A 55,692-nucleotide genomic window follows, 5' to 3' on the forward strand; every position below is an offset into this window, starting at 1 on the left:
AGCTCGTCGGCGGCCCGGCGCAACTGCTGCATCATCTGCACCGAGTGCTGCATGTCCAGGTTGTTCAGCGGCTCGTCCAGCAGCACGTACTCGGTGTTCTGCGCCAGCACCATCGCCACGTACGCGCGCTGCCGCTGGCCGCCCGAGAGCTGGTCGAGGTACCGGTTCTCGAACGGGCCGAGGTTGAGGAAGTCGATCGCGTCGGACACGTGCCGCTCGTCCTCCAGGGTCAGCCGGCCGCGCGTGTACGGGTAGCGCCCGAACCCCACGAGCTGTCGCACGGTCAGCCGCGTCACGAAGTGGTTCTCCTGCCGCAGGATGGACAGGGTCTGCGCGATCTTCCGGGACGGCGTCGTGGTGATGTCGTGCCCGCCCACGGCGATCGTCCCGGCGTCGGCGTCCTGCAGCCGGCCGATCATCGTCAGCAGCGTGGACTTGCCCGCCCCGTTGGGCCCCACGAGCGCGGTCACTCCCCCGGCCTGGATGTCCAGGTCCACGGGCCCGATGCACACCTCGTCGCTGTGGCGCTTCACCACGCCGCGCAGCTCGATCACAGACGTCCCTTTCTCATCACGACGACCAGGAAGGTGATGCCGCCGATCAGCTCGATGACCACCGTGACCGCACCCCCCGCGTAGAACACGTGCCGCAGCACGAAGTAGGCGCTCGTGAGCACCGCGTACCCGGCCAGCGCCGCCACCGGGAGGATGAACCGGTGGTCGTGGGTGTCGACGAGGCTGTACGCCAGCGTCGCCACGAGGAAGCCGAGGAACGTCATCGGGCCCACGAGCGCGGTGGTCATGGCCATCAGCACGGAGACCAGCAGCAGCGTCACCATGAGCTCGCGCCGGTGGTGCAGGCCCAGGTTGGTCGCGGCGTCGGCGCCGAGCGCCACCGTGTTCAGGCGGCGGGAGCGCAGCCACAGCAGCGCGCACACGACGACGGCGATGGGCGCGGCGATCGCCACGTACTCGGTCCGGGCGTTCGAGATGTTGCCGAAGAGCCGCGCGCTCAGCAGGTCGAACGAGTTCGGGTCCAGCAGTCGCTGCATGAACGTGCTCAGCGCGGCCAGCCCGCCGCCCAGCACCACGCCCACGAGCAGCATCAGATGGACGCTGCCGTAGGGCCGGGAGAGCAGCCACGAGTACAGGGCCGTCGCCAGCGCCACCATGAGCGCGGCCTGGGCGAGGAACGGCCCCACCCCGGTCAGCACCGCGACGCCCGCGGCCCCCAGCACGTACACGGCGGCGGTCGACACGGCGGTGTAGAGCGCCTCGAACCCCATGATCGAGGGCGTGATGATGCGGTTGCCCGTCACCGTGTGGAAGCTGACGGTCGCGAAGGAGTGGCACAGCGCCACGATGCCGATCACGCCCAGGGACTCCACGCGCATCCGCGCGATCATCCAGAACGCGCGCGAACCGGGTTCGGCCTCGTTGCCCCAGAGCAGGACCCCGGCGGTGGAGAGCACGGCGACGACGGCCAGCACCGCGACGACGACCGCATACCTCCGGCGGTCGGCGGCGGTGACGAACGCGCCGGACCGGCGCGGGGCGTCGGCGTCGACGGGCCCGGCCGCGGTGGCGCCGCCGGGCGGGGCGGGGATGCGACCCGGGGCGGTCGCGAGCGGCTCAACCATGCTTGGCCTGCCTCAGCAGCAGGGCGAGGAACACGATCGCGCCCACGAGGCCCAGGATCAGCGAGATGGGCACCTCGAACGGGGCGATCACGGTGCGCCCGATCAGGTCGCAGACGATCACGATCCACACGCCGACCATGACCACCCAGGGCAGGTTCGTGCGCAGGTTGTCGCCACGGACCATGGACACGAGGTTGGGGACCACGAGCCCCAGGAACGGGAGGGCCCCGATCACCACGGTGACCACCCCGGTGGCCACGGCCACCATGGCCACGCCGGTGAGGATCACGGCGTCGTAGTTGAGGCCGACGTTCGTGGCGACGTCCTTGCCGAGGCCGGCCACGGTGAAGCGGTCCGCGATGACGAAGACCGCCACGCACACGATCAGCACGAGGAAGAGCAGCTCATACCGGCCGCGGACCACGGAGGTGAACGAGCCCGCGAACCACGCGCCCACCTGCTGCAGCATGTCCGTCTGGAGGGCGAGGAACGTCGAGGCGGCGCCCACGACGGCGCCGAGCATGATGCCCACGATCGGCACGATGAGGGAGGACTGCAGGCGCACACGCCGCAGGAAGAGGAAGAACACGAGGGTGCCGACGAAGGCGAAGAGGATGGCCCCGGCCATCCGGGTCACCAGGCCCGCCCCCGGCACGAGCACCATGGTCACCAACAAGCCGAGACCGGCCCACTCGGTGGTGCCCGTGGTGCTGGGCTCCACGAAGCGGTTCTGCGTCATGAGCTGCATGATCAGCCCGCACATCGCCATCGAGGCGCCGGCCAGCACGAGGGCGACCGTGCGCGGCACGCGCGTGATGGCGAACATCTCGCGTCCGCCCTCCGCGCCGACGTCGTACACGCCCACGAACAGCGAGACCACGACGAGGACCGCGGTCACCACGATGCCGGCCAGCAGCGGCCAAGTGCGCTGCCAGCGGGTGCGCTCGGGCCGCAGGACGGCGGGCGGGACCCAGCACACGCGGTCGCCCCGCCCCGGCTCCTCGAGCCGGGGCGGGGCGTCGGCGACGTGGTGACGCACGTCGAGAATCACTGCGCGCCTTCGAAGGCCTTCGCGAGGTCTTCCATGACGGTGGTGTGGTTCTGGATGTCCTCGGCGACGTAGAAGTCGGTGGGCAGGTACACGATGTTGCCCTCCTTCACCGCGGTCACGTCCTGGAGGGCCTCGGAGCGCTCGATCAGCTCGGCAGCGGTGGCGTTCTCCTCGCCGACGGCGGCGTCACGGTCCATGACGATCAGCCAGTCCGGGTTCGACTTCGCGATGGCCTCGACGGAGATGTCGTCGCCCTGGTGGTTGTCGGTGCCCGACTGCTCGAGGGCCGGGGTCAGGTCCAGCATGTCGAAGAACGGGCCGATGGCGCGGCCGGCGCTGGGCGCGACGTACGAGAGCTCACCGCCCGAGGCGATGAGGCCCATGACGGTCTGCTCGGGGTCGTAGGCATCCTTGGCGCGCTGGGTGGCGGCGTCGAAGTCGGCGATGAGCTTCTCGGCATCGGCCTCGTGGCCGGTGGCCTCGCCCAGCAGGGTGGTCAGTTTCTTCAGGCCTTCGTCCATGGGGGTCTGCGTGACGTCGAAGTTCGTGTCCACGACGGCGGCGTCGCCGGTCAGCTCGTCGATCTCCGCCTTGCGCTCGTTGAACCGCTGGCCATTGAACACGACGTCCGGCTCAGCCGTGACGAACAGCTCCATGTCCGGCTCCCGGTGGTTGCCGATGTCGGCGACCGAGTCGTCCTGGAGGTAGGAGGGCCCGCCCTCGCCCTTGTACATGATCTGCTTCGGCGCGGCCGACAGCTCGACGCCCCAGTCGTCCAGGGTGCGGAAGGTGCGGTTGTCCGTGGCGATGACGGAGTCGACCTCCTCCGGCAGGGTGACCTCGGCGCCGGACATGTCGGTGACGGTGACCCCGGCCACGACGCCGCCTGAGGCGGCCGAGGAGCCGTCGGCGGCGCTCGCGGAGGCCGAGGACTCGCCGGAGGCGCTCGCGGAGGACGAGCCCGTGGCCGCACCGCCGGCGGAGCAGCCGACGAGGGCGAGGGCCGCCACCGAGGTCAGGGCGAGACGGGCGAGGCGGGGGGCGCGGGCGGAACGCGGCATGGTTCTCCTTCTGGGCGGCGGGGCTGCCCCGGGATGAGCTGTCGGGGTGGTGGGCGCGCTCCCGTGGAGGTGAGCCTTGCCTCAGTCGAATACCGTACACGAGGGTGCCGTAATCCCCCAACGGGGGTTCGACGGCTCCCGCCGCCCGCGGCCCGCGGCCTCGAGCCCCGTCAGTCCAACGGCGTGACCTCGAGGGCGAACCGCGACCGACCCACGCGCGCCAGCACGAGGGTGGCGTGCCGTCCGGCCCCGCCACGCCGGCCCGGCTTCGCCCCGCCGAGGACGGCGCGACGCACCTCCTCGGGCGTCTCGCGGATGCCCCGCTTCTTCACGTCCAGCCGGCCCACCCCGGTCTCCTTCGCCCAGCGCCGCAGGGAGGCCAGGTGGAAACCGTGCACCGCCTCGATCCGATGGGCGCGGGCCAGGCCGTCGTGCACGGGCTCGGGCGCGACGAGGTAGGCCAGGTGGGGGTCCAGCTGCCGCGTCGGCACGGGCCAGGACGCGGCCAGGTCCGTCACGAGTCCGGCCCGGATGACCGCGCCGTCCGGCTCGTGCAGGACCGCGCCGACGAGCCCTGCCATGCCCTCCTCCCCCACGGCCTCGACCTCGGGCGAGTCGCCGAAGTCCGCGCCGGAGACGAGCTGCGCCGTCGTCGTCTTCCCGCCATGGACGGTCATGACGCGCGCCGCCCGCCGCACCCCGGGGCGGGCCGCCGCGTTGAACCACAGGGCGGCCTCCACGACGTCGCCGTCGACGCTCACCCACTCGGCCTCGGCGCCCGCCGGCACGGCCTCGTGCGGGAGCCCCGGGCCGAGCTTGACACCGACCGGGACGCCCGTCGCGGCGATGTCCGTCACGACACTCAGGGGCGGGGAGAACGCCTCGGGGTCGAACACGCGCGCGGACCCGCCCCCGCCGACCTGACGGCGGGCGGGGTCCAGCCACACCGCGTCCGCCTCGGCGGGCACGTGGGCGCGGGCCCAGGCCACGGCGTCGCCGTGCACCACACGCGCACCGCGGTGGCCGGCGAGGTTCACCTCGGCGGCCGCGGCGACGACGGCGTCCCGCTCCACCGCCACGACGTCCAGGCCCCGGTCGGCGAAGGCGCGCGCGTCCAGGCCGAGACCGCAGCCGAGGTCGGCGACGCGCCGGGCCCCCGCGGCCGCCAGCCGGTCCGCATGCAGGCCCGCGACCAGCGGGCGGGTGGCCTGCTCCAGGCCGTCGCGCGTGAACAGCATCCGGCGCGCCTCCGGCCCGAGGCGGGCCTCCGCCCGGGACCGCAGCGCGGCCTGGGTCAGCGCGGCGGCCACGCGCTCGGGCGGGTGCCCCGCGGCGCGCAGGCGGGAGGAGACCGCGAGCGCGTCGGCCTCGCGGTACCCGGCGAGGGAGTCGAGGAGCGCGCGGCCCTCCGGCTCGAGGACGGGGGCCAGGGCGGTATCGTCCGCCTCCGAGGCGGCGGCCGTGGGGCGCGGCGAGCGGGAGGCGGGGCGGGGACGGGCCATGCCCCACACCCTAGGTCCGGAGCGTGGACACCGGGCGCAGACCCGGCAGGGGCTTCTAGGATGGGCGGCATGACTCTGCCCTTCGCCGACTCCGCGCAGTCCACTCTCGGAATCGAGTGGGAGCTCGCGCTCGTGGACGCCGTGTCCGGCGAGCTGCGCTCCGAGGCCCCGGACCTGCTGCGCGCCCTGCATGTGACCGAGGGCCTCGCCGAGGACGACGTGAACCCGCACATGACCAGCGAGCTCCTGCAGAACACGGTGGAACTCGTCACGGGCGTGCACGAGCGCGTGGACGCCGCGACGGCGGACCTCGGCCGGATCGCCGCGCGCGTGGCCGACGCCGCGGCTGCGCGGGGCATCTCCCTGTTCTGCCAGGGCACGCACCCGTTCGCGGACGCGATCGCGCAGCCCTCGACGCCCAGTGAGCGCTACGACCGCATGCTGGATCTCACCCAGTACTGGGGTCGGCAGCTGCTGATCTTCGGCGTGCACGTGCACGTGGGCCTGGACGACGTCTCCAAGGCCATGCCGGTGGTGAACGGCCTGGTCAACCGAGTGCCGCACCTGCTCGCACTCTCGGCCTCCTCCCCCTTCTGGGCGGGCACGGACACGGGCTACCAGTCCCAGCGCACCCTCCTGTTCCAGCAGCTGCCCACGGCCGGCCTGCCGTTCCAGTTCCAGGAGTGGGAGGACTTCGAGCGCTGCGTGGCCCAGATGGAGCAGGTGGGCATGATCGCGGACGTCACCGAGTGCCGCTGGGACGTGCGGGCCGTGCCCCGCCTGGGCACGGTGGAGATGCGCGCGTGCAACGGCCTGGCCACGCTCGAGGAGATCGCCGCCGTGACCGCCTACACGCAGTGCCTCGTGGATGACCTGTCCGCGAGCCTGGAGCGCGGCGAGACGGTCGAGGTCCTGCCGCCGTGGCACGTGCAGGAGAACAAGTGGCGCGCCGCCCGGTACGGCATGGACGCCACCGTGATCGTGGACGCCCGCGGCACCCAGGTCCCGCTGGCGGAGCACCTGCCGGCGGAGATCGAGCGACTGACCCCGGTCGCCGAGCGGCTGGGCTGCGCGGCGGAGCTCGCCGGCGTCCAGGCGATGATCGACGACGGCGGCGCCGCGGCCCGGCAGCGCCGCGTGGAGGCGCAGGCCCTGGCCGGCCCGCCGGCCGCGGGTGAGGACACGGATGACGCGGTGGCCCCGCTGCGCGCGGTCGTGCTGGACGCGGCGGCACGGACTCGGGAATCGTTGCGTGCATATGCGGTTGAGAAATCGAGCACGACCACGGAGGTCATCTAGTGCTGTTCGCCCTGATATCGCGCCCCCAATCCGCAAGGCCGCCCCGCGGGCGTTTTTGTGAGCGCCCGAAACTCTCGTAACACTTCATTGCAGGTCGCGATAATGATTTCCTATCCTACATGCCACCCGACGATCGACGGGAAATGATCGGGTTAATACTCTCCAACGGCCCTGATCAGCCGATAAAGGGGACTGATGCACCCATGGGTGACATATCGTCTGTGGCATCCCCGCATCGCAGAGATGGATGTGCACCATGCCAGCCCCTTACCCCGAGGAGTTCCGCGAGGACGTCGTCCCCGGAGATGTGCGAGAAGTTTGAGAAGCAGTAGGCCGACTGCATCAACACAGGACCGAACCCTCGGGGCGGCAGCGGCAGTCCCCTCGGCAGGCGCGTGGCCGGATCCGTGCCGGACTGCTACTTCGACCAGGCGGTAACATAACGGGGAACTCCTTTCCTGCGGGCGCCGGCTGGTCGCAGGTTTTCGCGCCTACCTCAGCCCTGCACCGCCTGCCTCCGCCCCCCACCTTTTGGAGAGACTCCACATGAACCCGCGGAAGATCGTGATCCGTGCCTTGAAGCGTCGTCAGCTATCCGAGCTCGATAACCGCAAGCGCCTGTATGCGGAGACCGGGGCGGACGAGCAGCAACGGATCCGGCTCGACAAGCTGAACGAGGCTTGGGAGCAGGCACGGGAGGTCTCCCCCTTCTATCGGTACTGGGCGCGGAAGTACGCCCTGCCCGACCGGCTAGAGACTTTGGAACAGATCCAGAACTTCCCGCTGCTGACGAAGGAGGTGCTGCGAGAGCACCAGGACCTTGTGTTCGGTGACGGCGGCGGCGAGGCCGCCTACGTCACGGGAGGCAGCACGGGCTCACCGATGCGGTACCCCAAGAGCGACGACGAGGTCCCGGACCGCTGGGTTAACGGCTTCCTCGGACGGTCCTGGATCGGTATCGAGCCGGGGGACCCTTACCTCCATCCTTGGGGCCACAGCCATCTCTTTGGCGGGGGCCCACAGGCAGGCGTCCGCAAGGTGGTGCGCGCCGCCAAAGATCTGGCGAGCGGAGGGCATCGAGTCAATGGTTACGACCGCTCACCCGAAGCCCTCGCCTCCGTCGCGGACGAGTTGCTCCGACTCAAGCCCAAATACATCATCGGGTACGCCTCCTACATCACCCAGCTGGCCCATCACCTGATCTCTCACTGCCTCCCCGCCCCCAGCTCACTCGAATGGGTCATCCCGACGTCGGACACCTCCACCGCAGAGGACCTTGAGGTGATGGCGCGGGCCTTCGGGGCCAGAGTCGCCGGCGAGTACGGATCCGTCGAGACCGGGCTGCTGGCCCACTACGATGCGACCGCCGGCGCCCTGCGCGTCCCCTGGGCGAGCATCTACGGCGCCCTGCCCGACCCCGAGACAGGCATCCAGGTGACGACGCTCGACCCACGCCGCTTCCCGTTATTCAACTACGCCATCGGCGACGCCGTTGAGGGAGTTGACGGAGTGGATGACATCCGGTACCTGTCGACGGTTCGGGGTCGGGTGAACCAGCAGGTGGCGGTGCGTCGTCTCGATGGCACGTTCGCGAACGTCCTTCCCAATCAGTACGAACACATGCTGCGAGCCTTCCCCACCATCACCCAGGTTCAGTTCGCCCCGACGTCGGCCGGGGAGCTCACGATCTTGGCGACCGCCCCCGCGCCCACGTGGACGGACGCGGAGATCACCGCGCGAGTACACGAGGATGTCCGGAAGACGGATCAGGGGATCGACCTCACCGCGATCACGGTGAAAATGGTGCGCGAGCCCACCCTCAGTGTCGCGGGCAAGGTCCCCAAAACCCTGCCGGTGGACGCCTGGGACGGCGACCGCTGACGCGCGTCCCCATTCGGTCGCGACTTCGCAGACACCTCCAAGCGGATACCATCGATCCCATGTCCATGTGGCTCCCCAACCTCCTTTCTGCTATCACGCCCCACACCCGCGGTTTCGCGTTGCGTCAGCGCGTGTAGACGGTCGCCGGGGCTCGCGTGGACCGCACCGCAAAGATCAACGGGACGGCGATGCTCTCGAACAAGTGGGTCGAGGTCGGGGCCCAGACCTGGATCGGCGGGGGATGCCAGCCCATCGGTGGTCCCGGTGCCATGGTACGGATCGAGGACCGCTGCGACCTCGGCCCCGGTGTCATGCTGGTCGCCGGCAGTCACCACCTCGGCGACACCACGTGGCGCGCCGGCCAGGGGTACAGCGCCGGCATCACGATGGGCGCTGGGACCTGGATGGGGGCTCGGACGACGTTCCTCGCGGGCTCGTCCGTGGGCCGCGGGTGCATGGTAGCGGCCGGTGCAGTCGTGCGCGGCGAGTTCCCAGACAACGTGATGATCGGCGGAGTCCCGGCGCGCGTACTTAAGCACTTCGACGCGTGATCCACCGACAGACGCTCGCTCCGGACCAGCCAGCAGCATGAGCCGCGTAAACCTCCTCTCCATTGCCATCCGCGCCGGCGGATTCCTCTGCTCCGCGGGCCAGACCGTCCCGCTGGCGGAGCACCTGCCGGCGGAGATCGAGCGGCTGACGCCGGTGGCCGAGCGGCTGCGCTGCGCGGCCGAGCTGAGTCATGTTCACGCCATGATGGCCGAGGGCGGCGCCGCGGCCCGGCAGCGCCGTATCGAGAAGGAGGCGGCCGCCACCCCGCCGACCGAGGGGCACGACGCCGAGGACTCCGTCGCCCCGTTGCGCGCCGTGGTGCGGGACGCGGCCGCTCGGACGCGTGAATCGTTGAGAGTAGGTGCTATTGACGAGTAGGGGCCGATGTCACGATGACAGCGGTCATTCTACCTTGAGCGACCACCGCAGACGAGAGTGACGCCACCCAACTTCACGCGGCAGCATCCCCCAGGACAGCCCACTGCGGCAGGGACCCATCTCCATGGCGTGGCGTACCTGGCGCAGACCTCTCACCCTGCAGTCGGCGGTTACAGTGAGTGCATGTTCTCGCGTGTTCTTCGCTCCACCGTAGGCCGCCGCCGATACGAGAAAGTTCTTGCCAGGGCAGCCTGGTATGAGACTGACGTAACGCGGGCTGAAGCCGAGCGTTTCCAGCTGTAGCGCTTCAACGCGATGTGGTCGGCATCTCGACGCAATGTTCCTTTTTACCGCGCAGGGGCTAAGGAACACGACCTGCCCCCGCGGATCGAAACTCTCTAAGAGCTCCGGTCATTTCCAGTTCTTACCAAGCAGATCATTCAAGAACGTGAATCGCCCCGGGTTTGTTAGAGGCTCGTAAGTGCCGTCCCGGCGGGCGCCGGCACGGGGTTCTCATGATGGTAGACGTCTGAATCGCCCCGGGTTTGTTAGAGGCTCGCAAGTGCCGCCCCGGCAGGCGCCGGCACGGGGTGTTCATGATGGTATGCGTCCTCGAACTCGACCGGAGGGACCAGCTCGATCTCGCCGTGCACACGACGATGGTTGAACCAGTCGATGTACTCCGCGACCGCGATCTCCAAGTTGAGCCGCCCCCTTCATTCGGTCCGGACGTTCTGTGAGTCGCCGGTTTCCATTTGATGGGTGCACTGCCGAGCGTACTCGGCTGGGGTTAGTGTAGCCGAGCGAGGAGTGCCGGCGGTGGTGGTTGTACTCGTCCTTCCAGTCGCCGATGATGACCTGTGCGTGCAGCAGCGAGTAGAAGCGGCTCTTCGCGGTTCGTGGTGAATGACCCTGCAGTGGCGGGTATTCACGCTACGGTTCTCGCGGCGCTGGTCAGCAGGATACGGGTCCGGTAGTTCTCGGCGTTGCGGAATCCGCGGCCGGTGCGTTTGATGTTCTTGATGCCGGTGTTCGCTGCCTCGACGCGGGCGGTGGTCGCGCCGGTGACGATCAGGACTTCGATCGCGTCCCACCAGGCCACGACGGTGTCGTAGAGCTTGGTCGCCTCGGGCATGTTTGCGATCTGGGCGAAGTAGCCCATCCGCATCCGTTCGTCCCAGGCCTGGGCGAGGGTGTCGGTGGTCAGCAGGCGCCGGAGCTGTTCCTTGATGCCCCAGGCGGCCGAGAGCTCGTCGGTGGGGTCATCGGTGCGGAAAACGTGCTCAAGCCGTTCCCAGGCGCGAGGGGTGAGGGTGTCCGCGCCGCGCAGCAGCAGCATCCTGTGGGCCCAGGCCGGATCGTCCTTGCGGCCCCGACGACCACGGTGGGTGCGGGACAGGCGCTGACGGACCGTGGTGACCATGTCGTTGCCCAGTTTCACGAGGTGGAACTTGTCGACCGAGACCGCGGCCCGGGGCAGGTAGTCCCGCAAGGCCTTGCGGAACGCGGCTGACGGATCGATCGCGACGATCTCGATCCGCTCCCGCCAAGGCTCTGAGCGCTGGCCGAGCCAGTCACCGACCGCAGCGGAGTTGCGGCCATCGACTATGCCGAGCACCTGCCCGGTGGCCAGGTTGACCAGCGTCGTCATCCACGGTTCGAACCGTCTCCAGGCTCCCTGATCGGTGCGGAACCAGCGCACCGTGCGGTAGCGGTGCTCATCGATGCCCAGGCGCGTCACCGGGACGTCGTCGACGGCAGGCAGGACGACGGCAGCAGCCGCCAGGGCGGCCTGGACCAGCCACCACGAGACGCCGTGGGCCCGGGCCACCTCCGAGGCTGCTCTGCCGGAAGTGATCACGGCCGAGACCACCTGCTCCCGCAACCGGGTCGTCGAGCGTGCGTATCGCGGGACCTGCTCGGTGGACTCCCAGAACGTGCCCCTGGTGCAGGCCGGCTCGAGGCAGAACCAGCGCCGCTTGGCCCACACCACCTCTATCGCCCCAGCAATCGGGACGTCCCGAATCTGCTGGTCCCGGCGGGAGTGGACCTTCGTCGCGAGCACCCCGCAAGCGGGGCAGCCCGGCGGAACGGTCGAGGCGATCACCACCCGCCGGTCCCCGTCGGGCAGGTCGAACGCGTCGATGACGCGATAGTTGGGCAGGTTGAAGATCGTGCTCGCAGCATCGCGCTGCGAACCAGTACTCTCGTGCACAGGCTCGTGGTCCTCTGGAATGTGGATGTCTTGACAACACCCATCACAGCAGGACCACGAGCCGTTTTACGCCAGCGACGCGACGCTCCCCATCACCACGAACCGTGAAGAGCCGTAGAAGCTGTTGATGTTGAGGCACTCGTCGCGGATCCGGCTGTTGAACGACTCGACGTACCCGTTGCGCCACGGCGAGCCCGGAGGGATGTAGGACAGGCCGGTGCGGGTGCCGGCCCAGTCGGCCACCGCCTCGCTGATGAACTCCGGCCCGTTGTCCGACCTGAGCACCGCCGGGGCGCCCCGGGCGGCGACAAGGTCCTCGAGGTGGGCGGTGAGTCGGTCGGCGGTAATCGAGCGCTCCACGAGCCCGCCGATGCACTCCCGGGTGTGTTCGTCGACGATCGAGCAGATCTTGATCGGTCGTCCGTGCTCGTCGGCGTCGAACTGGAAGTCCACCGCCCACACCACGTTCGGCGCGTCCGCCGTCGGCGCGTCGACGGTCGAGGACCCGACGCGCTTGCGTCGACGCCGCTGCGGGACCCGGAGCCCTTCGTCACGCCACAGGCGTTGGATCTTCTTGTGGTTCACCACCCACCCCTCGGCGCGGGCGTCGTGATACGCCCGCCGATACCCGTAGCGGGGATGGTCCTTCGCCCAGGCGCGCAGCCACTCCCTGAGCGCCCGATCCGGGTCCGCGACCGTGTCGCCCTTGAGCGGTCGCCGGTACGCGGAGCGGCTCAGCCCGACCAGACGGCACGCCATCCGTTCGCTCACCCGCAACTTGCGCTTGAGGTGATCGACGGCGGCGCGGCGCCTGTCCGGGCTTAGAAGTTTCCCTCAGCCAGCTCCTTGAGCGCGGCCTTCTCCAGCTCCGCTTCCGCGAGCAGACGCTTCAGGGTCGCGTTCTGCTTCTCCAGCTCCTTCAGGCGCTTTGCGTCGTCGGCCTTGAGGCCGCCGTACTGGTTCCGCCACCGGTAGTACGTCTGCTCGGACACCCCGAGCTCCCGGCACACCGCCGCGACGTCCTGACCATCGGCGAGCATCCTGTCGGCCTGCCCGAGCTTACGGACGACCTGCTCGGGGGTGTGACGCTTCCTGCTGTTCGTCATGATCTGACCAGTCTCCCTGTCCGCGACCGCGGGCAACAGGACGACTCTCATAACGACTGGACCTACGAAACGGGGTCAGCCCACCACTTTTCTTCAATCACAATGCATGGGATCCCTCTTTTGGGACCGCATCGTATACATGGCCATATTTGCCGTGAGCCAAATTATGACAATGGGAATCACAGTTCGAGACGACCATGTAAAAGCGCCACCCCATATGACCTGTGTCATGCTTCCAGCTACGACCCCGAATAACACCACCAATTGTGAAGATAGCAATGATCGATCGGAACGGCGGGAGTTCATGAAGAAGCAATCAACCCAGCGCACCATTGCCGCCACAACAAAAAGTGAGACAATTCCTCCGACAATACCGAAATTCCAAATGGCTTCACCCACCACCATGCCTGCATCTGAAAACTCTGCTGTAGAGAGATGTTCAGGCTGGGTGACTTTAACAATCTCACGCCCAAATCCAAGGGGTTTTCCTGACCACAGATCAGAGGGAACCCAGAATAATGCGGCTGCAATGAGTGTCATCCCTAAAGCGGGCTGTATTACCTGCTCCAGGTGCGCGACAGCAATGGCCCCAGCGCTCCCGACTGGGCCAACAACTGACCCAATGCCTTCCGTCTGGCCGGGAATTCTACCCTGCGCCTCCTCAAGAAATGCAAGGCGCGCCAGAGATAGCACTCCAAGCATGGGAACAACCGCAGCTAGGGTAAGCCACTTAGCTACTCTGGATGGGTTTGCCAATGACCAGATGGCTGCAACTGATAGCAACAGCGCGGCAATATTTAGGCGACCGAATCCGGAAAAAAAGAGTTCATAGTAGGCAAATATCATCACTAAAACAATAGTGGCATAAAACACCTTCCTCGACGCCTTTTTGGAGAAGCTCAGAGAAAAGCTCAGGAAAATGATGGCGGACGTTACCATGGGTGTTGGAATAACGGGGACATTTAAAAATAGCAAAGCCGTCGACACGGCCCCTAGCAGAAGCCCGGCGTGGGCGAACCTGCGGATTTGATGATCAGAGATGCGATTGAAATTGCTGCTATTGGCCACTTTTTCTGGACATATCCATAGAATGAATAATTGAAGCGCTAGGAACATGCTCAACACTACCCAAAGGCCGTGGAAGGTTGACGTTTCAGCAAGGGGGAAGTACCCAGCAGTTGTATAAATTCCTGCTCCCGCCCCAAAGACTAGAATGCAAAACGATGTTACAGATCCCGCACTGAACGTACCCTCCCCCAACTTAATAAAGGCTGTGGCCGATACAATTGCAAGAGCTACGCCTGTAATCAGAGCAGCCTCCTGGGCGGCGCCCCCGAGCATCAGCGAAGTGATGCATGTCACCACAATAGAAAAGAGCGTGCTCGCTAATCTGAAATATATAATTCTCATGTTCCTGCATCGTTCTGTCGCGGCTCATTCTTATCACAGTAAAAGTATTCTAAATACGCTTCTGGATGCATCTCACCACTGGACACGAACCCCCGCGTTCCCACTTTGGATCCATCACCCCTGCGCCGATTGTTGTCTGGTCAGACTATGACTCAGCGCCGAAAACCACCACACAAGTGTGGATAGAGCGGTTGCAGTAACGGCTCCTGCGGCAGCCCCAGACGCCCCATACACCAGGGATAGACTAAGCACCAATGACCATCGCGGGATCAGCGTCACTAGCGAGATAGTGAGCGCGCGCCGATGGTTCCAGGTGGCCCGATGATAGCTGACAGCCACTGTGGCCACGCCCGCCAGTAATCCATCAGCTGCTACGAGAAAAAGAATGGGGCGAACTGACGGCCAGACGTCCTCTCCCAATAGAACTTCGCCGGCGAGGTACCCCAAAGCTAAAAGGGGAATTACTGCAGCGGAGTATGCCCCCACGGTGAGAGCTGCATCTCTGAGCAATAGCCGCGCCCGGATATGACTGGGACGCTCGGCATAGGCGGAGACCCGCCGAATGATAATCGGCTGAACCGCAGTGATGACAAGATTCGCCGGACCCACCAGTGTCGACGCCCCGCGGAGGGCACCCACGGTGGGCAGGCCCGCAGTCAGCCCCACTGCCATGGTCAAAACGTGCACAGAGGAGGCATTGACAAGGGCCTGTAGAGAGAAAGATGCCGATGCAACGCCCTCCCCCTGTTCGGCGCGCCACCGTGGGCGAATGGCATACCGACCGGTCAGCGCCGAGATGTAGCCGACCACGGCGGACATGCAGATCCACACTAGAAATGGCGCCTGGGCAGGAAGGTCGAAGAACACGGCACCCAGGCCAGCGATGCAGACGGCTGTGAGGACGACCAGCTCCTGGAGTATCGCGGATCGGCCGTTGCCGAACGTCACCGAGACAAGCTTGATGTAGTGCAACAGAAGCATCCCATGAAGGCCGAAACCCAACCAGATCAGGTCCGGAAGCACGAGCATGGCCCCGATGAGGACCGTCACCGGTCCAAGCACCAAACCCGCGAGCGATTGCCTGCCGGCGTGTGACTTCAGCTCAGGATCGCTGAGCTTTCGCGAGAGCAAGGGCGTGATGGTGGCTTCGCGAACGACCTGCACCGCCACGAGGAATGCCGCATAGTAGATCGAGTAGCGCCCCAGCAGGGCCAAATCTCCTGCGCGCGCCACAGCCACGAACAGCACCATGGAGGTAGCGCTGGTGGCTCCCTGGGCAACTACCGCTTTGCTTCCTCGGCGCAGTGCGGAGACATTAAGGCGTTTCCGCCGTATCACTGCGATTCCGCCAGTGCGCGTTCGAGTAGATCGAAGAAATGCGGCGCAGACGGAGAGTTTCTCCATTCGCTGTAGGCACCCGCAGCCCGCTCTCTTGCGGCGCGCCATTCACTGGGGCCCAGGGACGCGTATTCGTCAACGGCAGCCGACCAGGATGCCGCAGATCTGCTCTGCAGGACTCGCCCCGCAGAGTGACGGCGCAGGAGATCGGACCAGGGCGTGGTGTCAGAAATCACGAGAGGACACCCGACGGACAGCGCCTCGGCGATGACATGCCCGAAGTTCTCTCCGGCGGTAGGGAAGGCCATGACGTCGAAGTCAGACAAGACCTCGCGCATGCGGTTAGCGGGCACAGGACCGTGGAACACCACCTGCACGTGATCAGGCAGGGATTCCGCCAGTCTTACGCACCGCCGGGCGTAATCCTGGTCCTCGTGTGGACCCACCACCGTGAGGCGCACCGGCGAACTCACGGACTGAAGCGCCTCTAACAACACGTGAAGCCCCTTCTTGGGTGAGAGCCGCGACATGAAGACCATGTTCAATCGCCCTCCCTCGACATGCGCCTTGTCCGGAGGCAACTGCGGTGTCAATGGCAGGTCGGTATCGTTCTCACGAACGAGGACACGCGCTTCTGGGCCGAATTCGCGCCGGATGTCCTGCGCCTCGTGCGGGGTGGAGGCATGCCATATCACAGAACGCAACAGTCCAGAGCGCCGCAACCCGGCAAGGAACAACGTCTTCTTGCGGCGTTTCAACTTGAGCGCGCCTGCACTCAGCTCACCCCTAGGAGCGATAACGAGGCGTACCCCAGGGTTTACCGCAACAAAAGGCAGAACCGAGAGCGAATACTTCGGACTGAAGAGGCTGTTGAGATAAACAGCAGCAGGGTCCGTCTTCAAGCCTGCACGCAGGGCGCGGAGCCACGACCCCACGCCTCGGTCCACATATCGCACCATGGACTTGCCCACGCTGTGCCACGCGCTGGCGTCCTCCACCAGCCGATCTGCTTGGCCCAAGTCGTGGTTCGCCGTCAAGACATACGCTTCGTGGTGTTGAGGCGCCGAACGAAGCATTGCGGAGACAGTGCGAATCGGCCCACCGCCGAGATACGCCGGAGGGAAACCCGCCGTTATGATCAGCAATCTCACCGTCGGATCCCCCGCCGCTGGTGGTGGGTCGTGGCCATCGACCGGATGAAGTTCACCACTCGGCGTGAAGAGTCACCGATGGCGTAATCCTCGGGGCGAGCCGCGGGTCCATCAGCAGTATGGTCCTCGATGGTCATGCGGACCGCGTCCACGACATCCTCGGGATCCAGCCCGGTGGCGATGATGGCACCGGTGTCGATCGCCTCCGGACGCTCGATGGCGTCTCGCAAAGTGACTGCTGGGAAGCCAAGCATGGATGACTCTTCGGAGATGGTACCGGAATCCGAGATCACACACCGCGCATTGAGCTGCAGCTTGTTGTAGTCGTGGAAGCCCAGGGGCTCGTGCAGCCGCAAGTTGCTGTCGGCATTCAGGTGGAAGGCCTCGATCCGCTTGCGCGTTCGTGGATGGGTGGAGACCAAGAACGGCACGCCCTGGTCCTCCGCTACCGCGGCCAGGGACGCCAGGACCTTCTCCAGCCGGTCCTGGCGGTCCACGTTCTCCTCCCTGTGCACACTGGCCAGGAGGTACTCCCCGGGGGTGAGTCCCAGGCGCTCGAGCACATCAGAGGCCTCGATCCGGTCACGGTACGAGGTCAGGACCTCCAGCATCGGGGAACCCATCACCAGCAGCGAGGCGGGGTGAAGGCCCTCGGCGAGAAGATTGCGCCGGGAGTGCTCCGTGTAGACCAGGTTGTAGTCGCTGACATGGTCCACCAGGTGTCGGTTGATCTCTTCTGGCACGTTGGGATCGAAGGAGCGGTTGCCCGCCTCCAGGTGGAACACCGGCACCTTCATGCGCTTGCCCATGATGGCGGATACGCAGCTGTTGGTGTCCCCCAGGACAACCATCGCGTCCGGCTTCTCCTCCAGGATCACCCTCTCCGTCCCCTTCAGGACGTCGCCTAGGACACTGCCCAGAGACGAGGTGTCCGCCTCGAGGAAGTGGTCCGGGGCGCGCAGACCGAGATCCTCGAAGAAGACGCCGTTGAGGTTGTAGTCGTAGTTCTGCCCGGTATGGACCAGCACGTGGTCCGTGTGCTTCTCCAGCCGCCGGATGACACAGGCCAGCCGGATGATCTCCGGGCGTGTGCCCACCACGGTCATGACTTTCAAGCGACCGCTCATGGTCACACCACCTCAGGAATCGTGTCGGGGTTCTTGGGGTCGAAGATGTCGTTGGTCCAGAACGCGGTGTACAGCGTAGAGTCGCCCACGTTGGTGATGTTGTGTGACACGAGCGTGGGCATGTCAACGGAGACCGGGGTCTCGCCGTTCACCCGGAAAGTGTGCACGTCGGACGTCCCCAGCTTGCGCAGCGAGATCTCGGCTTCTCCTGCGAGGACCGTGAATCTCTCCACCTTGCGGCGATGGTAGTGGTCGCCGCGCGTGACACCGGGGGCAGTGGTGGAGAACGACGTCTGGCCCGATCCCCCGTGCGCGCGAACGATCTCGAAGAACGAGCCGCGGGCGTCGGCGTGGCGAATGATGTCGAGCGGCAGCCCGCCGGGGTACAGGTAGGACCGGTAGGTGTTGAACAGGTCACGATCGAAGGGAGATGCCAGATCGGGGATCTCCGTACGCTCATAGACCCGTGCCATCGCGGTCAGCCGCCGGGCGAGACCGCCTACCGTCTCGTTCACCGCGAGGTCCGCCATCGCTGACACCGGCACAGTCCCGATCAGGACGTCCGCCGCGTTCTGCGCATGCAGGAGGGTCAGTTCCCGATCCTGGTGGACCTGAGGCTCCTCTCCAGCGGCGATCAGATGACAGAACGTCGCTGTGACCGCGTTGTAGAAGGGGCGGCCGAACTCGCCGAACAGGTTGGGCAGGCGGACGTCCTCGTACCCGGCACCCCGGGAGGCTGCCGCACGGGCCAGCCTCTCCCCCGCCGCCGACTTGGCATCGCCGTACACAGAGCCGTTAGTGGCTTGGACGCTGTTGGCGAAGACCACGCGAGCCGGAGCGCGGTCGACCTCAAGGAGCACATCAGACACCTGCTGCGAGAACAGCCTGTTACCGTCGGCGACTTCACTGTCCGTCCCTCTGTTCACGCCCGCCAGGTGCAGGAGCTGATCGGCGCCGTCTAGTGCCTCGCGGGCCTCGGACGCGTCGAATCCCTCCCCCACCGGAATAAGGCGAACCTCGTGGCCTTGCTCGTGCAGGGCAGCACGGGTATGGAGCCCCAGGAATCCGTGTCCGCCGGTCATCACGTAGCGCGCCATGCTCAGCCCTTCTCCACTCGAATGCCCGCCAGGGCGAGCTCCCTGCGGACGTCAGGCAAAGTCAGGAGAAGGTCCTCGACTTCCGTCACGGACAACCGCTCCACCGTGTGGGAGTCATAGTCGTTGTACTGAGTGAGCGCCTTGTCCCCCTCGTCCACGTAGACCTTGTAGTTCAGATCCCGCGCGTCAGCACGGATCCTGAAGTACTCGCCCATGTCCTCCGCGCGGGACAGCTCCTCGCGGCTGGCCAGGGCCTCCGAGAGCTTCTCTGCGTGCCGCGTGCCGATGACGTCCACCTGCGCGTCCGACTGGAACAGGTTGATGACGGCCTGGGCGAGGGTGCCAATGGTGCAGGAGGGTGCCTTGCGGATGAAGAGGTCGCCCTGTCTGGCGTTCTCCCAGGCGAACTCCACGAGAGAGACGGAGTCCGCCAGGGACATCATGAACCGCGTCATCTCCGGGTTCGTCACCGTGAGGTTCTTGCCGGCCTTGAGCTGGCGGATGAAGAGCGGGATCACGGAGCCGCGCGAATACATGACGTTGCCGTAGCGCACGCAGGAGACGGTGGTGGCTGCGGTCGGATTGTTGAGCCCGTGGGACAGCGCCACCTTCTCCATCAGAGCCTTGGACATGCCCATCGCATTCACCGGGTACACGGCCTTGTCCGTGGACAGGCACACCAGCGAGCCGACGCCGGCCTCGTCGGATGCGCGGATCACGTTGTCCGATCCGTAGATGTTCGTCCGGACGGCCTCCATCGGGAAGAACTCGCAGGAGGGCACCTGCTTGAGGGCGGCCGCGTGGAACACGTAGTCCACGCCCCTGACCGCGCGAGACACGCTGGTGTAGTCCCGGATGTCGCCCAGATAGAAGCGCAGACGGTCGTCTCCGAGGTCATGGCGCATCTGGTCCTGCTTGGCTTCATCCCGACTTAGGATGCGGATCTCCGCGATGTTCTCGCGCTCGAGGAGCCGGGTGGTGACGGTGTGGCCGAACGAGCCGGTGCCACCGGTGATCAGGATTTTGCGGTCGGTCATGGCTGCTCCTGGTGAAGGCTGGATCGAGAAGGCGTGGTTCCCTGGACGGCGGCGTGATGGAGGATGTCCTCGAGCTGACCGAGGGCTGAGACTGATGACATGCGCTCCTCGAACAGTCGGCGAGCAGCCGTCTTCATGTCCTCGTACTGGTTCTGCGGGAGCGCCGCGGCGTCGGCAAGGACATCCGCCAGGGCGAGGGGGTCCTCGGGAGGACTGGTGAACCCCGTGCCGTGCTCACTCACAATCTTCTGCACGTCGCCAAGAACAGTGGTGATGACCGGGATGCCAGCGGCCATAGAGCCCTGCAGCTTCGAGGGAACCGTTCCCCGGAAGATGGGCAAGTCCTTTAAGGGGACCAGCTGGAAATCGGTCCAATCGAGATGGGGTTGGAGCTCCGGAGGGGTCAACCGTCCGAGGAACAGCACCTTTCCGGCTTCCACAAGACCTTCACATCGCTGCCGCAGACGATTCTCGGCGCTGCCTCCTCCGGCGATGCGCCATTGAACATCGAGACCCCGACCCACGGCGATCTCGACTGCGGCCGCAATGGTCTCCAAATCCTGCAGGTCCCCGAGGTTCCCCGCGTAGAGGAGCCGCAGCACACCATTTGTCCTGCTTAGGTCCCGTCCGACGTTGACCCGCGCATCTTCAGACCAGTTGAGCAGCGTATGGACGGGCGTCCCGGGTCCAACTCGCTCCTCGAGGATGCGGGTCATCGTCGGTGCGATGGCCACGACGGCGGCGGCGCGTCGGTAGGTCAAAGATAGCCAAGGATTCATGAGGTTCGCCATGATCCGTCCCACCCTCTTCGGGACCATGGAGGATTCTGTGACCGACTCCGGCCAGAGGTCCTGGACATGAAGCACGTAGGGCGTGCCGACCCGACCCACCGACGCGAGCAAGGCGGGGACCGAAGCCGTCATCTGGGTCGCGTACACATAGACCACATCGGCACCACGCACTAGTGCCTGCTGTTTGACACCGGCCAATGCGAAGCTGCCGTAGCTTACGAAGCGCCCGAACGGGTTGCTCGAATGCGACAGGTGCGACCGGACCCGGTGCACGGGGACGCCGTCGATCCACTCGATCGACCCGTGGGTGTCGTATCCCGCGTAAAGACGCCCCTCCGGGTAGTTAGGTAGTCCGGTGAGCACTCTGACCTCATGTCCAAGACTGACAAGGCCACGGGCGACCGACGCCGGGATGGGGGCCGGTTCTGGGGGATAGTACTGCGAGAGGACAAGGATCTTCACCGTGCGGGGATGCCTTTCACGATAACGTTGTCCGGCACGTCCTTCACCGCGCAGGCGGCGGCGCCGACAATGCTGCAGCGTCCGACGGTACGTCCCTCGAGCACGATGGCGCCGACCCCGATGAGGCTTGCCTCTTTGACGGTGACCTCACCGGAGATCGCCGCTCCTGGATTGACGGAGACACTGTCCTGCAGGCGGGCATCATGACCAATGGTGCAGTTCAGGTTCAGGTGCACGTGGGATCCGATGGTCACGTTCGTGGTAATCTGAACTCCCCCACAGATGACGTTGCCCTCACCCATGCGGAAGGCGCCACCGGTCTGCACAGTGGGGTGCACCAGGTTGGGGAATATCCACCCCGCGTCAGCGATACGTTCGACGATCTTCCGGCGCACCTGTGGATTGCCGATCCCGATGACCAAACATGCACCGTCCTCCGGCGGGGAAGCAGGTAGAGGGCCGAGAAAGGGCAGACCCAAGGCCTCTAGACGTCCAATGTTCGTGTCTGACGCCCCGTCATCATAGAACCCAGCGAGCGTATAGCCCTCGCCGTCACCAAGCCGAGCATTGATGGCGTTGGCGACATCGGCGACCTCGCGCCCAAAGCCGCCCGCACCCATAATATAAAGATTACGCCTTGTCATTACATTCCTTCTTGTATTTTTTTTCGGCGATAGCGGGATGGGTGCCGGTGAAGCGGGACATGGTCATCTGCCCCTCCGCCGTGATGCCCTCGCGCACCGCCACTGAGCGGATGGTACGCCACAAGATCGACAGGTCCTGGCGGAAGCTTATATTCTGAATATACTCGATATCGAGATCGAAGCGCTCCTCCCAGCCCACGGCGTTGCGCCCAGAGACCTGAGCCAGTCCAGTGATGCCCGGCCGTACCTCGTGCCGGCGCGCCTGCCGCGGCGTGTACAGGTTCAAGTACTCCGGCAGCAGAGGGCGCGGACCCACCAGAGACATGTCGCCGCGCAGCACGTTCCATAGGGAAGGCAGTTCATCGAGGCTGGTCGAGCGCAGCCATCTGCCGAAAGATGTGAGCCGGTCCGCGTCCGTCACCGGGCCATCAAATTGGTCCTCCACCTTCATGGAGCGGAACTTGTAAAGCGTGAACACACGCCCGTCCTTTCCGGGGCGCTCCTGGGCGAAGAGCACCGGGCGGCCCAGCTTCACCGCCACCGCAGCGGCGGTGGCGGCCATGAGAGGAGCCGTCACGACCAGCCCCAGCCCTGCCAGCGTGGCATCACCGACACGTTTGACTCGGGGGTAGAGGGTCATGATGGGTCCACCCCCCACGCCGCCGCGAGTGCGGAGAGGACCCGATCGAAGGCCTCGGTGGACAGCGCGCTGCCGCTGGGCAGGGTCAGACCGGTTTCGAAGAGCCGCTGGCTGGCGCCGGTGACCAGTCTGGGGGCGTCGGCGAAGACCGGCTGCAGGTGCATGGGCTTCCACAGAGGACGGGACTCGATCGCGGCCTCGTCCAGTCGCAACCGCAGATCGCTCGCCGGCAAGGGAGCGACATCAGGGTCAATCACCACGGAGGTGAGCCAGCAGTTGTCCTCTGCGTCGTCCGCGCCTCCGAAGATCTCCACACCTGGCACCTGAGCCACGAGATCCCGGTAGCGTTCGCGCCGCTCGCGGCGCCGTGCGATCATCGCGTCGAGCCGACCCAGCTGAGCGCGGCCCAGCGCAGCCAGGAGGTTGCTCAGGCGGTAGTTGTAGCCAATGTCCGTGTGCTCGTAATGGGTGACCGGCTGACGGGCCTGCGTGGCGAGGTAGCGCACACGACCCGCCATGTCGGCGTCGTCCGTGAGGAGCATGCCGCCCCCCGATGTGGTCATGATCTTGTTCCCGTTGAAAGAGAACGCGGACGCCCGTCCGAACCTGCCGGCAGGCGTGCCCGCATGCGAAGCACCGAGGGACTCGGCAGCGTCCGCGAAGACCGGGACCTGATGGCGCTCGGCGATCTCCATCAGGCGGGTGTAGTCGCAGGCCTTGCCGAGCAAGTCCACGGGCACCACGGCACGGGCGGGGGTACCCGCCGACTCCAGGGCCGTCAGCGCCTCTTCGAGCAGGTCAGGGTCCATGTTCCCGGTCGCCTCGACACTGTCGACGAAGTAGGGGGTGGCTCCGGTATAGACGATGGCATTCGCGGTGGCCGCGAACGTCATCGTCGACGTCACCACGATGTCCCCCGGACCGATGTCCATGGTGAGCAGTCCCAGGTGCAGGGCGGCCGTCCCCGAGGACAATGCCACGGCGTGGCCGACGCCGATGCGCTCGGCCATCTCCGCTTCAAAGGCGTCCACGTCCGGGCCGAGCGGAGCGATCCATCCGGAGCGGATCGCGGCCACCACGGCGTCTTCTTCGGCTTGGCCCACATCCGGCGAAGACATGAGGATGCGCGTGTGGGTGGTCATCTCGCCGTTCTCCCTCGTAGAGCTGGTCAGGTTCATGCGTTGCGAGCCGGTGCGTCGGACGAGGCCACTCGGGGGGTGCTGGCCCGCGTCCGCCTCAGCCACTCGTCGTAGTCCAGGGCGTCTGGCGCGAGCGCGTCCACCGCGGCGTGGGAGATCTTCGGGTGGAAGGGACGGTCATCCGTCTCGCCCTGCCCGATGAGCTCCTCGTGGAGCTTCTCCCCGTGGCGGAGTCCTGTGAACGTGATAGGGACGTCCTTCCCGGACATGGCGATCATCCGCTGGGCGATGTCCAGAATCCGCACCGGCTCCCCCATATCCAGGATCATCACCTCACCTGGCCGGCCGATGGCTCCGGCCTGGATGACCAGATGGCAGGCCTCCGGGATGGTCATGAAGTATCGGGTCACCTCCGGGTGGGTGACGGTCACCGGGCCGCCCTGTTCAATCAGCCGCCGGAACGTGGGCAACATGGATCCGCGGCTGCCGATCACATTGCCGAACCTCACGGAGAGGTAGGGCCGCCCCGTCTCCCGCGCCATCCAGGCCGTGAGCTTCTCAGCCACCCGCTTGGAGTGCCCGAGGGCGGACGTGGGGTTGGCCGCCTTGTCCGTGGAGATGTTGATGAACACATCGACGCCCACCGCCCGGGCCGCCTCAAGCACGTTCAACGTGCCGAGGACGTTGGACTTCCACGCCTCCTCGGGGTACTGCTCCAGCATGGGCAGATGCTTCAGGGCTGCGGCGTGATACACCACCTCCGGGCGGCGGTCCTGGAAGATGCGGTTCAGAGCAGCCACGTCACGGATATCCGCCAAAACCACATCCTCGGTGTCCAGAAGCCCGTGGCCCACGGTCGCCAGCTGGGCGTCCTGCAGGGCGGTCTCATCCCGGTCCACCATGATCAGCTCCGCCGGGGCGTACTTCACGATCTGACGGCACAGCTCCGAGCCGATCGACCCGCCGGCGCCAGTGACGAGCACCCGCTTCCCCACAAGGTACTCGGCCGCCGTGTCCACCTGAGTGTCCACCGGCTCGCGGCCGATCAGGTCCTCGATGGACAGGTTCCGCAGGTCCTCCAGACCCACGGCGGACGTCAGCTGGCGGTCCAGCACCGGCAGCACCCGCACATGGAGGCTCAACGGGGCGGCGGCATCCGCCACCGCGCGGATGAGGCGGTTGTCGGCGGCCGCGATGGCCACGATCAGCTCGGTGGCACCCGTGCGGTCCACTGCCCTGCGCAGATCCTTGAGAGCCCCCACCACGGGGACACCCCGCACCACACGCCGCCGCAGGCCGGGGTCGTCGTCCAGGAACCCGACGGGCCGGTACTCGGACTCCGAGTCGATCTGCATCCGGCGCGCAAGAACCTCGCCCAGCATGCCTGCCCCGTAGATGAGGGTGGGGGCGGCGTCCTCGCCGGGGCCAATCCTCGCCTCCCGCCGCAGGCGATGGATGTAGCGCAGCCCCAGCATGAGGACCAGCGCAATGGGCCCCGCGATGAGCAGTAGGCTCCGCGGGACCTGCCATGCGTCCCCCACCACCAGCAACACGGCAGTGACCAGGGCCGACACGCCGATAACAAGTGCCGTCAGACCGCGGACCTCTTCAAACGTGCCGTAGCCGTACCGTCCGCGGTAGAAGCCCATGAGGTACCCAGCCACCAGTTGCACCACCGCGGTGAGCACGACGACGCTGAGCACGCCCGCCCATCGGACCGGGCCCACGGCGAAGTCAAAACGGAACAGCGTGGCAACGGCCAGCGCCACCGCCCACACCCCGACATCGCACACGAGGGTGATCGCCCAATCGGGGCGTCTCGCTGCCGTCCACGCCTTGGTTGTCATCGCCGTACTCCTTCTCTTTCCGCACCCCTCGACATCACAGAACGGTCACGTTATCCCCGGCGGAGAACAGATTGCGGGTGCCGTACACGGGTACGCGGAGTGTTGCAACGGCCGAGTGGTCCACGTCGGCACGGTCGGAGGTCACTACCACGTCATAGCCCGCCTCGACCACTCGCATGCAGACGGGCAGCCGAACATATCCCGGGCCGATGACCACCAATCTCATCGCATGACCCCGCTTCCCCGTGCGCTGCACATCGACTCTGACGACCGACAAGGGCATCTCGCGGGATCTGTGATGACCGCTCAGCCTCGCTGACGTGAGCGTACATCACACCCGAAATGCGGCCCGCAGTTGCCTCATCAAAGCGATGACCTCGAAAACCTGACCTTAATTCCACTTGAATATCGGGTGGACGCCAATGGCGGGCCGCGGCGGCGCTACGCTGACCTGCAAGACAACGGGGTCGGTGACCCTGCCGGCCCCGCCGGCAGATCCCCTCCCCGATCGGCACGGGAGACAGGGAGACGGATGGACCAGCCTCAGACGATGGACGCGACGGTGCCCGTGGAAGAGGACCCGGACGGGTTCTCGTTGCGGGACGTGTTGCAGCTCCTGCGCCGCCGCTGGAAGGCCATCACGGCGTTCACACTCCTGGGCCTGGCCGTCGCCGCGGTCCTCACCGCACTCCAGCCGCTCACTTACACGGCGTCGGCCACAGCCGTGGTCAATCCGACCGTCACGGACAATCCGGCGGCCGCACTGAGCCAGGACTCGGTGGCCAAGTCCCGGGCGGTGCAGTTCGACGAGCTGGCCGGCTCGGCCCTCGTGGCCGAGCGGGCAGCTGCCATGGTGGACTTCCCCGTCTCGACCGGTCAGGCGTTGTCCGCGGTGACCACGTCCGTGCCCACCAACACCGCCCTGATCAAGGTCCAGGCCGAGTGGTCCGACCCCGCCCAGGCCGCCCAGCTCGCCGACGCCTGGGTGCAGGCACTGCAGGACCAGGTGGGCGAGCTCGACGCGGCGGACGGGCGAGACCCGCAGGTACAGATCGACCGCCTGCTCCCGGCTACGGCGCCCGCCTCCCCTACGTCACCCAACCCGCCTCTGAACCTCGTGGTGGGGGCCGTCCTGGGCCTCGCTGCGGGAGCCGCGCTTGCCCTGGCCCTGGAGGCACTGGACCGCCGCATCCGCAGCACGGAGGATCTTCAGCGCGCCGGGGTGACGCCCATCGGTGCCATCCCCAAGGCCTCCGGCCTCGCGGACGGACAGCGCGTCCTGGCCAAGGCCGGCAGGCAGGACGCCGACCACTTCCGGGCCCGGGAGGCGTTCAACGAGCTGCGGATCAACCTGCAATACATGAACCCGGACGACCCGCCCCGCATCATCACCGTGACCTCGGCCAGCCCCAACGACGGCAAGTCCACGGTGGCCGCGAATCTCGCCGTCACACTGGCCCACGCCGGCGTGCCGGTGGTCTTGGTGGATGCGGACCTGCGCCGTCCCACGGTGGCCACTACCTTTGATCTGCCCCAGGGCGCCGGACTCAGTGACGTGGTGGTGGGACGGGCCGCGTTCGCGGACGTGCTCCATGAGTCCGCGGACCCGCAGGGCCTCGTGATCCTGCCTGCCGGTCAGCTCCCCCCGAACCCCACCGAGCTGCTCACCTCGGCCCGGTTCAAGGAGGCCATCGAGGCGCTCGCCGAGACGCACATGGTGATCGTGGACGCTCCCCCGCTGCTCGCCGTCCCGGACGCGTCCGTGGTGGCCACTCGGCTGGACGGGGCACTGCTCGTCCTGGACGCCGAGTCCACCACACGTGATGAGCTGCGCCACGCCGTGCAGGCGCTCCAACGTGTCCACGCCCCGATCTTGGGCGCCGTGCTCAACCGCGTGGACTCCAAGGACCGATCCGGCCGGTACGCCTACTACCGCTCGGACTACACCTCCCCCGCATCCACCGCCTGACCTGGGCCGACGCGAACGGCCTGGGCGGGCGAGGGGTACTCGCCCCGGTGGCGGGCCCGTAGTGTCTTCACCATGCGAGCACTCACATGGCAGGGAAAGCGCAACGTCGCCGTCGAGGACGTCCCGGATCCGCGGATCCAGGAGCCGACGGACGCGATCATCGAGGTCACGTCGACCGGCATCTGCGGGTCGGACCTGCATCTGTACGAGGTCCTGGGGCCGTTCATGGACGCGGGGGACGTGATCGGTCACGAGCCGATGGGCATCGTCCGCGAGGTCGGGTCCGAGGTCACCCACATCCGGCCCGGTGACCGGGTGGTCGTGCCCTTCACCATCTCCTGCGGTCGGTGCTGGATGTGTCAGCGCGGGCTGCAGTCCCAGTGCGAGACCACCCAGGTGCGGGAGCAGGGCTCCGGCGCCGCGCTCTTCGGCTACTCCCGGCTCTACGGCTCCGTCCCCGGCGGACAGGCCGAGCTGCTGCGCGTGCCCCACGCGGACTACGGCCCCGTGAAGGTGCCGCACACCGGCCCGGATGAGCAGTGGCTGTTCCTCTCGGACGTCGTCCCCACCGCCTGGCAGGGGGTCCAGTACGCGAACGTCCCCGACGGCGGCACGCTCGCGGTGCTCGGCCTCGGCCCCATCGGCCAGCTGGCGGCACGCATCGGCGTGCACCTGGGGTACCGGGTGATCGGCGTCGACCCGGTCCCCGAACGCCGCGCGATGGCGGCCCGGCACGGCATCGAGGTCCTGGACGCCGACGGCGGCGAGGCCGAGGTGCTCCGCGAGCGCACCGGCGGCCGCGGTCCCGACGGGGTCGTGGACGCGGTCGGCATGGAGGCGCACGCCTCCCCGGCGGGGCATGCGGCCCATACCGCCGTGGGCCTGCTGCCCGACGCGCTCGGCCGGGCGGCCATGAAGACCGCCGGCGTCGACCGCCTGAGCGCCCTCCACACCGCGATCGACGCGGTCCGGCGCGGCGGCACGGTGTCGCTCTCCGGGGTCTACGGCGGCATGAAGGACCCGATGCCGATGCTCACCCTGTTCGACAAGCAGGTCACCCTGACGATGGGCCAGTGCAACGTCCGTCGCTGGGTGGACGACCTGCTGCCCCTGCTCGACGACCCGTCCGACCCCCTCGGCGTGCTCGACCTGACCACGCACACCGCCCCGCTCGAGGACGCGCCCGCCCTCTATGAGAAGTTCCAGAAGAAGGAGGACGGCTGCATCAAGGTGGTCCTGAAGCCGTGAGGATCGTCGTCCTGGGCGCGACGGGCAACGTCGGCACCGCTGTCCTGCACCGCCTCCAGGCCGCGGCCGAGGTGAGCTCGATCGTGGGCGTGAGCCGTCGCGGCCCGGACCGGTCCGGGGCGCCCTACGATGGCGTCGAGTGGCACCGCCTGGACGTCGCGGAGCCCACGGCGGCGGGGCGGCTGCGCGAGATCGTCGTCGGCGCGGACGCCGTCGTCGACCTGGTGTGGGTGATCCGCCCCAACCGCGACCGCGACCACCTGCGCGCCGTCAACGTGGTCGGCAACGAGCGGGTGTTCCGGGCCGTGGCCGAGGCGGGCGTGCCCCATCTGGTCTACGCGTCCTCGGTGGGCGCGTACGGGCCCGGGCCGAAGGACCAGGCCGTGGCCGAGTCCCACCCCACCACCGGGATCCCCACCTCGCACTACGCCGCGCAGAAGGCCGAGGTCGAGTCGATCCTCGACCGCGTGCAGGCCGAGCACCCCGAGCTGCTCGTGACCCGGCTGCGCCCCGGGCTGATCTTCCAGTCCGCCGCCGGGCCCGAGATCAAGGACTACTTCCTGGGTGACCTCGTCCCCGCCCGGCTGGTCGCCCGCCTGCGCGCTCCGGTGCTGCCGTTCCCGCGGGGCCTGCGATTCCAGGCGCTCACGGCCCAGGACGTGGCGGACGCGTACTGGCGCGTGATCGCACACCGGGCGGGCGGGGCCTTCAATGTGGCCGCCGAACCCGTGCTGGACGCGCACACCCTGGGCACCGTCCTCGGGGCGCGCCGCATCCTGGAGCTGCCCGTGGGCCTGTTCCGAGCGGCCGCGGCGCTGACCTACCGGGCACGGCTGCAGCCCACCGACCCGGGGTGGGTGGACATGGCGGCGGCGGTGCCCATCATGGACACCACGGCCCTGCGCGCCGCGACCGGCTGGTCCGAGACCACCGACGCCCGGGAGGCGGTCCGCCTCGTGCTCGACCATCTCGACGGCGCCGAAGGCCTCGGCAACGCCGGGCACCGCTCGCACTCGCCCACGGAATGAGGACGAGGACCCTCACCCGCCGGGCCGCCCTGACGGGCCTGCTCGGGAGCGCCGCCCTCGGGTTCACCGCCTGCACCTCCTCCGGCTATCCCGCCGACCCGGACGGCACCCTGGACCGCGTCACGGGCGGGGTGCTGCGCGTCGGCGTCGTGCACCACCCGCCTCACGTGGACGTCTCGGGCGCCGAGCCCGTCGGCCCCGAGCCCGACCTGATCCGCGGCTTCGCCGCGGCGCACGACGCACGCGTCGAGTGGACCGTGGCCGGGGAGGAGGCGCTCATGACCGCACTGGAGAAGGGCGACGTGGACCTGGTGGCCGGCGGCCTGACCTCGGCGTCCCCGTGGACGTCGCACGCGAGCATCACCCGCGACTACGCCGAGGCGCAGGGTCCGGACGGCGAGCCGGTGAAGCTCGTGATGGCCGTGCCCCTGGGTGAGAATCAGATGCTCACGGCCCTCGAGGCGTACTTCGACCAGCGCGCAGCGGAGGCTGCCCGATGACGCGGCAGGACACCCGCGAGAGGGGGCCGAGCGGGCGCCGGTTCGGCGCCACGGAGCTGCCCCCGGAGATCGAGCGCGTGGTCCAGCAGGCCAAGCGGCTCGAATGGGCGACGCTGGGGGTGATCGTGGTCACGATCGTCCTCGTGGCGGTCGTGATGGGCTCCTCGCAGGCCATGCGGGCCGCGTGGATCGAGGACCTGCTCTCCCTGATCCCGCCGATCGCGTTCCTCGTCGCCCTGCGCGTGGCCCGCATGGCCCCGACGCGGGCCCGGCCCTACGGCTCTCACCGGTCCGTCGGGGTGGGGCACCTCGTGGCCGCCGTCGCCCTGTCCGTGATGGGCGTGGTCCTCGTCGGCGACTCCCTCCTGGGCCTGGTGACGGCGGAGCACCCGCCCATCGGCACGTTCCACCTGTTCGGGCACACCGTGTGGCAGGGCTGGTTCATGATGGCCGTGATGGCCCTGTCCGTGCCGGGGCCCATGATCCTCGGCCACAAGAAGCTCAGGCTGGCCGAGCAGCTCCACGACCGCGTGCTGTACGCGGACGCGGACATGAACAAGGCGGACTGGCAGACGGGCGTGGCGACCATCGTCGGCGTGGCCGGCATCGGCCTGGGCTGGTGGTGGGCGGACTCCGCTGCGGCGATCTTCGTGGGCGTGAGCATCGTGCTGGACGGCTGGAAGAACCTGAAGGAGGCCGTCACGAACCTGGCGGACCGTCGCGCCGCCACGATCGAAGGCGCCCGGCCGCACCCGCTCATCGACCGTGCCGAGCGGGTCGCCTGGGCGGAGCCGTGGGTGCGCCACGCGGGCGCCCGCGTCCGGGACGAGGGCCACGTGTTCCACGTCGAGATGTTCGTGGTGCCGCACGAGGGGGCGGACGTGACGGTGGCCCGCTGCTGCGCGCTGCGGGACGCGATCGCCGCCCTGGACTGGAAGCTGCAGGACGTCGTCGTCGCCCCGGTGGACGAGCTGCCTGCCGAGGTGCACGGTGGCCGGTCCGGGGAGCATCAGACGGGCGAGGAGTAGCCCGGGCCTCAGCCGGCCAGGAACCGTCCCTCGAGGGTGGCGGAGGTGATGCGCTGGATCTCGCGCTGCTGGTCGGCGGCCCTCTGGCGCAGGGCGTGCATCTCGGCGGCGTCGACCGCCGGCAGCTGCGGCGCGAGCTGTTCGAGGACGTGCCACATCGCGGACTTAGCCTGGAGCATGCCCTGCAGCAGGTCCAGTTCGATCTGCGTCCAGCCGGAGCCGCGCGTGCGCAGCGCGTTCACGGGGTTGAGTCGTCCGCCGACCTCGGCCGCCGCGCCGGCGGCCCGGTCCACGAGGGGGGTGCGGAGACCCAGCTCGCCGATGAGCGCCTCGAGGCGGTCCTGGTCGTCCTGGACGGCGTCGCCGAGGCGGCGCAGCGCGGCCTCCTGCGGGGTGCCGGCCCAGGTCTGCTCGGCGGCGCGGAACGCCTTCACGCCCGAGCGGGAGCCGAGCAGGTGCTGATTGAGGAAGTCCTCCAGCATCTGCTCGTCCACGGCGGCGGAGGTGGACTCGGGGCGGGGGTGCTCATGGCCGGTCATGGGCCCTGTCTACGGAACGTGTGGGCGTGGCGGCAAGGGGCCGGGCGCGCTCAGACGCTGACGACCTCGACCGGCTGTCCCGGGTCCGCGCCGAACCACGCGTCGGAGGGGGCGACGCCGTCGCGCACCAGGCGTGCGCCGAGCGCGGCGACCATCGCCCCGTTGTCGGTGCACAGGTTCACGGGCGGGACGGTCAGCTCGATGCCCGCGGAGCGGCACCGGTCGGCGAGCAGGGCGCGCAGGCGCGAGTTCGCCGCGACGCCGCCGCCGAGCATCAGGTGGGTGAGCCCGTGCTCGCGGCAGGCGCGGACGGCCTTGGCGGTGATCACGTCCGCGACGGCCTCCTGGAAGGAGGCGGCGATGTCCGCGCGCGGCACCTCGAGCCCGCGGGCCTCGAACTGCTCCACGGCGCGGGAGACGGCGGTCTTCAGCCCGGAGAAGGACCAGTCGTGCCGGTGCGGGCCGGGCTCCTCGGCGCTGCCGACGAACTTGCCCGCGGTGAGCCCGCGCGGGAAGCGGAAGGCCCTCGGATCGCCCTGGGCGGCGAGCCGGTCGATCACGGGGCCCCCGGGGTAGCCCGCCCCGATGAGCCGGGCGACCTTGTCGTACGCCTCGCCGGCCGCGTCGTCGATGGTCGAGCCCAGCAGTTCCACCTCGGAGCTGATCCGGCCCACGCGCAGGATCTCGGTGTGCCCGCCGGAGACGAGCAGCGCACCCAGGTCCGCGGGCAGGTCGTCCCACTGCGCGGGCCGCACGCCGTCCAGCATGCCGACGCCCACGTGCGCCACGAGGTGGTTGATGCCGTAGAGGGGCGTGCCGAGGGCCGTGGCGAGCGCCTTCGCCCCCGCGACCCCCACCATGAGCGCGCCCGCCAGACCCGGACCGGAGGTGACGGCGATCGCGTCGAGGTCCTCGAGGGTGACGTCGGCGGCGTCCAGGGCGCGGCGGATCGTGGGCACGAGGGCCTCGAGGTGCGCGCGGGCGGCGATCTCCGGGATCACGCCGCCGAAGCGCACGTGCTCCTCCACGGAGGAGGCGACCTCGTGGGCCAGCAGGGCGGTGCCGCGGACGACGCCGACGCCGGTCTCGTCGCAGGAGGACTCGATGCCGAGCACGAGGGGGGCTGCGGTGGCGGTGGGCATGGGCTCCAGTCTAGTGAGCGGCCCGGTCACAGGGCCTTGCGCATGATCACGGCGTCCTCGCCGCCCGGGTAGTAGCGGCGGCGCACGTGCAGCTCCTCGAATCCGTGGCGCACGTAGAGGCGCCGGGCGGCGGCGTTGGAGGCCCGGACCTCGAGCATGAGGGCGCTCGCGCCGCGCGCCGTGGCCTCCGCGGCCATCCAGCGCAGCTGGGCCGCGCCGATCCCCCTTCCCTGCGCCGCGGCGACGGTGCCCACGGTCTGCACGTCGGCGACGTCGCCGACCACCATGATCCCGCCGTAGCCGACGATCTCGCCGGGGGCGGGGCCGTCGTCGTCCGCGGAACCGGGCGCGGCCACGTCGCGGACGACCACGCGGTAGTCCCGGGTGGGCGGGCGGCCGTGCGCGTCCCGTCCGCCGGCGGGGCCGGTCTGGGCGAGCTCCTCCTCGTAGAAGTGCGCGGGCCAGGCGTCGAGCGGGAAGAGCGTGGCCTCGTGGGCGAGCACCTCGGGGACGTCCCACACGGTCATGGGGCGCAGCAGGTACCCGGGCGGCAGCCCGTGCCCGTCCTCGGCGGGGCGCCCGTCGCCGGCCGGGGCCGGCTCGGCCGGGCTCACGCGCCCGCCCGCTTGCGGGGGCCGGGGACCTTGGCGTCGGACTCGCGCAGGTAGAGCGGCTCGGCGGGCACGAGGCCGCGGCCGCGCCGCAGGGCGAGCTCGGCCACCTGCCCCACCCCGACGGCGGACGGCGTGGCCGTCTCCCAGTCCGGCACCGCGCGCAGCGCCTCGGGGTAGAGCCCGGCCCCCGCGCCGTAGACGGGCAGCGGAGTGACCTCGTCCGCGGGCGAGACGAAGGGGCCGTGCAGCAGGGTCGGCTGCCCGCCGACCTGCGCGTAGTGGGCCCAGTAGACCTCGCGGCGGCGGGCGTCCGTGGCGATCACGAACTCCTCGATCCCGTGGCGGAAGGCATCGACGCCGGCCTCGTGGGCGAGCGCGTCGAGGCTGCGGACCCCGTGCACGGGCACGTCCCACGCCAGGCCGAGGGCGGCCGCCGTCGCCAGGCCCGCGCGCAGTCCCGTGAAGGGTCCGGGGCCGACGCCGACCGCGAGCGCGTCCAGCGCGGTGCCGGTGACGCCGGCCTCGCCGAGCACGGCCTGCACCGCGGGGGCGAGCACCTCGGCGTGGGCGTGGGTGTCGTCCGTGGCCCAGCGCGCGAGCTCCTCACCGTCCTGCAGGACGGCGACGGAGGCGGCGGCGGAGGAGTCGATCGCGATGAGCAGGGCCATGGCCGCCAGTCTACGGAAGCACGACGCCGGCCCAGCGCGGACCGCGGCCGGTCACGACGGCAGTACGCAGCTCCTCGGCCTGGCCTCCGTCCTCGTCGGAGAAGTCGGTGACGATGCCGTCCTCCTCCCCCGCCGAGGCCGCGGGGCCGTCCTCACCACCGCGGGCGCGGACGATCTCGATGTCCAGCCACGAGGCGTCCGGGTCCTCGGGGAACCCGGCGAGGGACTCGGCCATGCCCCGGCCCCACTCGACGACGGTCACGGAGCGGTCCACGCTCGCGTCCAGGTCGAGGTCCGTGAGCTCCCCCGCCGAGCGCAGCCGGTACGCGTCCACGTGCACGAGGTCCGGGGTGCCCGCCGGGGCGTCGGCCGGGGCGGGGTGGACGCGGGAGAGGACGAACGTCGGCGAGACCACGCCGGAGGCCACGCCGAATCCGCTGGCCAGCCCCTGGGTGAAGGTCGTCTTGCCCGCGCCGAGGTCGCCCGTGAGGATCAGCACGTCACCGGCGCGGAGCACCCCGGCGAGGGCGCGGCCGAACGCCCGGGTGCCGTCGGCGCCCTCGAGCGGGACCGTCGCCGTCAGCACGGGCTCCGGCAGGGTCGGGCCGGGGGCGGGGATCTCGTAGTCGCTCATGGGCGGGCCTCCTGGGTCGGCGTGGGGTCCACGTGCTGCCGGTCCACGCGGCCTCCGATGCGGGTCACCAGCTCGTAGTTGATCGTCCCGGCGGCCGCGGCCCACTCCTCCACCGGAATGCCGGAGGCCGGTCCGAACAGCTCGACGGCGTCACCGGGCGCGTCCGCGGCGTCCGGGCCGAGGTCCACCACGAACTGGTCCATCGCGATGCGGCCCACCACGGGGACCGTCCGGCCGCCGACGTGGACGCGTGCGCCCTCGGCGACGCGCGGGACGCCGTCGGCGTAGCCGACGGGCACGAGCCCGAGGGTGGTGGGCTCCGCCGTGATGTGGCGGAACCCGTAGGAGACGCCCTGCCCGGCGGGGACGGCCTTGACGTTGGCCAGGGCGGTGACGAGGGACATGGCCGGGCGCAGCCCGAGCTCGGCGGCGGTGACGTCCGCGAACGGGGAGAGCCCGTACAGGCCCAGGCCGACGCGCACCATGTCCAGGTGCGTGTCCGGCCGGGCGAGGGTGGCGGGCGTGTTGGCCAGGTGCCGCAGCAGTGGGTGGCCGAGCGCGGCGGCGGCCTCGGCGGCCATCCGTTCGAACCGCAGCAGCTGCGCCGTGGTCTCGGTGGCCCGGTCCGGCTCGTCCGCCACGCCGAGGTGGGAGAACACGCCCTCCACCCGCACGAGGCCCGCGGCCTCGAGCTCGGCGGCACGCGCGACGAACGCGGGCCACCGCTCGGGCGGGCAGCCGTGGCGGCCCAGGCCGGTGTCCGCCTTCAGGTGCAGGACGGCGCGGACGTCGGGTCCGGCCCCGTCGCGGGCCCGCAGCCCGCGGACGGCGTCGGCGACGACGTCGAGGTCCCAGCCCGAGACGCCGAGGGTCACGTCCGCCTCGACCGCGGCGGCGAAGTCCGTGGCCCCGGTGTGCAGCCACGCGAGCACGGGCAGGCGCACCCCCGCCGCGCGCAGGGCCAGGGCCTCGCGCACGTGGGCCACCCCGAGCCGGTCCGCGCCGGCGGCCGCGGCAGCACGGGCGACGGCCACCGCGCCGTGGCCGTAGGCGTCGGCCTTGACGACGGCGGTCAGCAGCGGCCGGCTGCCGTCGGGGCGCCGGATCCGCTCCCGCAGCACGCCCACGTTGTGCCGGACGGCCGCCAGGTCGATGCGTGCGGCGCGCTCGGTGTCCGCCGGGTCGACGTCGGCGCGGCTCATCGGACGGCCTCCGGCTCGGCGTCGTCCGGCCACCACAGGCGCGCGACGCGCGCGCCCAGCGCGGTCGGCAGCGTGGCCGTGGTGATCCGCCCGGCGCGGGCCTGGCCGGCCCCGGCCTGGGCATGCAGCCAGGCGGCGGCGGCCGCGAGCCGGGCCGTGGGCGCCGGGCCGGGATCCTCCCCGGCCCGGCGCGCCCGCGAGCGCCGCGCCACGTCCGCGGCCAGGACGGCACCGATCGCCCCGGAGAGCACGTCGCCGGTGCCGCCCATCGCGAGTTCGGGCCCGCCGCCGGTCACGACCCACGCCTCGCCGTCCGGGGCGACCACGAGGGTGCGCGGGCCCTTGAGCAGGACGGTGGCCCCGTGCGCAGCGGTCCACGCCCGCAGCGCCGCGAGCGGGTCGGCGGCGTCGTCGCCGTCCGCGGGGACGCGCTCGCGCAGCCGGGACCACTCCCCGGCGTGCGGCGTCAGGACCACGGGCGTGCCGGCCGCGCGCAGCGACCGCAGCTCGGCGGCGGTGACCAGGTCCAGGGCCGAGGCGTCGGCGACCAGGGCCGCCTCCGGCCGTTCCTCGAGCGCGGCGAGGACGCCGGCCCAGCGCCGCCGCGCGTCGTGCTCGGTGTCCAGGCCGGGACCGGCCACCCAGGCGTCCGCGCGCGACGGCTCGGGCCCCTCCGCCGAGACCAGCGCCTCGGGGTGGGCGGCGAGCACCAGGTCCCGGGTGGTCTGCGGGCCGGCGTGGTGCACCATGCCCGCGCCCGCCTGCAGCGCGCCCGCGCTCGCGAGCACGGCGGCCCCCGGGTAGCGCTCCGATCCGGCGACGACGGCCACCACGCCGCGCGTGTACTTGTGGGCCTCGGCCGCGGGGGCCGGGTGGGCGGCCCGTGCGGCGGCCTCGTCCATCACGCCCAGCCGCGTGGCCGGCGACGTCGGCAGGTGCGGTCCCAGCCCGATGTCCACCACGTGCACGACGCCCGCGCGCGCGGCCCCCTCCCCGAGGACGAGGCCGGACTTGAGGGCGCCGAACGTCACGGTCGCGTCCGCGGACAGGGCCTCCCCCCGCACCTCGCCGGTGTCCGCGTCCACACCGGAGGGCACGTCGCACGCCAGCACGAGCGCGTCCGCCGGCAGGGCGCGCGCCGCGGCGGGCAGCTCATACTCGCCGGTGAAGCCCGTGCCGAGCACGCCGTCCACCACGAGCGCGGCCTCGGGCGGCACCGCGTCGGCACGTCGTCCCCCGGCCGCCCGCAGCGCAGCCCAGCCCTCGGCGTGCCAGCGCGGGACGCCGTCGTCGTCCCGGCGGACGGGCACGGCGACCGCGGCCACGCCCCGGCGGCGCAGGAAGGCGAGGGCGAACAGCGCGTCCCCGCCGTTGTTGCCGGGGCCGACGAGGGCGGCCACGGTCGCCCCGGCCACGGGGCCGCGCTCACGCAGCAGGGCGGCGGCGTGCTCGGCCAGGGCCCAGGCGGCGGCGCGCATCAGCTCCGGGCCGCGCCCGGCCGCGAGCAGGGGCTCCTCGGCCGTGCGCACGGCCGAGCCGGTCACGGCGATGCGGGTCAGGTCATCGGCGGTCATGCGGACTCCTCCTCGGCCGCGCGGCGTTCGGCGACCACGTAGGCGGTGGCGACGTCCCCGTCATGGCTGAGGGAGAGGTGCCAGTGGGTGATGCCCAGGGCCTCGGCCTGGGCCTGCACGGTGCCGGTCAGGTGCACGGTGGGGCGGCCGTCGCCGTGGTCCGGGCGCGGGATCCAGCAGTGGTGCCACATCATCCCGGGCGGGGCGCCCATGGCCTTGGCGATCGCCTCCTTGGCGGCGAAGCGCGCGGCCAGCGAGCGCAGCGGCAGGTCCCGCTCGTCCTCGGTGAACAGGCGTGCGCGCAGCGCCGGGGTGCGCTCGAGCTGCGCCCGGAACCGCGGGACGTCCACCACGTCCACCCCCACGCCGACGATCACGCCGCCCCCGCCCGCCGGGCGCCCACGACGACGGCGCCGGCCTCGTCCCCGACGGGCTGCCCGCGCAGTCGCTTGGCCAGGTCGAGCGGCCACTGCAGCACGCCGGGCAGCTGCTGGTCGCAGCCCGGCGTGAGCATCGCCTTCCCGTAGGCCAGCACGCCGTAGACGCCGTGCTGCAGGCGGCCGAGCCGGTCGAAGCCGGCGTCGAACGCGTACAGGGACACACGGCCCTCCTCGGGTGTGAGGCACCGCTCCGCCAGCAGCCGCGCACGCTCCACGTGCTGGTGGAAGGTGAGCACGCCCAGGTGGTGCAGGCCCAGCTCGCGCATGCGGTCGGCCGCGTGGACGACCTCGCCCTGGGTGGTCACCGGATCGGGCGCGAAGCACTCGACGGTGACGCCTTCCAGCCGCGGGTCGCGCTCCTCCGGGCCGCCGCACAGCTTCTCGTGCCCGTCCGGCCCCAGGTACGCGGAGACGAAGAGCCGGTCGGTGACACCGGACGCGGCGAGCTCGATCGCGGCGTCGTAGACGCGGGGCTGGCTGTAGAGGACGAGGAGGGCGTCCACGCGCGGTGCGTCGTCCGGGTGCGGGTCCGTCACGGCGTGCGTGGCCCATCCCGCGCCGAAGGCCAGTCCCAGCGCCGCCAGGGTCGCCACGGTGGCGCAGAGGGCCCGCGCCCACCGCGGCAGGCCACGGCGGACGCGCCCCCGGTCGACCCGCTCGTTCATGCGCCCTCGGGGACCTGCCGCAGCACGACGGTGGAGCGGGCCGGGAGCTCAAGCACGTCCCCGGCACGCACGCGGGGGTGCGAGCCGCTCGGGGCGACGTGGGACGAGGTGTCCACGACGACCTCCCACTCGGCCGGGAACGTGGGCCCGGGCAGGGTGTACGGCACGGGCTCCCACCACGCGTTCATGAGGACGTAGAAGTCCCGGTAGGGCTCCTCCCCTTCCTCGTCCCCGCGGGGGAGCGTGTGCCCGTTGAGGTAGAAGCCGATCGACCGGGCCTCGGCGCCCCAGTCGTCCTCCGTCTTGGCGGTCGCGTCCGGCTCGAGCCACACGATGTCCGGCAGGGGCGCCTCGATGTCGCGGGCCGCGGGGCGACCGTCGAAGTGGTGGCGACGGCGGAACACCGCGTGGTCACGGCGCAGCGCGATCAGGTCGCGGGTGAACGCCACGAGCGAGTCGTCCATGGCGGACCAGTCGATCCACGAGATCTCGTTGTCCTGGCAGTAGACGTTGTTGTTGCCGCCCTGGGTGCGGCCCAGCTCGTCGCCGTGGCTGATCATGGGCACGCCCTGGCTGATCAGCAGGGTGGCCAGGAAGTTGCGGCGCTGGCGGGCGCGGAGCGTCACGACCTCGGGGTCGTCGGTCTCCCCCTCCACGCCGCAGTTCCACGAGCGGTTGTGCGCCTCGCCGTCGTTATTGTCCTCGCCGTTGGCCTCGTTGTGCTTCTCGTTGTAGGAGACGAGGTCGCGCAGCGTGAAGCCGTCGTGGGCCGTGACGAAGTTCACGGACGCACCGGGGCCGCGCCCGTCCCCCTCATAGAGGTCGGCCGAGCCGGTCAGGCGGGTGGCGAACTCGCCGAGGGTGCCGGGCTCGCCGCGCCAGAAGTCGCGTACCGCGTCCCGGTACATGCCGTTCCACTCGGACCAGAGGCCGGGGAAGTTGCCCACCTGGTAGCCGCCCCAGCCCACGTCCCACGGCTCGGCGATGAGCTTGACGGTGCGCAGCACCGGGTCCTGGCGGACCACGTCGAAGAACCCGGAGAACATGTCCGGGCCCTGCTCCCCCTCCACCCGGGTGAGGGTGGTGGCCAGGTCGAACCGGAAGCCGTCCACGTGCATCTCGGTGACCCAGTAGCGCAGGGAGTCCATGACCAGCTGGAGGGCCTTGGGGCTGGAGAGGTCCACCGAGTTCCCGGTGCCCGTGTAGTCCATGTAGTGCCGCTCGTCGCCCTCGACGAGGTGGTAGTAGCCGGCGTTGTCCAGCCCGCGCAGGCTGAGCATGGGGCCCTTGTCGTTGCCCTCGGCCGTGTGGTTGTAGACCACGTCGAGGATCACCTCGAGACCAGCGGCGTGCAGGTCCTTCACCATCTGCTTGAACTCGCGGACCTGGCCGCCCACCTCCGAGGAGGAGGAGTAGGCGGCGTGCGGGGCGAAGAAGCCGAGCGTGTTGTAGCCCCAGTAGTTGCTCAGCCCCTTCTCCTGCAGGGTGGCGTCGTTGACGAACTGGTGCACGGGCATCAGCTCGACGGCGGTCACCCCGAGCTCGGTCAGGTGGCGGACCACCTCCGGGTGGGCCATGCCCGCGTAGGTGCCGCGCAGCTCCTCGGGGACGGCGGGGTGCAGCTTGGTCATGCCCTTGACGTGGGTCTCGTAGATCACCGTGTCCGTGAGCTCGACGGCGGGTGGGGCGTCATCGCCCCAGTCGAAGTCCTCGGCGACGACGACGCCGAGCATGCTCGTGCCCAGGTTGTCCGAGGTATCGATGCGGTCCGGCTCGTCGAAGTCGTACGAGTGGTGCTGCTGGCCCCACTCGTAGTCGCCGGTGAACGCCCGCGCGTACGGGTCCACGAGGATCTTGGCCGGGTTGTGCCACAGGCCGCGGGCGGGGTCCCAGGGGCCGTGCACGCGGTAGCCGTAGCGCTGCCCGTGGCCGATGCCCGCCACGTGGGCGTGCCATGTGGTGCCGTGCCGCTCCTCGAGAGGGATGCGCGTCTCCGTGCCGTCGTCGGCGACGAGGCACAGCTCGACCGCCTCCACCTCGCGGGAGACCGCGAGGGCGAAGTTGGTGCCGGTCTCGTCCACGGTGGCCCCGAGGGGGTACGGCTGGCCGATCTCCACTGTGTGCATGACTCTCCGGGGTCTCGTCGTGCGGCCCGCCGGGTGCGGCGGGCCTCCTCGGGGAGTCTACTGGGGCGGGAGGACACCGTGCCGGACGCGTCGCGGGCCCGGCCGCTGAGTGGCGGCCGGGCCCGGCAGGAGAGGTCTCGGTGGCCTCAGCGGCGGATCACTCCACCGTGACGGACTTGGCGAGGTTGCGCGGCTGGTCCACGTCGTAGCCCTTCGCCGTGGCGAGCTCGAGGGCGAAGATCTGCAGCGGGACCGTGGTCAGCAGCGGCATGAGCATCGGCTGGGTCTCGGGGACCTCGAAGACGACCTCGGCCTGGCCGCGCACGGCCGCGTCGCCGCGCTCGGCGACGGCGAAGGTGCGGGCGCCGCGGGCGCGGACCTCCTGGATGTTCGAGACCACCTTGGCGTGCAGCGAGTGACGGTCCAGGGGCGAGGGCATGACCACGAAGACCGGCTGGCCGTCGTCGATCAGGGCGATCGGGCCGTGCTTGAGCTCGCCCGCGGCGAAGCCCTCGGCGTGGATGTACGCAAGCTCCTTGAGCTTGAGCGCGCCCTCCATGGCCACCGGATAGCCGACGTTGCGGCCGAGGAACAGGACGGAGGTGGCGTCGGCCATCGAGCGGGCGAGCTCCTTGACCTGGTCCTTGGCGGCGAGGATCTCCTCGATCTTGCCGGGGATCGCTCCGAGGTCCGCCAGGATGTCCTTGATCTGGCCGCTGAACAGCTTCTTGTTCAGCTGGGCCAGGTACAGGCCCAGCAGGTAGGCCGCGGTGATCTGCGCCAGGAACGCCTTGGTGGAGGCGACGGCGATCTCGGGGCCGGCGTGCGTGTAGAGCACGGCGTCCGACTCGCGCGGGATCGTGGAGCCGTTGGTGTTGCAGATGGACACGGTGCGGGCGCCCTGCTCCTTGGCGTAGCGGACCGCCATGAGGGTGTCCATGGTCTCGCCGGACTGGGAGATGGACACCACGAGGGTGTGCGGGTCGATGATCGGGTCGCGGTAGCGGAACTCGTGGGAGAGCTCCACCTCCACGGGGATCCGGCACCAGTGCTCGATGGCGTACTTGGCCACCGTGCCCGCGTAGGCGGACGTGCCGCACGCCAGGACGATGATCTTGTCGACGGCCTTGAGCTCCTCGGGGTCGATCCGCAGCTCGTCCAGCATCAGGGCGCCGGCGGCGTCCGTGCGGCCCAGCAGGGTGTCCTGCACGGCCTGGGGCTGGTCGTGGATCTCCTTCTCCATGAAGGTCTCGAAGCCGCCCTTCTCCGCGGCCGAGGCGTCCCAGTCCACGGTGAAGCGCTTGCCGTCGGCGGGGCCGCCCCGGAAGTCCGAGATCTCGACGGCGTCGGCCGTGATCGTCACGACCTGGTCCTGCTCGAGCTCGATGGCCTCGCGGGTGAAGTCGATGAAGCCGGAGACGTCCGAGCCGAGGAAGTTCTCCCCCTCGCCCAGGCCGACGACGAGCGGCGAGTTGCGGCGCGAGGCCACCACGCGGTCCGGGTGGTCCACGTGCACGGCCAGCAGGGTGAAGGCGCCCTCGAGGCGCTGGGAGGCCAGCTGCATGGCGCGGGTCAGGTCCTGGCCGGCCGCGTTCCGGTAGACGTCGGCGAGGAGGTGGGCGGCCACCTCGGTGTCCGTCTCGGAGAGGAACTCGACGCCCTTGGCGAGCAGCTCCTCGCGCAGCTCGGCGTAGTTCTCGATGATGCCGTTGTGGATCAGCGCCAGGCGGCCCTCGTCCGCCACATGCGGGTGGGCGTTGCGGTCGGTGGGGCCGCCGTGGGTGGCCCACCGGGTGTGGCCGATGCCGACGAGGCCGGTGGGGATGGGGTGCTCGGCGAGCTCCTCGGCGAGGTTGGCGAGCTTGCCCGCCTTCTTCCGGTGGTACAGCTGACCGCCGTCCACCACGGCCACACCGGCGGAGTCGTATCCGCGGTATTCGAGACGGCGCAGGCCCTCCATCAGGACGTCGAGAGCGCCGTGCTCACGATCCGACTGGGGCTGGCCGATGTATCCGACGATTCCGCACATGCGCATGAGAATACCGGGCCGGACCCGTCTTCCGCGCACGGCGGGCCGGCTCACTCCGTCCGGGACGAGAACCCCGCGGGATTGGCCTCCTGCCAGGCCCAGAGGTCCCGCACCATCGCGGTCACATCGCGCCGGGCGTGCCAGCCCACCTCGGCGCCGATCGCGTCCACGGCGGCGCACGACTCGGCGATGTCCCCGGGCCGGCGCTCGACCACGCGGTAGGGGATGCGGCCGCCCGTGACCGCCTCGAAGGCGCGCACCATCTCGAACACGGTGACGCCCTCGCCCCGGCCGATGTTCCAGACCCGGGTCGTCGTGCCGCCCCCGGTCGCCACGCGGGCCGCGAGCCATTCGAGCCCGGCCACGTGCGCCTCCGCGAGGTCCATCACGTGGATGAAGTCGCGCACGGCGCTCCCGTCGCGCGTGTCGAAGTCCGCGCCGAACACCCGCAGCTCGGGGTACGCGCCGGAGGCCACCCGCGCCACGAAGGGCATGAGGTTCGCCGGCACCCCGCTCGGGTCCTCGCCCAGCCGCCCGGAGGGATGCGCGCCGACCGGGTTGAAGTAGCGCAGCATCGCCAGCCCGCCGCCGTCGACCGTGGCGCAGACGTCGCGCAGCACCTGCTCCGCCATGAGCTTGGAGTGCCCGTAGGGCGAGACCGGGTCTGTGGCGGCGTCCTCGGCGACCGGCACCGGCGCGCGGTCGCCGTACACGGTCGCGGAGGAGGAGAACAGGACCGTGCGGGCGCCGGCCGCGAGCGCGGCCTCGGCGACGGTGGCCGTGCCGCCCACGTTCACGTCGTAGTAGGCGGCGGGGCGGGTCATCGACTCGGTGGGCGACTTCAGCCCGGCGAAGTGCACGAGTGCGGCCGGGCCGAAGTCCGCGAGCGCCCCGCGGTAGTCCTCGGGGCGGCGGATGTCGGCCACGTGCAGGCGCAGCCGCGACCCGCCCAGACGCGTTCCGGCGAGCTCGGCGACGCGCTCCAGCGACGTCGTCGTCGCCGTGACCAGGCTGTCCAGGACGAGGACGTCGTGGCCCGCCTCGAGCAGCGTGAGCACGGTGTGGGATCCGAGGTATCCGGCACCGCCGGTCACGAGAACGCGCATGGGCCGATCCTATCCGGGCCCTGTGACGTCACGCGGGGGCCCGCTCCGGGCGGGCCGCGGCCATAATGGATCGGGTGACCTACACCCCCCCGACCTCCGAGCTGCCCCTCGTGGGCCCCGAGGAGCCCGCGGACGCCGTGCCCGACGGCCACCAGCGCTCCCCCTTCGTGGAGCTGGACCGCCAGACCTGGGCCCGTCTCGCCTCGGAGATGGCGCAGCCCTTCGACCAGGCGGACGTGGAGCGTCTGCGCGGCCTCGGCGAGCATCTGTCCCTGCGCGAGGTTGCCGAGGTCTACCTTCCGCTCTCGCGCCTGCTGAGCATCAACGTGGAGGCCTCCGCGGCCCTGCGCAGCGCGACCAACGCGTTCCTCGGCGAGCGGACGGGGCGCACCCCGTACGTGATCGGGGTGGCCGGGTCGGTCGCCGTCGGCAAGTCGACGACGGCGCGCGTGCTCCAGGAGATGCTGCGCCGCTGGCCGACCACACCGCGCGTCGAGCTGGTCACCACGGACGGCTTCCTGCACCCCAACGCGGTGCTGCACGAGCGCGGCATCATGTCCCGCAAGGGCTTCCCCGAGTCCTACGACCGCCGCGCGCTGCTGCGCTTCATGGCGGACGTCAAGTCCGGGGCGCAGGAGGTGCGCGCGCCCGTGTACTCGCACATCACCTACGACATCGTGCCGGGCGAGGAACAGGTGGTGCACCGTCCCGACGTGCTGATCGTGGAGGGACTCAACGTGCTGGCCCCGCCGCGCACCCGGGCCGACGGCACCGCCGGGCTCTCCGTCTCCGACTTCTTCGACTTCTCGGTGTACGTGGACGCGCGCGCGTCCTGGATCCGGTCCTGGTACATCGACCGGTTCATGGGTCTGCGCTCGGGGGCCTTCGCCGACCCGCGCAGCTACTTCCACCGGTACTCCTCCCTGTCGGACGCCGAGGCTCAGGCGACGGCCGAGTCCATCTGGGACTCCATCAACGGCCCGAACCTCGAGCAGAACGTGCGCCCGACCCGCGGGCGCGCCCGGCTGGTGCTCACGAAGAACGCGCAACACGAGGTGACCCGCGTGCTGCTGAGGAAGGTCTGATCCATGCGTCGCACCCTCCCTCTCGCCGCGCTGGCCGCGCTCGCGCTGCTCGTGGCCGGTTGCGGCACGCCCGCCGCGGGCCCGTCCCCGGCGACGCCGGCTTCCGGCTCCGCGAGCGCGGCCGCGTCGTCCCGCGCCGCCTCGAGCACGGCGCCGTCGTCGAGCACGCACGCCGACCCGGCCGCCCTCGACGTCGTCGTGAACAAGACCCGCCCCGTGGCTCCGCCCGACTGGGCGCCCTCGGATCTGGTGGCCGTGCCCGGCAGCGAGCTGCCCCTGCGCGCGGAGGCCGCGACGGCGGCCGGCGACCTGGTGGATGCCGCCGCGGCGGCGGGCCACCGCCTCACCACCCTGAGCGCCTACCGTTCGTACGACTACCAGGTCCGGACGTATGGCCACTGGGTCGACGAGCTGGGCCACGCCGAGGCCGACCGCGTCTCCGCGCGTCCGGGGTACTCCGAGCATCAGACCGGCCTGGCCTGGGACGTGGGCGACGCCGCGACCCCCGCGTGTGACCTGGAAGCGTGCTTCGGCGACACCGCCGCGGGCCGTTGGGTGGCGGCGCACGCCGCCGAGTACGGGTTCGTCGTCCGCTATCCCGCCGGGGCCGAGGACGTGACGGGCTTCGATCACGAGCCGTGGCACCTGCGCTACGTCGGGTCCGCGGAGGCGGCCCGGGTCGAGGCGGCCGGCGGCGTCCTCGAGACCGCGTGGGGTCTGCCGCCGGCACCCGACTACGCGGACTGAGACGCACGACTCGCTCGACCCTGTACCGCGCCGCCTTCGGCAAGATCGTGAACGCGCTCGTCGAGGCGGTCCTCATGCCGCTCATCGCCGCCGCCGTGGGCTCGCCGAACTTCGACTCGTTCGCCGTGCTGACGGTCAACGGCAACGACGTGAAGTTCGGCGTGCTGCTCACCGCCATCGTCAACTTCCTGCTCATCGCCGCGGCCGTGTACTTCGCCATCGTGATGCCGATGAACAAGATGATCGAGGCCCGCAACCGCCGCCTCGGCATCGACCCCGCCGAGGAGGAGGTGGCCGCCGACGTCGCCGTGCTCACCGAGATCCGCGACCTGCTCGCCGAGCGCCGCGGCGGCCCCACCTCCGGGACCACCGCCCTCTGATCTCCCCCTGTCCGACGCCGAAGGGCCCGGGACGACTCACGCGAGTCGCCCCGGGCCCTTCCTTCATGCCCGCGGCGGCGCGGGGGCCGTGCCCTCAGGGACGCGACGTCGTCCGGTCCGCGCTGGACCCGGCGTCCGGGGCGACCTCCGAGTCCTGCCGGTCCGGATCCAGGCACGGCAACCACTCCACGGGGGCGCTCTGCCGCGCGCACACGGGCGCGTCCACGGCGAGGAACGCGGCCGACCACAGGACCGCCAGCCCCGCGAGCAGCCCCGCGAACAGGGTCCAGCGGCGGGGCCGGGGGGCCGCGTCCGACGTCATCGGTCCGGTCAGTCGTGCAGGCGCAGCTCGCGCTGCACGACGTCGGCCAGCACCTGGGCCTCCCGGCCGGCGGTCTCCTCGTCCGGGGCCTCGACCATGACGCGCACGACCGGTTCCGTGCCCGACGGGCGCAGCAGCACGCGGCCGGTCTCGCCGAGGCGGGCCTCCGCCTCGGCCACCGCCGCCTGGACGGCCTCGTCCTCGGCGGCGCGGGACTTGTCCACGCCGCGCACGTTCACGAGGACCTGGGGCAGCCGGTCCATCACCGCGGCCAGCTCGGAGAGCGGGGTGCCGGTCTCGGCGACGCGCGAGGCGAGCTGCAGGCCGGTGAGGACACCGTCACCGGTGGTGGCGTGGTCCGAGAAGATCACGTGGCCGGACTGCTCGCCGCCGAGCGAGTAGTCGCCGAGCTTCATGCCGGCCAGGACGTAGCGGTCGCCCACCTGGGTCTCGACGAGCCGGACGCCCTCCCGGCCCATGGCCAGCTTCAGGCCCAGGTTGGACATGACGGTCACGACCAGGGTGTCGTCGCGCAGGACGCCGCGGTCCTTGAGTGCCACGGCCATGACGCCCATGATCTGGTCGCCGTCGACGACCTCGCCGCGCTCGTCCACGGCGAGGCACCGGTCGGCGTCGCCGTCGTGCGCGATGCCGAGGTCCGCGCCGTGCTCGCGCACGGCCGCCTGGAGCTTCTCGAGGTGGGTGGAGCCGTAGCCGTCGTTGATGTTGAGTCCGTCCGGGGACGCGCCGATCACCACGACCTCCGCGCCGGCGGCGCGGAACGCCTCGGGCGAGCAGCCGGCGGCCGCGCCGTGTGCGCAGTCCAGGACGACCTTGAGCCCGTCCAGCCGGTGCGGGAGGGTCTGCAGGAGGTGGAGGACGTAGCGGTCCTCGGCGTCCGCGAAGACGCGCACGCGGCCCACGTCCGCGCCCTGGGGCCGCCGCGGCGTCACGCCCTCGAGGTGACGGATGATCTCGTCCTCCTGCGCGTCGGTCAGCTTCTCGCCGCCGCGCGCGAGGAACTTGATGCCGTTGTCCGGGGCCGGGTTGTGGGAGGCGGAGATCATCACGCCGAAGTCGGCGTCCAGGTCCCCCACGAGATAGGCGGCGGCGGGAGTCGGCAGCACGCCGGCGTCCCACACGTCCACGCCCGAGGACGCCAGACCCGCCTGCACGGCGGCCGCGATGAACTCGCCGCTGATGCGCGGGTCCCGGGCCACGACGGCGACCGGGCGTCGGCCGGCGTCGAAGGCCTCCGCGCCGAGGACGGGCGAGGCGGCCTGGGCCAGCTGGACGGACAACTCCACGGTGAGGGTCTCGTTGGCCAGGCCACGGACGCCATCGGTTCCGAACAATCTCGACATGATCAGTCAGTGTAGGGGCCGCCCCTGCGGCCTGCATCACGGGAGGGTCACGAAACGGGCCCGGGGGCGGTAGCATCGGACCGGTCGAGCCCCCGCGGCCGCGCGCCCGTCCGCTCACATCCGCCCGGGAGGCCCCGCCCCGAACCCGAAGGACCTCGATCCATGCCCGACGTGACCCCGCCCCCGCCCTCCCGTTCCTGGACGCGCCGCAGCGTGCTGGGCGGCACGGGCCTGGCGATCGCCGCCGGCGTGGCCGGCTGCGGGCGTGATGAGCAGGCCGAGCAGAGCTCGGAGGGCGACGAGCAGGCCACCCGTCTGCCCGCCCCGGACATCATCACCACCGCGCAGTGGGGCGCCATGCAGCCCAACTACTACCTGCAGACCCTGAACGAGCGCCCCTCCTACCTGGTGATCCACCACACCACCACGCCGAACGTCACGGACGGCTCCCGGGAGGCGGCGGAGAGCATCGCGCAGGTGGTCCAGAACGCGCACATGAGCCCCGCGAACGACTGGGGCGACACCGGGCAGCACTTCACCGTCTCCCGCGGCGGCTTCGCGATGGAGGGCCGCCACGGCTCCCGGCACGCGCTCGAGGGCGGACAGACGTTCATGCTCGGCGTCCACGCGCTCGGGTTCAACGCGTATGCGCTCGGCATCGAGTGCGAGGGGCTGTACATGCTGAACCCGCCGCCGCAGAGCCTCTACGCCGGCCTGGTGCCGCTCGTCGCCTACATCTGCCAGCAGTACGAGCTGCCGCCGTCCCGCATCATCGGCCACCGCGACGTCACCGCCACCAGCTGCTGCGGCGACGCGTTCTACGCCAAGCTGCCGATCCTGCGCGAGGACGTCCGCCTCTCCCTGGCCTCGGGCGAGTACCACGTCTCGGAGGGCTTCGGGGCGGACAACCTCTTCGACGACGCACACGTCACCCCGGAGTACGTGGAGGAGGAGCGCGGCTGAACCCGCCCCCGCTCCCCACGACGGCGCCCCTCACCGGACGGTGAGGGGCGCCGTCGTGCGCGGCCCGGTCAGCGCACGCGCGGGAACGATCCGCCGGAGACCTCGCCGTACTCGGCCAGCTCGTTGGCCGGGCCGCAGATCTGCGGGTCGGGGCGGTGGACGATGCGCTCGTCCTTGTCCGGGTAGGGCAGCGTGTGCAGCACATGGCGGATGGCCTCGAGGCGGGCGCGCTTCTTGTCGTTCGACTTCACGACGGTCCACGGGGCGTCGGCCGTGTGCGTGTAGAAGAACATGGCCTCCTTCGCGTTCGTGTAGTCGTCCCACTTGTCCAGGGAGGCCAGGTCGGTGGGCGAGAGCTTCCAGCGACGCACGGGGTCGGTCTCCCGCGCGGCGAAGCGATTGAGCTGCTCACGCTGGGACACGGAGAACCAGAACTTGATGATGTGCACGCCGGAGTTGACGAGCATGCGCTCCAGCTCAGGGGTCTCGCGCATGAACTCGAGGTGCTGGATGTAACGCTGGAAGTACCACTGCGAGGCCTCCTCCTCCGTGGGCTTCTCCAGGGCCACGGTCCGGGCGCCGCGGGGGTTGAGGTGCTCGTTGAAGCGCTTGATGGCGCCGCCCTTGCCGGCGGCGTCGCGGCCCTCGAAGATGATCAGGACCTTCTGGCCGGTCTCCTTGACCCAGAGCTGCATCTTCAGCAGCTCGATCTGCAGCTCGCGCTTGCGTCGCTCGTAGCTCTTGCGGCTGAGCTTGGTCTTGTACGGGTAGCCCTCACGCCAGGCCTGCGGGTCCGGGGTGGGGGTCTTCTTCTCCCCGCCGAGCTTGCGGCCCAGCTCTCGGATCTCGTCCACCTCGGCGGCGTAGTCACGGGTCACGGCGAAGGGGGCCTGCGCGGCGTGCTCCGCGCCGTGCTCGCCACGGGTGCGGGGGTCGGGCGTAGGACTCGTGTTCTCGGCCACGGCGGCTCCTGAGGGTGTCTTCGATCGGACCGCGCACCGGACGGGCGAGCGGCCCGTCATGGCGTCGTCGCCATGCGCCTTCATATTACCCCTGGGTCAGGTGCCGCCGGCCCACGGAGACGGCGGACGCCCCGCCCCGCTCGTGAGGAGCGGGACGGGGCGTCGGCGGGGGCACGGTGGGGACACCGTGCGGCGCAGGATCAGCGCTTCGAGAACTGCGAGGCCTTGCGGGCCTTCTTGAGGCCGGCCTTCTTGCGCTCGATGACGCGGGCGTCGCGGGTCAGGAAGCCGGCCTTCTTGAGCGCCGGGCGGTTGTGCTCGCGGTCGATCTCGTTGAGGGCGCGGGAGATGCCCAGGCGCAGCGCACCGGCCTGGCCGGAGGGGCCGCCGCCGTGGATGCGGGCGATCACGTCGTAGGCGCCGGTCAGCTCCAACAGCGTGAAGGGGTCGGAGACCTCCTGCTGGTGCAGCTTGTTCGGGAAGTAGTTCTCCAGGGCGCGGCCGTTGATGGTCCACTGGCCGGAGCCGGGGACGAGGCGCACGCGGGCCACGGCCTCCTTGCGGCGGCCGACGGCGGAGCCGGGCACGGTCAGGGCCGGGCGCTCGGAGGCGACGGGGGCCTCGGCGGCGGCGGTGGACTCAGAGGTGTAGCTCGTCAGCTCCACGTCGTCGTTCTCGTTGATGCTCATGGTTCTCCTCAGGGAAGGTCTGCGTCAGTGGCCCGCCGGGGTCACTGGGCGACCTGGCCGATCTCGAAGGTCTGGGGCTGCTGGGCGGTGTGCGGGTGCTCGGCGCCCTTGTACACCTTCAGCTTGGAGAGCTGCTGGGCGGCCAGCGAGTTCTTCGGGAGCATGCCCTTGACGGCCTTCTCCACGGCGCGGACCGGGTTGGTCTCGAGCAGCTCGGCGTAGGACTGCGACTTCAGGCCGCCCGGGTAGCCCGAGTGGCGGTAGGCGCGCTTCTTCTCGAGCTTGGCGCCGGTGAGGGCGACCTTCTCGGCGTTCACGATGATGACGTAGTCGCCCATGTCCATGTGGGGGGCGAACGTCGGCTTGTGCTTGCCGCGCAGGAGGGTGGCGGTGTGGGAGGCCAGGCGGCCGAGGACGACGTCGGTGGCATCGATGATGTGCCACTGACGGTCGGCGTCACCAGGCTTGGGAGAGTACGTACGCACGTTGTCTGCCTTCAGGGTCGGTGGTGGTCCACAGCACCTGCCCGCCGGGTCGTGATTCCGGCGCGCTCGCGCTGTCAGTTCTCCGTGCGCGCCGGTCCCCCAGGTGAGGGCTGGAAGGCGTCCGGGCCCGATGCCCCGGGGGTGCGGCGCGAGCTGAAGGCCATGCAACTGAGCCACTCGCGGCACGACGCATCCGGGTGCGGGCATGCGCAACGTCCACCCATCCTACCGAACGCGGGCCTCGGAGCCAAAAGCCGTCGCCGCGGGCGACCCCGGCTCACAGGGTCCGCTTCGCCCGGGTGCCCTCGGCGCGCCGGCGCAGCTCCGCCGCCTCGTCGGGATAGCCGACGGCGAGCAGCGTCAGCCCCCCGGGCGGGGCGAGGCGCACCTCGGAGTCGCGGGCCGGCCTCGCCACCCGGTGCGCGAGCCAGCCGGGCTCGCGGGCCCCCTCCCCCACCTGCAGTAGCGCCCCGACGATCGCCCGGACCATGTTGTGGCAGAACGCGTCGGCCCGGATCCGGACGCGCACGACGCCGTCCACATCGCGTCGCACCTCCAGGCGCTGGACCTCGCGGATGGTCGTGGCGCCCTCGCGGGGCCGGCAGAAGGACAGGAAGTCGTGCAGTCCGAGGACGGCGTCGGCCTCCAGCGCCATGAGGCGATCGTCCAGGGCGGCGGCGTGCCAGTGGGTGAAGCCCCGCGTGCGCGGGTCACGCGCGGCGGGCGCGTCGTCGATCCGGTACTCGTACTCGCGCCACAGCGCGCTGAACCGCGCGTCGAAGCCCGCAGGGGCCCGCCGCGCCCCGTGCACGACGACGGCCCCGCCCCACCCGGAGAGCACCCCGCCGAGGCGGCGGGTCAGGGAGGTGGCCGGTTCCAGGCCGGGGCGGCCACGGGTCAGGCCCACCCACTCCGCCTCGGTCAGGTCGAGGTGGACGACCTGACCGCGCGCGTGCACCCCCGCGTCGGTGCGACCGGCGACCACCGTGCGCACGGGCCGGCGCAGGATCCGCTCGAGCCCGTCCTCCAGCGCACCCTGGACCGAGTCGAGACCGGGCTGGCGGGCCCAGCCGTGGAAGGCGCCGCCGTCGTAGGCCAGGTCCAGGCGGACGCGCACGGACGCGGGTTCCCCGGGCGCCGGCGGGGCGTCCGGGCGGTGCTGCTCGCTCATGCTGCTCCTCAAGCGGGTCGGGGCGGGACCGGGGACGGCGAAGGGCCGCCCACCGGGTGGTGGACGGCCCTCGCCGATGCGTCGTCACGGGGACGGACGCGGACTCACGCGCTGGCGTCAGGCCATCTTCTGGGCGGCCTCGCCACCGGCAGGCTCGAAGCCCGCGGCCTTGGCCTCCTCGACGGTGGAGAACCAGACCTCGGCGGTGGTCTGGTCGTACCAGCGCGAGCCGGGGACGTGGTACTTCTTCGAGCTGGCGTTGCCCTTGATGGTGGCCTCGGCCGGAGCCGAGCCGTCCTCGTTGGTGGGCACGGCGCCGTCGATCTCGGCGGCGGCCTCCTGCGACTCGGCCACGGTGACCTCCTCGGTGGCGGCCGGGTCGACGGCCTCCACCGGGGTGGACTCGGCCGGGGCGGCCGGCGCGGACGCGGCGGCCTGCTCGGCCTCACGCACGACGGCCTGCTTGCCGGAGATCGGCTCCATGATCAGCTCGATCACGGCCATGGGCGCGTTGTCGCCCTGGCGGTTGCCGATCTTGGTGATGCGGGTGTAGCCGCCGTTGCGCTCGGCCATCGCCGGGCCGATCACGGTGAACAGCTCGTGCACGACCGCCTTGTTGGTGCGGTTCTTGGCGGCGATGAGACCCTGCACCTTGCGGCGGGCCGGCAGATCGCCCTTCTTGGCGAAGGTGATCAGGCGCTCGGCGTACGGGCGCAGGCGCTTGGCGCGGGTGAGCGTCGTGGTGATCGACTTGTGCTCGAACAGCTGGGCGGACATGTTCGCCAGCATGATGCGCTCGTGGGCCGGGCTGCCGCCCAGACGCGGACCCTTGGTGGGGGTAGGCATGGTGTTTCTCCTCGGGTGGGACCCTGCAGCCGGCTGCGGCGTTGGGTCGAAGATGTCAGGTGGTGCGGAATCGGCTCAGAAGTCCGAGAACGGGTCGTCGTCCATCTGGCGCGCGTGCGCCTGCGGGTCGTAGCCGGCCGGCGAGTCCTTGAGGGACAGGCCCAGCTCCTGGAGCTTCTCCTTGACCTCGTCGATGGACTTCGCGCCGAAGTTGCGGATGTCCATCAGGTCGGCCTCGGAACGGCCCACGAGCTCGCCCACGGTGTGGATGCCCTCGCGCTTGAGGCAGTTGTACGAGCGCACGGTGAGCTCGAGCTCCTCGATCGGCTGGGCCAGGTCGGCGGAGCCCTCGACGACCTCGGGCTCGTCGCCCAGGTCGATGCCCTCGGCCTCGACGTTGAGCGAGCGGGCCAGGCCGAACAGCTCGACCAGGGTGGAGCCGGCAGAGGCCACCGCGTCACGCGGCAGCATGTTCTCCTTGGTCTCCACGTCCAGGATCAGACGGTCGAAGTCGGTGCGCTGCTCCACACGGGTGGCCTCGACCTTGAAGGTCACCTTGAGGACCGGGGAGTAGATGGAGTCGACCGGGATGCGGCCGATCTCCGCGTCCGCGGACTTGTTCTGGGCGGCGGTCACGTAGCCGCGACCGCGCTCGATGGTCAGCTCCATGTCGAACTTGCCCTTCGCGTTCAGGGTCGCGATGTGCAGGTCCGAGTTGTGGATCTCGACGCCGGCCGGCGCGGTGATGTCCGCGGCGGTGACGACGCCGGCCCCCTGCTTGCGCAGGTAGGCCACCACGGGCTCGTCGTTCTCCGAGGAGACGGAGAGCTTCTTGATGTTGAGGATGATCTCGGTGACATCCTCCTTGACTCCGTTGACGGTGCTGAACTCGTGCAGCACGCCGTCCACGCGGATGCTGGTCACGGCAGCACCGGGGATCGACGAGAGCAGAGTGCGGCGCAGGGAGTTGCCGAGGGTGTAGCCGAAGCCGGGCTCCAGGGGCTCGATGACGAACCGGGAACGACGGTCGGAGACGACCTCTTCGGTCAGCGTGGGGCGCTGTGCAATGAGCACGGACATTTCCTTTCGGCGAGCGTCCGCCATATGACGCACGCGGTGGGTGGAAACGAGGACGGGGTGGGGGCAGGTCCGCAGACCTGTCCGCGTCCGCCCCGGGCGGGGCGGACGCGGACACAGCGCTCAGGTCAGACGCGGCGGCGCTTCGCCGGGCGAGCGCCGTTGTGGGCCATGGGGGTGACGTCCTGGATGGACCCCACCTCGAGGCCGGCGGCCTGCAGGGAGCGGATGGCGGTCTCGCGGCCCGAGCCCGGACCCTTCACGAAGACGTCCACCTTCTTCATGCCGTGCTCCTGCGCACGCTTGGCGGCCTGCTCGGCGGCCATCTGCGCGGCGTACGGGGTCGACTTGCGCGACCCCTTGAAGCCGACCTCGCCGGACGAGGCCCAGGAGATGACGGCACCCGTGGTGTCCGTGATGGACACGATGGTGTTGTTGAACGTGCTCTTGATGTGGGCCTGGCCCACGGTGATGTTCTTGTTGGCCTTGCGACGCGGCTTGCGGGCAGCCGATGCGCGAGTCTTGGGGGGCATGTGATTCTCCTCCGGGAAAGCTGCTGGTGCTGATGCTGCGGGCGGGGCGTCCGGACGTGGACGCGGTCACCGCCGGTGCAGGATCACTTCTTCTTGCCGGCGACCGTCTTCTTGGGGCCCTTGCGGGTACGGGCGTTGGTCTTCGTGCGCTGGCCGCGCACCGGCAGGCCGCGGCGGTGGCGCAGGCCCTCGTAGGAGCCGATCTCCACCTTGCGACGGATGTCGGCGGCCACCTCGCGGCGGAGGTCGCCCTCCACCTTGTAGCTGCCCTCGATGTGGTCGCGCAGCTGCACCAGCTGCTCGTCGGAGAGGTCCTTCACGCGGATGTTCGGGTCGATGCCCGTGGCGGCGAGGGTCTCCTCAGCGCGGGTCTTGCCCACACCGTAGATGTACGTGAGTGCGATGATCACGCGCTTCTCGCGCGGAATGTCAACGCCTGCAAGACGAGCCATGTGGCCGTCCTCCTGTTCTTCTGCAGCAGGGGTCTGCACCAGGGACGTCCCGCACGACGCGGCACTGGGCCTCGCGGACCCGTCGTCGCGGCGCCGGGGAAGATCCGGCGTGCTCCGCGGCGGGCGTCCGCCGTCGTCGGTCTCCGGCCCCTGCGGCCGGAGGTGGGGGCCCTCCCCTCACGGGGTGGACCGCTGTCCCTGCTGTTCGGCCCGATGGCCGGTGGGTGGTGTGGTCAACGCGACGGCGTCGCTCCCCGGGCTCCCGGGGAGGCGATCAGCCCTGGCGCTGCTTGTGGCGCGGGTTCGAGCAGATCACCAGCACGCGGCCCTTACGGCGCACGACCTGGCACTTGTCACAAATCCGCTTCACGCTCGGCTGAACCTTCACGGCTCTTCCTCCTGCGCTCGCTTGGACGGGGGTTCTTACTTGTATCGGTACACGATCCGACCCCGGTTGAGGTCGTACGGGCTAAGCTCCACCACGACGCGATCCTCGGGGAGGATGCGGATGTAGTGCTGACGCATCTTTCCGGAGATCGTGGCGAGCACGACGTGCTCGTTCTGCAGACGGACCCGGAACATCGCGTTCGGCAATGCCTCCGACACCGTGCCCTCGACCTCGATGACACCTTCCTTCTTAGCCATGTCCTCCACAATCGTCATGCCCCGGGCACGGCCGCGGAGGGCCGGGTGACGGGGCGGGAACGGGTCTGCTCGCCGGCGCACACGAGTGCGCG

Annotated in this window: 55 protein-coding genes and 2 pseudogenes (1 of these 57 only partly in view); 13 read left to right on the plus strand and 44 right to left on the minus strand. The window is 70.0% G+C overall.

All coding sequences use genetic code 11. The annotated features are described in order from the left end of the window. From AC0VX0_RS08345 to AC0VX0_RS08365, 5 genes are all read right to left on the minus strand, one after another. Positions 1 to 554: the 5' portion of an iron ABC transporter ATP-binding protein gene (locus tag AC0VX0_RS08345; RefSeq protein WP_002857584.1), read on the minus strand. It extends 202 nt beyond the left edge of the window; the window shows 554 of its 756 coding nt (coding positions 1–554); its start codon is at positions 552 to 554; its stop codon lies off the left edge, out of view. Continuing rightward, complete coding sequence (locus AC0VX0_RS08350) at positions 551 to 1,639, minus strand: iron chelate uptake ABC transporter family permease subunit (protein ID WP_049146677.1); 1,089 nt, start codon at positions 1,637 to 1,639, stop codon at positions 551 to 553. The genes AC0VX0_RS08345 and AC0VX0_RS08350 overlap by 4 nt, the downstream gene beginning before the upstream one ends. Then, on the minus strand, positions 1,632 to 2,690 hold the full coding sequence (locus tag AC0VX0_RS08355) for an ABC transporter permease (RefSeq protein ID WP_080695885.1): 1,059 nt from the start codon (positions 2,688 to 2,690) through the stop codon (positions 1,632 to 1,634). Before AC0VX0_RS08355 ends, AC0VX0_RS08350 begins: the two co-directional genes overlap by 8 nt. Next, on the minus strand, positions 2,687 to 3,751 hold the full coding sequence (locus tag AC0VX0_RS08360) for a siderophore ABC transporter substrate-binding protein (protein WP_216882137.1): 1,065 nt from the start codon (positions 3,749 to 3,751) through the stop codon (positions 2,687 to 2,689). The genes AC0VX0_RS08355 and AC0VX0_RS08360 overlap by 4 nt, the downstream gene beginning before the upstream one ends. A 170-nt stretch (positions 3,752 to 3,921) precedes the next feature. Then, positions 3,922 to 5,253, minus strand: coding sequence for a class I SAM-dependent methyltransferase (locus tag AC0VX0_RS08365; protein ID WP_158183904.1), 1,332 nt, complete (start codon positions 5,251 to 5,253; stop codon positions 3,922 to 3,924). 69 nt (positions 5,254 to 5,322) lie between these two features. On the opposite strand from AC0VX0_RS08365, the gene AC0VX0_RS08370 reads away from it, so the two are divergent. The 4 genes from AC0VX0_RS08370 (at position 5,323) to AC0VX0_RS08385 (ending at position 9,363) form a co-directional block, all read left to right on the plus strand. Further along, the gene (locus AC0VX0_RS08370) at positions 5,323 to 6,552 is read left to right on the plus strand and encodes a glutamate--cysteine ligase (protein WP_475451518.1); all 1,230 of its coding nucleotides are present in this window, start codon (positions 5,323 to 5,325) and stop codon (positions 6,550 to 6,552) included. Positions 6,553 to 7,098: 546 nt separating this feature from the next. Then, the gene (locus AC0VX0_RS08375; RefSeq protein ID WP_144819314.1) at positions 7,099 to 8,433 is read left to right on the plus strand and encodes a phenylacetate--CoA ligase family protein; all 1,335 of its coding nucleotides are present in this window, start codon (positions 7,099 to 7,101) and stop codon (positions 8,431 to 8,433) included. Between the two features lie 155 nt (positions 8,434 to 8,588). Then, positions 8,589 to 8,984: an acyltransferase gene (locus tag AC0VX0_RS08380; protein WP_216882140.1), complete on the plus strand. Its 396-nt coding sequence runs from the start codon at positions 8,589 to 8,591 to the stop codon at positions 8,982 to 8,984. Positions 8,985 to 9,021: 37 nt separating this feature from the next. Next, the gene (locus tag AC0VX0_RS08385; RefSeq protein WP_254184685.1) at positions 9,022 to 9,363 is read left to right on the plus strand and encodes a hypothetical protein; all 342 of its coding nucleotides are present in this window, start codon (positions 9,022 to 9,024) and stop codon (positions 9,361 to 9,363) included. 548 nt (positions 9,364 to 9,911) lie between these two features. Here AC0VX0_RS08385 and AC0VX0_RS08390 read toward each other — a convergent pair. The 15 genes and pseudogenes from AC0VX0_RS08390 to AC0VX0_RS08460 form a co-directional block, all read right to left on the minus strand. Next, on the minus strand, positions 9,912 to 10,064 hold the full coding sequence (locus AC0VX0_RS08390) for an IS3 family transposase (RefSeq protein WP_260849760.1): 153 nt from the start codon (positions 10,062 to 10,064) through the stop codon (positions 9,912 to 9,914). A gap of 15 nt (positions 10,065 to 10,079) precedes the next feature. Continuing rightward, positions 10,080 to 10,245, minus strand: a pseudogene (locus AC0VX0_RS08395) (integrase core domain-containing protein); the annotation flags it as partial. 46 nt (positions 10,246 to 10,291) lie between these two features. Next, the gene (locus AC0VX0_RS08400; RefSeq protein WP_355505385.1) at positions 10,292 to 11,578 is read right to left on the minus strand and encodes an ISL3 family transposase; all 1,287 of its coding nucleotides are present in this window, start codon (positions 11,576 to 11,578) and stop codon (positions 10,292 to 10,294) included. 114 nt (positions 11,579 to 11,692) lie between these two features. After that, positions 11,693 to 12,684, minus strand: a pseudogene (locus tag AC0VX0_RS08405) (IS3 family transposase); the annotation flags it as partial. A gap of 93 nt (positions 12,685 to 12,777) precedes the next feature. Further along, on the minus strand, positions 12,778 to 14,025 hold the full coding sequence (locus tag AC0VX0_RS08410; RefSeq protein WP_144818472.1) for a hypothetical protein: 1,248 nt from the start codon (positions 14,023 to 14,025) through the stop codon (positions 12,778 to 12,780). A 183-nt stretch (positions 14,026 to 14,208) separates the two neighbouring features. Next, positions 14,209 to 15,345, minus strand: coding sequence for an MATE family efflux transporter (locus AC0VX0_RS08415; RefSeq protein ID WP_144818473.1), 1,137 nt, complete (start codon positions 15,343 to 15,345; stop codon positions 14,209 to 14,211). 83 nt (positions 15,346 to 15,428) lie between these two features. Further along, positions 15,429 to 16,430 carry a glycosyltransferase gene (locus tag AC0VX0_RS08420; protein WP_180949558.1) on the minus strand — a complete coding sequence of 334 codons (1,002 nt, stop codon included), beginning with the start codon at positions 16,428 to 16,430 and terminating at the stop codon, positions 15,429 to 15,431. A 149-nt stretch (positions 16,431 to 16,579) separates the two neighbouring features. After that, positions 16,580 to 17,710 (minus strand): non-hydrolyzing UDP-N-acetylglucosamine 2-epimerase, encoded by a 1,131-nt coding sequence (gene wecB, locus AC0VX0_RS08425; protein ID WP_101967439.1) that lies wholly within the window; start codon positions 17,708 to 17,710, stop codon positions 16,580 to 16,582. A gap of 2 nt (positions 17,711 to 17,712) precedes the next feature. Then, the gene (locus AC0VX0_RS08430) at positions 17,713 to 18,807 is read right to left on the minus strand and encodes a polysaccharide biosynthesis C-terminal domain-containing protein (protein WP_144818474.1); all 1,095 of its coding nucleotides are present in this window, start codon (positions 18,805 to 18,807) and stop codon (positions 17,713 to 17,715) included. 2 nt (positions 18,808 to 18,809) lie between these two features. Then, a complete protein-coding gene (locus tag AC0VX0_RS08435) occupies positions 18,810 to 19,844 on the minus strand; it encodes a polysaccharide biosynthesis protein (RefSeq protein ID WP_101967437.1) in 1,035 nt (344 codons plus the stop codon). Then, entirely contained in the window at positions 19,841 to 21,097 is a 1,257-nt protein-coding gene (locus AC0VX0_RS08440; protein WP_144818475.1) for a glycosyltransferase family 4 protein, read from the minus strand. The genes AC0VX0_RS08435 and AC0VX0_RS08440 overlap by 4 nt, the downstream gene beginning before the upstream one ends. Beyond that, a complete protein-coding gene (locus tag AC0VX0_RS08445) occupies positions 21,094 to 21,717 on the minus strand; it encodes a NeuD/PglB/VioB family sugar acetyltransferase (RefSeq protein ID WP_186299585.1) in 624 nt (207 codons plus the stop codon). Before AC0VX0_RS08445 ends, AC0VX0_RS08440 begins: the two co-directional genes overlap by 4 nt. 10 nt (positions 21,718 to 21,727) lie before the next feature. Beyond that, a complete protein-coding gene (locus AC0VX0_RS08450) occupies positions 21,728 to 22,381 on the minus strand; it encodes a sugar transferase (RefSeq protein WP_101967434.1) in 654 nt (217 codons plus the stop codon). Further along, positions 22,378 to 23,523 carry a DegT/DnrJ/EryC1/StrS family aminotransferase gene (locus AC0VX0_RS08455; RefSeq protein ID WP_216881297.1) on the minus strand — a complete coding sequence of 382 codons (1,146 nt, stop codon included), beginning with the start codon at positions 23,521 to 23,523 and terminating at the stop codon, positions 22,378 to 22,380. The genes AC0VX0_RS08450 and AC0VX0_RS08455 overlap by 4 nt, the downstream gene beginning before the upstream one ends. A gap of 32 nt (positions 23,524 to 23,555) precedes the next feature. Beyond that, positions 23,556 to 25,367 (minus strand): nucleoside-diphosphate sugar epimerase/dehydratase, encoded by a 1,812-nt coding sequence (locus tag AC0VX0_RS08460; RefSeq protein WP_206397565.1) that lies wholly within the window; start codon positions 25,365 to 25,367, stop codon positions 23,556 to 23,558. Positions 25,368 to 25,899: 532 nt separating this feature from the next. On the opposite strand from AC0VX0_RS08460, the gene AC0VX0_RS08465 reads away from it, so the two are divergent. From AC0VX0_RS08465 to AC0VX0_RS08485, 5 genes are all read left to right on the plus strand, one after another. Further along, positions 25,900 to 27,336: a tyrosine-protein kinase domain-containing protein gene (locus AC0VX0_RS08465; RefSeq protein ID WP_216881294.1), complete on the plus strand. Its 1,437-nt coding sequence runs from the start codon at positions 25,900 to 25,902 to the stop codon at positions 27,334 to 27,336. A 72-nt stretch (positions 27,337 to 27,408) separates the two neighbouring features. Continuing rightward, positions 27,409 to 28,584: a zinc-dependent alcohol dehydrogenase gene (locus AC0VX0_RS08470; RefSeq protein WP_216881291.1), complete on the plus strand. Its 1,176-nt coding sequence runs from the start codon at positions 27,409 to 27,411 to the stop codon at positions 28,582 to 28,584. Further along, positions 28,581 to 29,612, plus strand: a complete 1,032-nt coding sequence (locus tag AC0VX0_RS08475; RefSeq protein ID WP_216881289.1) for an NAD-dependent epimerase/dehydratase family protein — start codon at positions 28,581 to 28,583, stop codon at positions 29,610 to 29,612. The genes AC0VX0_RS08470 and AC0VX0_RS08475 overlap by 4 nt, the downstream gene beginning before the upstream one ends. Then, the gene (locus AC0VX0_RS08480) at positions 29,609 to 30,112 is read left to right on the plus strand and encodes a transglycosylase SLT domain-containing protein (RefSeq protein WP_036338026.1); all 504 of its coding nucleotides are present in this window, start codon (positions 29,609 to 29,611) and stop codon (positions 30,110 to 30,112) included. Before AC0VX0_RS08475 ends, AC0VX0_RS08480 begins: the two co-directional genes overlap by 4 nt. After that, positions 30,109 to 31,140 (plus strand): cation diffusion facilitator family transporter, encoded by a 1,032-nt coding sequence (locus AC0VX0_RS08485; protein WP_216881286.1) that lies wholly within the window; start codon positions 30,109 to 30,111, stop codon positions 31,138 to 31,140. The genes AC0VX0_RS08480 and AC0VX0_RS08485 overlap by 4 nt, the downstream gene beginning before the upstream one ends. A gap of 8 nt (positions 31,141 to 31,148) precedes the next feature. Here AC0VX0_RS08485 and AC0VX0_RS08490 read toward each other — a convergent pair whose 3' ends face one another. The 12 genes from AC0VX0_RS08490 to galE form a co-directional block, all read right to left on the minus strand. Beyond that, on the minus strand, positions 31,149 to 31,679 hold the full coding sequence (locus tag AC0VX0_RS08490) for a hypothetical protein (RefSeq protein WP_216881283.1): 531 nt from the start codon (positions 31,677 to 31,679) through the stop codon (positions 31,149 to 31,151). Between the two features lie 50 nt (positions 31,680 to 31,729). Continuing rightward, complete coding sequence (gene tsaD / locus AC0VX0_RS08495) at positions 31,730 to 32,821, minus strand: tRNA (adenosine(37)-N6)-threonylcarbamoyltransferase complex transferase subunit TsaD (protein WP_049146665.1); 1,092 nt, start codon at positions 32,819 to 32,821, stop codon at positions 31,730 to 31,732. A gap of 26 nt (positions 32,822 to 32,847) precedes the next feature. Then, the gene (locus AC0VX0_RS08500; RefSeq protein WP_216881278.1) at positions 32,848 to 33,435 is read right to left on the minus strand and encodes a GNAT family N-acetyltransferase; all 588 of its coding nucleotides are present in this window, start codon (positions 33,433 to 33,435) and stop codon (positions 32,848 to 32,850) included. After that, a complete protein-coding gene (gene tsaB / locus AC0VX0_RS08505) occupies positions 33,432 to 34,103 on the minus strand; it encodes a tRNA (adenosine(37)-N6)-threonylcarbamoyltransferase complex dimerization subunit type 1 TsaB (protein ID WP_216881276.1) in 672 nt (223 codons plus the stop codon). The genes AC0VX0_RS08500 and tsaB overlap by 4 nt, the downstream gene beginning before the upstream one ends. Positions 34,104 to 34,113: 10 nt before the next feature. Continuing rightward, positions 34,114 to 34,737 (minus strand): tRNA (adenosine(37)-N6)-threonylcarbamoyltransferase complex ATPase subunit type 1 TsaE, encoded by a 624-nt coding sequence (gene tsaE, locus AC0VX0_RS08510; protein ID WP_475451525.1) that lies wholly within the window; start codon positions 34,735 to 34,737, stop codon positions 34,114 to 34,116. Next, positions 34,734 to 35,939 carry an alanine racemase gene (gene alr / locus AC0VX0_RS08515; protein WP_216881272.1) on the minus strand — a complete coding sequence of 402 codons (1,206 nt, stop codon included), beginning with the start codon at positions 35,937 to 35,939 and terminating at the stop codon, positions 34,734 to 34,736. Before alr ends, tsaE begins: the two co-directional genes overlap by 4 nt. Further along, a complete protein-coding gene (locus AC0VX0_RS08520; protein ID WP_216881270.1) occupies positions 35,936 to 37,513 on the minus strand; it encodes an NAD(P)H-hydrate dehydratase in 1,578 nt (525 codons plus the stop codon). The genes alr and AC0VX0_RS08520 overlap by 4 nt, the downstream gene beginning before the upstream one ends. Next, complete coding sequence (locus AC0VX0_RS08525; protein WP_010080417.1) at positions 37,510 to 37,890, minus strand: holo-ACP synthase; 381 nt, start codon at positions 37,888 to 37,890, stop codon at positions 37,510 to 37,512. Before AC0VX0_RS08525 ends, AC0VX0_RS08520 begins: the two co-directional genes overlap by 4 nt. Beyond that, entirely contained in the window at positions 37,887 to 38,618 is a 732-nt protein-coding gene (locus AC0VX0_RS08530) for a hypothetical protein (RefSeq protein ID WP_060973419.1), read from the minus strand. The genes AC0VX0_RS08525 and AC0VX0_RS08530 overlap by 4 nt, the downstream gene beginning before the upstream one ends. Then, entirely contained in the window at positions 38,615 to 40,744 is a 2,130-nt protein-coding gene (gene glgX, locus AC0VX0_RS08535) for a glycogen debranching protein GlgX (RefSeq protein WP_216881268.1), read from the minus strand. Before glgX ends, AC0VX0_RS08530 begins: the two co-directional genes overlap by 4 nt. A gap of 157 nt (positions 40,745 to 40,901) precedes the next feature. Continuing rightward, positions 40,902 to 42,773 (minus strand): glutamine--fructose-6-phosphate transaminase (isomerizing), encoded by a 1,872-nt coding sequence (gene glmS / locus AC0VX0_RS08540; protein ID WP_166437509.1) that lies wholly within the window; start codon positions 42,771 to 42,773, stop codon positions 40,902 to 40,904. Positions 42,774 to 42,823: 50 nt separating this feature from the next. Beyond that, positions 42,824 to 43,879: a UDP-glucose 4-epimerase GalE gene (gene galE, locus AC0VX0_RS08545; RefSeq protein ID WP_257747004.1), complete on the minus strand. Its 1,056-nt coding sequence runs from the start codon at positions 43,877 to 43,879 to the stop codon at positions 42,824 to 42,826. Between the two features lie 74 nt (positions 43,880 to 43,953). Between galE and coaA the strand changes: the two genes are divergently transcribed. The 3 genes from coaA to AC0VX0_RS08560 are packed head-to-tail and all read left to right on the plus strand — an operon-like array spanning position 43,954 to position 46,091. After that, positions 43,954 to 44,964 carry a type I pantothenate kinase gene (gene coaA / locus AC0VX0_RS08550; protein WP_044659424.1) on the plus strand — a complete coding sequence of 337 codons (1,011 nt, stop codon included), beginning with the start codon at positions 43,954 to 43,956 and terminating at the stop codon, positions 44,962 to 44,964. 3 nt (positions 44,965 to 44,967) lie between these two features. Next, positions 44,968 to 45,711, plus strand: coding sequence for a M15 family metallopeptidase (locus AC0VX0_RS08555; protein WP_336638516.1), 744 nt, complete (start codon positions 44,968 to 44,970; stop codon positions 45,709 to 45,711). Next, positions 45,708 to 46,091: an MscL family protein gene (locus AC0VX0_RS08560; RefSeq protein ID WP_098094850.1), complete on the plus strand. Its 384-nt coding sequence runs from the start codon at positions 45,708 to 45,710 to the stop codon at positions 46,089 to 46,091. Before AC0VX0_RS08555 ends, AC0VX0_RS08560 begins: the two co-directional genes overlap by 4 nt. Before the next feature lie 94 nt (positions 46,092 to 46,185). Here the strand turns inward: AC0VX0_RS08560 and AC0VX0_RS08565 are convergent, their stop codons facing one another. After that, positions 46,186 to 46,413: a hypothetical protein gene (locus AC0VX0_RS08565; RefSeq protein ID WP_010080407.1), complete on the minus strand. Its 228-nt coding sequence runs from the start codon at positions 46,411 to 46,413 to the stop codon at positions 46,186 to 46,188. A gap of 8 nt (positions 46,414 to 46,421) precedes the next feature. Beyond that, positions 46,422 to 47,777 (minus strand): phosphoglucosamine mutase, encoded by a 1,356-nt coding sequence (gene glmM / locus AC0VX0_RS08570; protein ID WP_336638517.1) that lies wholly within the window; start codon positions 47,775 to 47,777, stop codon positions 46,422 to 46,424. A gap of 162 nt (positions 47,778 to 47,939) precedes the next feature. Here glmM and AC0VX0_RS08575 point away from each other — a divergent pair, with 162 nt between their 5' ends. Then, positions 47,940 to 48,740 (plus strand): peptidoglycan recognition protein family protein, encoded by an 801-nt coding sequence (locus AC0VX0_RS08575; RefSeq protein WP_041103278.1) that lies wholly within the window; start codon positions 47,940 to 47,942, stop codon positions 48,738 to 48,740. Between the two features lie 68 nt (positions 48,741 to 48,808). Here AC0VX0_RS08575 and AC0VX0_RS08580 read toward each other — a convergent pair whose 3' ends face one another. From AC0VX0_RS08580 to infA, 10 genes are all read right to left on the minus strand, one after another. Then, a complete protein-coding gene (locus AC0VX0_RS08580; RefSeq protein ID WP_036317794.1) occupies positions 48,809 to 49,702 on the minus strand; it encodes a polyphosphate kinase 2 family protein in 894 nt (297 codons plus the stop codon). A gap of 200 nt (positions 49,703 to 49,902) precedes the next feature. Next, positions 49,903 to 50,391, minus strand: coding sequence for a 30S ribosomal protein S9 (gene rpsI, locus AC0VX0_RS08585; RefSeq protein WP_036317791.1), 489 nt, complete (start codon positions 50,389 to 50,391; stop codon positions 49,903 to 49,905). Between the two features lie 41 nt (positions 50,392 to 50,432). Then, a complete protein-coding gene (rplM, locus tag AC0VX0_RS08590; protein WP_002857519.1) occupies positions 50,433 to 50,876 on the minus strand; it encodes a 50S ribosomal protein L13 in 444 nt (147 codons plus the stop codon). A gap of 277 nt (positions 50,877 to 51,153) precedes the next feature. Continuing rightward, entirely contained in the window at positions 51,154 to 52,047 is an 894-nt protein-coding gene (locus AC0VX0_RS08595) for a tRNA pseudouridine synthase A (RefSeq protein WP_049146309.1), read from the minus strand. A gap of 117 nt (positions 52,048 to 52,164) precedes the next feature. Further along, positions 52,165 to 52,893 carry a 50S ribosomal protein L17, sunset domain variant gene (gene rplQ, locus AC0VX0_RS08600; RefSeq protein ID WP_049146305.1) on the minus strand — a complete coding sequence of 243 codons (729 nt, stop codon included), beginning with the start codon at positions 52,891 to 52,893 and terminating at the stop codon, positions 52,165 to 52,167. Positions 52,894 to 52,968: 75 nt separating this feature from the next. Beyond that, positions 52,969 to 53,967 (minus strand): DNA-directed RNA polymerase subunit alpha, encoded by a 999-nt coding sequence (locus AC0VX0_RS08605; RefSeq protein WP_036317801.1) that lies wholly within the window; start codon positions 53,965 to 53,967, stop codon positions 52,969 to 52,971. Between the two features lie 131 nt (positions 53,968 to 54,098). Further along, on the minus strand, positions 54,099 to 54,503 hold the full coding sequence (gene rpsK, locus AC0VX0_RS08610; protein ID WP_002857513.1) for a 30S ribosomal protein S11: 405 nt from the start codon (positions 54,501 to 54,503) through the stop codon (positions 54,099 to 54,101). Positions 54,504 to 54,586: 83 nt separating this feature from the next. After that, the gene (gene rpsM, locus AC0VX0_RS08615) at positions 54,587 to 54,955 is read right to left on the minus strand and encodes a 30S ribosomal protein S13 (protein WP_017487821.1); all 369 of its coding nucleotides are present in this window, start codon (positions 54,953 to 54,955) and stop codon (positions 54,587 to 54,589) included. Between the two features lie 274 nt (positions 54,956 to 55,229). Continuing rightward, complete coding sequence (gene rpmJ, locus AC0VX0_RS08620) at positions 55,230 to 55,343, minus strand: 50S ribosomal protein L36 (RefSeq protein WP_002857509.1); 114 nt, start codon at positions 55,341 to 55,343, stop codon at positions 55,230 to 55,232. Between the two features lie 35 nt (positions 55,344 to 55,378). Beyond that, the gene (gene infA, locus AC0VX0_RS08625) at positions 55,379 to 55,600 is read right to left on the minus strand and encodes a translation initiation factor IF-1 (RefSeq protein ID WP_010080397.1); all 222 of its coding nucleotides are present in this window, start codon (positions 55,598 to 55,600) and stop codon (positions 55,379 to 55,381) included. Between the last annotated feature and the right edge of the window lie 92 nt (positions 55,601 to 55,692).

The organism is Micrococcus sp. iso_26, assembly GCF_056172975.1.

Bases quoted from the DNA above. Each gene is read 5' to 3' on its own strand.
- AC0VX0_RS08350 (WP_049146677.1), bottom strand. From the start codon at position 1,639: ATGGTTGAGCCGCTCGCGACCGCCCCGGGTCGCATCCCCGCCCCGCCC.
- AC0VX0_RS08360 (WP_216882137.1), bottom strand. From the start codon at position 3,751: ATGCCGCGTTCCGCCCGCGCCCCCCGCCTCGCCCGTCTCGCCCTGACC.
- AC0VX0_RS08365 (WP_158183904.1), bottom strand. From the start codon at position 5,253: ATGGCCCGTCCCCGCCCCGCCTCCCGCTCGCCGCGCCCCACGGCCGCC.
- AC0VX0_RS08370 (WP_475451518.1), top strand. From the start codon at position 5,323: ATGACTCTGCCCTTCGCCGACTCCGCGCAGTCCACTCTCGGAATCGAG.
- AC0VX0_RS08375 (WP_144819314.1), top strand. From the start codon at position 7,099: ATGAACCCGCGGAAGATCGTGATCCGTGCCTTGAAGCGTCGTCAGCTA.
- AC0VX0_RS08385 (WP_254184685.1), top strand. From the start codon at position 9,022: ATGAGCCGCGTAAACCTCCTCTCCATTGCCATCCGCGCCGGCGGATTC.
- AC0VX0_RS08410 (WP_144818472.1), bottom strand. From the start codon at position 14,025: ATGCTCGGGGGCGCCGCCCAGGAGGCTGCTCTGATTACAGGCGTAGCT.
- AC0VX0_RS08415 (WP_144818473.1), bottom strand. From the start codon at position 15,345: ATGGTGCTGTTCGTGGCTGTGGCGCGCGCAGGAGATTTGGCCCTGCTG.
- wecB (WP_101967439.1), bottom strand. From the start codon at position 17,710: ATGAGCGGTCGCTTGAAAGTCATGACCGTGGTGGGCACACGCCCGGAG.
- AC0VX0_RS08430 (WP_144818474.1), bottom strand. From the start codon at position 18,807: ATGGCGCGCTACGTGATGACCGGCGGACACGGATTCCTGGGGCTCCAT.
- AC0VX0_RS08435 (WP_101967437.1), bottom strand. From the start codon at position 19,844: ATGACCGACCGCAAAATCCTGATCACCGGTGGCACCGGCTCGTTCGGC.
- AC0VX0_RS08445 (WP_186299585.1), bottom strand. From the start codon at position 21,717: ATGGGTGCGGGCGGCTTTGGGCGCGAGGTCGCCGATGTCGCCAACGCC.
- AC0VX0_RS08450 (WP_101967434.1), bottom strand. From the start codon at position 22,381: ATGACCCTCTACCCCCGAGTCAAACGTGTCGGTGATGCCACGCTGGCA.
- AC0VX0_RS08455 (WP_216881297.1), bottom strand. From the start codon at position 23,523: ATGACCACCCACACGCGCATCCTCATGTCTTCGCCGGATGTGGGCCAA.
- AC0VX0_RS08460 (WP_206397565.1), bottom strand. From the start codon at position 25,367: ATGACAACCAAGGCGTGGACGGCAGCGAGACGCCCCGATTGGGCGATC.
- AC0VX0_RS08465 (WP_216881294.1), top strand. From the start codon at position 25,900: ATGGACCAGCCTCAGACGATGGACGCGACGGTGCCCGTGGAAGAGGAC.
- AC0VX0_RS08470 (WP_216881291.1), top strand. From the start codon at position 27,409: ATGCGAGCACTCACATGGCAGGGAAAGCGCAACGTCGCCGTCGAGGAC.
- AC0VX0_RS08480 (WP_036338026.1), top strand. From the start codon at position 29,609: ATGAGGACGAGGACCCTCACCCGCCGGGCCGCCCTGACGGGCCTGCTC.
- AC0VX0_RS08485 (WP_216881286.1), top strand. From the start codon at position 30,109: ATGACGCGGCAGGACACCCGCGAGAGGGGGCCGAGCGGGCGCCGGTTC.
- AC0VX0_RS08490 (WP_216881283.1), bottom strand. From the start codon at position 31,679: ATGACCGGCCATGAGCACCCCCGCCCCGAGTCCACCTCCGCCGCCGTG.
- tsaD (WP_049146665.1), bottom strand. From the start codon at position 32,821: ATGCCCACCGCCACCGCAGCCCCCCTCGTGCTCGGCATCGAGTCCTCC.
- tsaB (WP_216881276.1), bottom strand. From the start codon at position 34,103: ATGGCCCTGCTCATCGCGATCGACTCCTCCGCCGCCGCCTCCGTCGCC.
- tsaE (WP_475451525.1), bottom strand. From the start codon at position 34,737: ATGAGCGACTACGAGATCCCCGCCCCCGGCCCGACCCTGCCGGAGCCC.
- alr (WP_216881272.1), bottom strand. From the start codon at position 35,939: ATGAGCCGCGCCGACGTCGACCCGGCGGACACCGAGCGCGCCGCACGC.
- AC0VX0_RS08520 (WP_216881270.1), bottom strand. From the start codon at position 37,513: ATGACCGCCGATGACCTGACCCGCATCGCCGTGACCGGCTCGGCCGTG.
- AC0VX0_RS08530 (WP_060973419.1), bottom strand. From the start codon at position 38,618: ATGAACGAGCGGGTCGACCGGGGGCGCGTCCGCCGTGGCCTGCCGCGG.
- glgX (WP_216881268.1), bottom strand. From the start codon at position 40,744: ATGCACACAGTGGAGATCGGCCAGCCGTACCCCCTCGGGGCCACCGTG.
- glmS (WP_166437509.1), bottom strand. From the start codon at position 42,773: ATGTGCGGAATCGTCGGATACATCGGCCAGCCCCAGTCGGATCGTGAG.
- galE (WP_257747004.1), bottom strand. From the start codon at position 43,879: ATGCGCGTTCTCGTGACCGGCGGTGCCGGATACCTCGGATCCCACACC.
- AC0VX0_RS08555 (WP_336638516.1), top strand. From the start codon at position 44,968: ATGCGTCGCACCCTCCCTCTCGCCGCGCTGGCCGCGCTCGCGCTGCTC.
- AC0VX0_RS08565 (WP_010080407.1), bottom strand. From the start codon at position 46,413: ATGACGTCGGACGCGGCCCCCCGGCCCCGCCGCTGGACCCTGTTCGCG.
- glmM (WP_336638517.1), bottom strand. From the start codon at position 47,777: ATGTCGAGATTGTTCGGAACCGATGGCGTCCGTGGCCTGGCCAACGAG.
- AC0VX0_RS08575 (WP_041103278.1), top strand. From the start codon at position 47,940: ATGCCCGACGTGACCCCGCCCCCGCCCTCCCGTTCCTGGACGCGCCGC.
- rpsI (WP_036317791.1), bottom strand. From the start codon at position 50,391: ATGAGCATCAACGAGAACGACGACGTGGAGCTGACGAGCTACACCTCT.
- AC0VX0_RS08595 (WP_049146309.1), bottom strand. From the start codon at position 52,047: ATGAGCGAGCAGCACCGCCCGGACGCCCCGCCGGCGCCCGGGGAACCC.
- rplQ (WP_049146305.1), bottom strand. From the start codon at position 52,893: ATGCCTACCCCCACCAAGGGTCCGCGTCTGGGCGGCAGCCCGGCCCAC.
- rpsK (WP_002857513.1), bottom strand. From the start codon at position 54,503: ATGCCCCCCAAGACTCGCGCATCGGCTGCCCGCAAGCCGCGTCGCAAG.
- rpsM (WP_017487821.1), bottom strand. From the start codon at position 54,955: ATGGCTCGTCTTGCAGGCGTTGACATTCCGCGCGAGAAGCGCGTGATC.
- infA (WP_010080397.1), bottom strand. From the start codon at position 55,600: ATGGCTAAGAAGGAAGGTGTCATCGAGGTCGAGGGCACGGTGTCGGAG.